Origin of the sequence: Pseudomonas sp. FSL R10-1350 (assembly GCF_009600525.1) — a bacterium.
In the GTDB taxonomy this organism is placed as follows: Bacteria; Pseudomonadota; Gammaproteobacteria; order Pseudomonadales; family Pseudomonadaceae; genus Aquipseudomonas; species Aquipseudomonas helleri.
The window spans coordinates 55,732-98,286 of sequence record NZ_WIVR01000013.1 but is presented as its reverse complement, the minus strand read 5'-3'; the positions used below and the strand labels follow the sequence as shown (position 1 = coordinate 98,286).

Annotated in this window: 31 protein-coding genes; 11 read left to right on the top strand and 20 right to left on the bottom strand. The window is 58.4% G+C overall.

The features are described from left to right. The coding region (locus tag GHO25_RS09100) for a heavy metal sensor histidine kinase (protein ID WP_153390623.1) at window positions 1-845 on the top strand (845 nt) is incomplete at its 5' end. Window positions 846-920: 75 nt separating this feature from the next. Here GHO25_RS09100 and GHO25_RS09095 read toward each other — a convergent pair. From GHO25_RS09095 to GHO25_RS09085, 3 genes are all read right to left on the bottom strand, one after another. Further along, complete coding sequence (locus GHO25_RS09095; RefSeq protein ID WP_048389308.1) at window positions 921-2,165, bottom strand: lipoprotein-releasing ABC transporter permease subunit; 1,245 nt, start codon at window positions 2,163-2,165, stop codon at window positions 921-923. Window positions 2,166-2,226: 61 nt separating this feature from the next. Next, window positions 2,227-2,910 carry a lipoprotein-releasing ABC transporter ATP-binding protein LolD gene (gene lolD, locus GHO25_RS09090; RefSeq protein ID WP_162207681.1) on the bottom strand — a complete coding sequence of 228 codons (684 nt, stop codon included), beginning with the start codon at window positions 2,908-2,910 and terminating at the stop codon, window positions 2,227-2,229. A gap of 7 nt (window positions 2,911-2,917) precedes the next feature. After that, window positions 2,918-4,165: a lipoprotein-releasing ABC transporter permease subunit gene (locus GHO25_RS09085; RefSeq protein ID WP_048368697.1), complete on the bottom strand. Its 1,248-nt coding sequence runs from the start codon at window positions 4,163-4,165 to the stop codon at window positions 2,918-2,920. 94 nt (window positions 4,166-4,259) lie between these two features. Between GHO25_RS09085 and GHO25_RS09080 the strand changes: the two genes are divergently transcribed. Together GHO25_RS09080 and GHO25_RS09075 are read left to right on the top strand one after the other, a co-directional pair. After that, window positions 4,260-4,844 carry a PilZ domain-containing protein gene (locus GHO25_RS09080; protein ID WP_153390622.1) on the top strand — a complete coding sequence of 195 codons (585 nt, stop codon included), beginning with the start codon at window positions 4,260-4,262 and terminating at the stop codon, window positions 4,842-4,844. A gap of 52 nt (window positions 4,845-4,896) precedes the next feature. Further along, window positions 4,897-5,619: a glycerophosphodiester phosphodiesterase gene (locus GHO25_RS09075; protein WP_048368699.1), complete on the top strand. Its 723-nt coding sequence runs from the start codon at window positions 4,897-4,899 to the stop codon at window positions 5,617-5,619. Window positions 5,620-5,661: 42 nt separating this feature from the next. On the opposite strand, the gene sthA is transcribed toward GHO25_RS09075, so the two are convergent. Next, on the bottom strand, window positions 5,662-7,056 hold the full coding sequence (gene sthA, locus GHO25_RS09070; RefSeq protein ID WP_048389312.1) for a Si-specific NAD(P)(+) transhydrogenase: 1,395 nt from the start codon (window positions 7,054-7,056) through the stop codon (window positions 5,662-5,664). 523 nt (window positions 7,057-7,579) lie between these two features. On the opposite strand from sthA, the gene GHO25_RS09065 reads away from it, so the two are divergent. Then, window positions 7,580-8,863 (top strand): MFS transporter, encoded by a 1,284-nt coding sequence (locus GHO25_RS09065; RefSeq protein ID WP_153390621.1) that lies wholly within the window; start codon window positions 7,580-7,582, stop codon window positions 8,861-8,863. Between the two features lie 151 nt (window positions 8,864-9,014). On the opposite strand, the gene GHO25_RS09060 is transcribed toward GHO25_RS09065, so the two are convergent. Then, window positions 9,015-10,478, bottom strand: coding sequence for a glyceraldehyde-3-phosphate dehydrogenase (locus GHO25_RS09060; protein ID WP_153334247.1), 1,464 nt, complete (start codon window positions 10,476-10,478; stop codon window positions 9,015-9,017). Between the two features lie 287 nt (window positions 10,479-10,765). Here GHO25_RS09060 and mfd point away from each other — a divergent pair, with 287 nt between their 5' ends. After that, complete coding sequence (gene mfd, locus GHO25_RS09055) at window positions 10,766-14,215, top strand: transcription-repair coupling factor (RefSeq protein ID WP_178110037.1); 3,450 nt, start codon at window positions 10,766-10,768, stop codon at window positions 14,213-14,215. A gap of 24 nt (window positions 14,216-14,239) precedes the next feature. Continuing rightward, on the top strand, window positions 14,240-16,942 hold the full coding sequence (locus GHO25_RS09050) for a DEAD/DEAH box helicase (protein WP_153390619.1): 2,703 nt from the start codon (window positions 14,240-14,242) through the stop codon (window positions 16,940-16,942). An 87-nt stretch (window positions 16,943-17,029) separates the two neighbouring features. On the opposite strand, the gene GHO25_RS09045 is transcribed toward GHO25_RS09050, so the two are convergent. From GHO25_RS09045 to GHO25_RS09030, 4 genes are all read right to left on the bottom strand, one after another. Next, window positions 17,030-20,338, bottom strand: coding sequence for a DEAD/DEAH box helicase (locus GHO25_RS09045; RefSeq protein WP_153390618.1), 3,309 nt, complete (start codon window positions 20,336-20,338; stop codon window positions 17,030-17,032). Window positions 20,339-20,361: 23 nt separating this feature from the next. Then, window positions 20,362-21,105: an S-methyl-5'-thioinosine phosphorylase gene (locus tag GHO25_RS09040; RefSeq protein WP_048368705.1), complete on the bottom strand. Its 744-nt coding sequence runs from the start codon at window positions 21,103-21,105 to the stop codon at window positions 20,362-20,364. A gap of 25 nt (window positions 21,106-21,130) precedes the next feature. Next, complete coding sequence (gene nagZ, locus GHO25_RS09035) at window positions 21,131-22,141, bottom strand: beta-N-acetylhexosaminidase (protein ID WP_048389317.1); 1,011 nt, start codon at window positions 22,139-22,141, stop codon at window positions 21,131-21,133. A 170-nt stretch (window positions 22,142-22,311) separates the two neighbouring features. Further along, window positions 22,312-23,019 carry a TetR/AcrR family transcriptional regulator gene (locus GHO25_RS09030; protein WP_048368707.1) on the bottom strand — a complete coding sequence of 236 codons (708 nt, stop codon included), beginning with the start codon at window positions 23,017-23,019 and terminating at the stop codon, window positions 22,312-22,314. 261 nt (window positions 23,020-23,280) lie between these two features. Here GHO25_RS09030 and lexA point away from each other — a divergent pair, with 261 nt between their 5' ends. Together lexA and sulA are read left to right on the top strand one after the other, a co-directional pair. Next, entirely contained in the window at window positions 23,281-23,889 is a 609-nt protein-coding gene (lexA, locus tag GHO25_RS09025; RefSeq protein ID WP_048368709.1) for a transcriptional repressor LexA, read from the top strand. An 11-nt stretch (window positions 23,890-23,900) separates the two neighbouring features. Continuing rightward, on the top strand, window positions 23,901-24,374 hold the full coding sequence (gene sulA, locus GHO25_RS09020) for an SOS-induced cell division inhibitor SulA (RefSeq protein WP_048368710.1): 474 nt from the start codon (window positions 23,901-23,903) through the stop codon (window positions 24,372-24,374). Window positions 24,375-24,448: 74 nt separating this feature from the next. Here sulA and GHO25_RS09015 read toward each other — a convergent pair whose 3' ends face one another. The 7 genes from GHO25_RS09015 to GHO25_RS08985 all read right to left on the bottom strand — a co-directional run bounded on the left by GHO25_RS09015 (window position 24,449) and on the right by GHO25_RS08985 (window position 32,893). Next, complete coding sequence (locus GHO25_RS09015) at window positions 24,449-24,682, bottom strand: hypothetical protein (protein ID WP_153329636.1); 234 nt, start codon at window positions 24,680-24,682, stop codon at window positions 24,449-24,451. 118 nt (window positions 24,683-24,800) lie between these two features. After that, on the bottom strand, window positions 24,801-25,322 hold the full coding sequence (locus GHO25_RS09010) for a DUF6586 family protein (protein ID WP_048368711.1): 522 nt from the start codon (window positions 25,320-25,322) through the stop codon (window positions 24,801-24,803). A gap of 285 nt (window positions 25,323-25,607) precedes the next feature. Further along, window positions 25,608-28,235 carry a type I DNA topoisomerase gene (gene topA / locus GHO25_RS09005; protein WP_153390617.1) on the bottom strand — a complete coding sequence of 876 codons (2,628 nt, stop codon included), beginning with the start codon at window positions 28,233-28,235 and terminating at the stop codon, window positions 25,608-25,610. Between the two features lie 114 nt (window positions 28,236-28,349). Then, window positions 28,350-28,586: a DUF1653 domain-containing protein gene (locus GHO25_RS09000; RefSeq protein ID WP_048368808.1), complete on the bottom strand. Its 237-nt coding sequence runs from the start codon at window positions 28,584-28,586 to the stop codon at window positions 28,350-28,352. Between the two features lie 86 nt (window positions 28,587-28,672). Further along, complete coding sequence (gene fadA / locus GHO25_RS08995) at window positions 28,673-29,848, bottom strand: acetyl-CoA C-acyltransferase FadA (protein WP_048368713.1); 1,176 nt, start codon at window positions 29,846-29,848, stop codon at window positions 28,673-28,675. A 27-nt stretch (window positions 29,849-29,875) separates the two neighbouring features. Then, complete coding sequence (fadB, locus tag GHO25_RS08990; RefSeq protein WP_048368714.1) at window positions 29,876-32,023, bottom strand: fatty acid oxidation complex subunit alpha FadB; 2,148 nt, start codon at window positions 32,021-32,023, stop codon at window positions 29,876-29,878. 432 nt (window positions 32,024-32,455) lie between these two features. After that, window positions 32,456-32,893, bottom strand: coding sequence for a hypothetical protein (locus GHO25_RS08985; protein WP_048368715.1), 438 nt, complete (start codon window positions 32,891-32,893; stop codon window positions 32,456-32,458). Between the two features lie 115 nt (window positions 32,894-33,008). On the opposite strand from GHO25_RS08985, the gene GHO25_RS08980 reads away from it, so the two are divergent. After that, window positions 33,009-33,449 carry a universal stress protein gene (locus GHO25_RS08980; protein ID WP_048368809.1) on the top strand — a complete coding sequence of 147 codons (441 nt, stop codon included), beginning with the start codon at window positions 33,009-33,011 and terminating at the stop codon, window positions 33,447-33,449. 74 nt (window positions 33,450-33,523) lie between these two features. Here the strand turns inward: GHO25_RS08980 and GHO25_RS08975 are convergent, their stop codons facing one another. Beyond that, the gene (locus tag GHO25_RS08975) at window positions 33,524-35,440 is read right to left on the bottom strand and encodes an ATP-binding cassette domain-containing protein (RefSeq protein WP_048368810.1); all 1,917 of its coding nucleotides are present in this window, start codon (window positions 35,438-35,440) and stop codon (window positions 33,524-33,526) included. A gap of 215 nt (window positions 35,441-35,655) precedes the next feature. On the opposite strand from GHO25_RS08975, the gene GHO25_RS08970 reads away from it, so the two are divergent. Further along, entirely contained in the window at window positions 35,656-37,584 is a 1,929-nt protein-coding gene (locus GHO25_RS08970; RefSeq protein ID WP_123750240.1) for a transglycosylase SLT domain-containing protein, read from the top strand. A gap of 82 nt (window positions 37,585-37,666) precedes the next feature. Here GHO25_RS08970 and GHO25_RS08965 read toward each other — a convergent pair whose 3' ends face one another. From GHO25_RS08965 to yegS, 3 genes are all read right to left on the bottom strand, one after another. Next, complete coding sequence (locus GHO25_RS08965) at window positions 37,667-38,473, bottom strand: MOSC domain-containing protein (RefSeq protein WP_153329635.1); 807 nt, start codon at window positions 38,471-38,473, stop codon at window positions 37,667-37,669. A 77-nt stretch (window positions 38,474-38,550) separates the two neighbouring features. Beyond that, the gene (locus GHO25_RS08960; protein WP_153355682.1) at window positions 38,551-39,486 is read right to left on the bottom strand and encodes a chemotaxis protein CheV; all 936 of its coding nucleotides are present in this window, start codon (window positions 39,484-39,486) and stop codon (window positions 38,551-38,553) included. Between the two features lie 116 nt (window positions 39,487-39,602). Further along, window positions 39,603-40,496 carry a lipid kinase YegS gene (yegS, locus tag GHO25_RS08955; protein WP_153331002.1) on the bottom strand — a complete coding sequence of 298 codons (894 nt, stop codon included), beginning with the start codon at window positions 40,494-40,496 and terminating at the stop codon, window positions 39,603-39,605. A 174-nt stretch (window positions 40,497-40,670) separates the two neighbouring features. Here yegS and GHO25_RS08950 point away from each other — a divergent pair, with 174 nt between their 5' ends. Continuing rightward, on the top strand, window positions 40,671-42,101 hold the full coding sequence (locus GHO25_RS08950; RefSeq protein WP_153390616.1) for a mannose-1-phosphate guanylyltransferase/mannose-6-phosphate isomerase: 1,431 nt from the start codon (window positions 40,671-40,673) through the stop codon (window positions 42,099-42,101). The last annotated feature ends 454 nt before the right edge of the window (window positions 42,102-42,555 follow it).

Here is a 42,555-nt window from a genome sequence, read left to right as displayed (position 1 = left end):
GCGCTTGGGCGGCCCGTAGCGGGTTGCGCCCGCTGCGCCGCATGAGCGCGATTGCTGGCAGCGTGTCAGCCGACTCGCTGAATGCACGCCTGCCCCACGCGCAGATGCCGCCCGAACTGGCGGAGCTGGCGATCGCCTTCAACGCCATGCTGGAACGGCTGGATGACTCTTTTCAGCGCCTGTCGGCGTTCTCCGCCGACATTGCCCATGAACTGCGCACGCCGCTGTCCAACGTGCTGACGCACACCCAAGTCACCCTGACCCGGCCGCGAGACATCGAAGCTTACAAAGAGGCGCTTCACAGCAACCTTGAAGAGCTGCAATGGATGGCCCAACTGGTCAACGACATGCTGTACCTGGCCAAAGCCGACCACGGCTTGCTGACCCCGCACCGCGAGCCCCTGGAGCTGGCCAATGAAGTGGATTCGCTACTGGAGTTTTATGCGCTGCTGGCCGAAGACTCACAGATCGAACTGACCCGCGAAGGCCGCGCCCAGATCGCCGGAGACCGCAGCATGTTGCGGCGCGCCCTTTCTAACCTGCTGGATAACGCCTTGCGTTACACACCGACTGGCGGGGCGATCAAGGTGGTGATCAGCGAAGCGGCGGCTGCTGTGCGCATCAGCCTGTCCAACCCCGGCCCCGGGGTCAGTGCCGAATTATTGCCGCGCTTGTTTGACCGTTTTTACCGCGCCGACCCGGCGCGCAGCGAAGGCAGTAGTGAGCATGCAGGGTTGGGGTTGGCCATCACCCAATCGATCATTCGCGCCCATGGCGGGCAGATCAGGTGTGAATCGCAGGAAGGCTGGACACAGTTTGTGATTGAGTTGCCACGCAACACCTGACCCACCCTGTAGGAGCGAGCTCGTCTCGCGATCTTTTGATCTTTAAAAGATCGCGAGGCAAGCTCGCTCCTACAATCAGGAATACCGCAACGCGTGTGCAGGCTCGATCTTGGCCGCGCGGTAGGCCGGGTACAACGTCGCCAGAAAGCTCAACAAAAAGCCCGCGCCGCAGATCAACGCAACGTCACCACCTTGCAGCTCCGACGGCAGGTTGCTGACGAAGTACACGTCCGAGCTGAAAATATGTTGCCCGGAAATCCGCTCGATCCAGCCCACCAGCTCGCTGACATTCAAGGCGGCAATCACGCCCAGTACACCGCCGATCAAGGTGCCGACGATGCCGATTACTGTTCCCTGCACCATGAAAATCGCCATGATCTGACGTGGTGTCGCGCCGATGGTGCGCAAGATCGCGATGTCCGCGCCCTTGTCGTTCACCACCATGATCAAGGTGGCGATGATGTTGAACGCCGCCACGGCGACAATCATCAGCAGCAACAGACCGATCATGGTTTTTTCCATTTTCATGGCGCTGAACAGGCTGCCCTGGGTGTGGGTCCAGTCATCGGCCTTGTAGTCCGCGCCCAGCCCGGCAGCAATTTGCTGCGACACTTTTGGCGCTGCGTACAAGTCTTTGACCGCAAGGCGTACGCTCTGCACCTGGTTTGGCTGCCAATGCTGAATGGTCGCAGCATCGGCCATGTTCACCAGGCCCATCGAACCATCCAGTTCAGCGCCGACCTTGAAGATGCCGACCACGTTCAGGCGCTGCAAGCGTGGAGTAATCCCGCCGGGAGCAGTACTGGCCTCGGGTACGATCAAGGTGATTTTGTCACCGACGCTCAAACGAAAACGCCGCGCCGTGATATCACCCAGCACAACGCCGAACTCGCCCGGCTTAAGGTCTTCAAGTTTGCCCTGCACGATGTGCTTGGCGACGATGGACACCTGCCCTTCCAATGCCGGATCCACACCGCTGATCTGGATCGGTTGCATTGAGCCTTTGTACGACAACATGCCGTCCATCTCGGTAAACGGCACAGCCGCCGTGACTTCCGGGTTTTTCATCGCCGCTTCGGCCACCGGACGCCAGTCATCGATCGGCTTGACGCCAACGATGGTTGCGTGCGGCACCATGCCGAGGATGCGGTTACTCATTTCGCGCTGAAAACCGTTCATCACCGACAACACCACGATCATCGCCAGCACGCCCAGGGCGAGGCCGATCATCGAGGTCATGGAGATAAACGAAACAAAACGATTGCGGCGCTTGGCGCGGGTATAGCGCGTGCCGATAAAAATCGATAACGGTCTGAACATTCGCGGGCACCGTATAAAAATAAAAGGCCCGACGCCGTGATTCAGCGTCGGGCTTGGCCGATCAAATCGCGGTCAGGCGACCTTCTTGAAGGTGCAACACGCGATCCATCTGCCGGGCCAGGTTCATGTCGTGGGTCACCACCAGGAACGCGGTGCGCATCGAGGTGCTGAGTTCCAGCATCAAATCCTGAATGCCTTGGGCGGTGTGCGAGTCGAGGTTACCGGTGGGCTCGTCGAGCATCACCAGCCCCGGCTTGTTCACCAGTGCACGGGCAATTGCCACACGCTGACGTTCACCACCGGACAGCTCGGCGGGCTTGTGCTCCAGCCGATGGCCCAGGCCAACACGAGTCAGCAACGCTGTGGCACGCTCGCGCGCCTCCGGGATCGGGGTTTTGCCGATCAACAGCGGCATGCACACGTTCTCAAGTGCGGTGAACTCCGGCAGCAAGTGGTGGAACTGGTACACAAAGCCCAGCGAGCGGTTACGCAGCAGGCCACGGGCCTTTTCGCCCAGTGCCGACAACTCTTCGCCCGCCAGCCACACGCTACCGGTGGTCGGGGTATCGAGGCCGCCGAGCAGGTTCAGCAAAGTACTTTTACCCGAGCCCGAAGTACCGACAATCGCCACGCGCTCACCCGGGTGCAGCTCTAACTGCAAGCCCGATAACACCACCACCGACTCCGGGCCTTCCTCGTAGGCCTTGCCCAGGTCGCGGCAACTCAACACTGCTTGATCTTTCATGCCCAACTCACTCATAACGAAGCGCCTGCGCAGGCTGGGTGCGCGCAGCACGCCAGGCCGGGTACAAGGTCGCGAGGAAACTCAGAACCAACGCCGCACCGCACACCATCAACACATCCTGCGCCTGCAATTGCGACGGCAGGTAGTCGATGAAGTACACGTCAGCATTGAGAAACTTGTGACCGATCAGGCCTTCGAGGGCCGAGATCGCAGCGCTCACATTCAGCGCGGCAAGGATACCCACCACCGCGCCGATGGCCGTGCCGACCACGCCAATCACCGTGCCCTGCACCATAAAGATGGCCATGATGGTGCCCGGTGTCGCGCCCAAGGTACGCAGAATGGCGATGTCGCCTTTCTTGTCATTGACCACCATCACCAGCGTGGAAATGATGTTGAACGCAGCTACGGCCACGATCAGCAACAGCAGCAGGCCGATCATGGCTTTTTCCATGCGGATGGCCTGGTACAGGTTGCCGTGGGTACGGGTCCAGTCACGGGCGTAATAGCTGTCACCCAAATGCTGGGCGATTTCCCACGCGCCGCGCGGGGCCTCGAACAAATCACCGAACTTGAGGCGCAAGCCCTGTACCTGGTCAGGCTTCCAGCGCTGCATGCGCGCCAGGTCCTGCAAATTGGTCAGACCGAGGTAGCCGTCGATCTCGCCCGCGCCGACATGGAAAATGCCCTGCACGGTGAAGCGTTTCATGCGCGGGAACATGCCGGCCGGGGTCACAGACACTTCCGGGGCCACGAAGGTCAGCTTGTCGCCCACACCCACGCCCAGCGCTTTGGCGGCCTTGTCACCAATAATGATGCCGAAGCTGCCGGGGGTCAGGGAGTCGAGCTGCCCCTCCTGCATGAAGTGATCGATGATCGAGACTTTGCGCTCCTGCACCGGGTCGATAGCATTGAGCAGCACTTTCTGCACATTGCCATCGTGGGTCAGCAACCCCTGCATCTGGGTGAACGGCGCAACCGCCTCCACTTTCGGGTTTTGCTGGACCTTGGCGGCCAGGCTTTGCCAGTCTGTGATCGGTTGATCGCCGACGATGGTCGCGTGGGGCACCATGCCCAGCACGCGGGTGCGCATCTCATGATCGAAGCCGTTCATCACCGAAAGCACGACAATCATCACGACCACGCCAAGGGCGAGCCCGATCATTGAAGTCAGGGAAATGAACGACACAAAATGATTGCGACGCTTTGCACGGGTATAACGCGTGCCAATAAATACGAAGAGAGGTCTGAACATGTCGGGGCTTGTTCTGGGGAAAAGAAGGCGTCCTTGTGGCGGGGCCTGATAAGCAGCTTTACACTCTGACCACAGCCGCCATCATGGGTTCGCCATGTCGACATTAGATGAAGCAAATCGCCGCGAATACTACCGTATCGAGGATGTGATCGCACTGGAAATCACCCCACTGTCGGCCGCCGAGGTCGACAGCGGTAAAGTGTTGCAGGATGCATCTCCGCTCTTCAATTTGCTCAGTGAACTGCACCTCAGCGAATTCGAGTCCCAACACCTGTTGCGCCAGATCAGCGAGCGCGACCGCACGCTGTCCAGCTACCTTAAAACCCTGAACAAACGCGTCGATCTGCTCAGCCAGATCGTCGCGCAAACGGTGCTGGGTAAGGTCGGCGAACTGCAACCGGTCACGCTGTCCGAAGGCGGTATCGACTTTCACCACCCGCAGGCGTACCCGGTTGATAGCCATGTATCGGTCAAGCTGGTGTTGATGCCGCAAGCCTTGGGGTTGTTGCTGCGCGCCCGGATCGTTGAATGCCGGGCCGACGCCGGGCGTTTTTGGATAGCAACAGAATTTGAAGCACTGAGCGAAACCCAGCGCCAATTGCTGGCACGCCATATTTTGCAAAAACAGGCTCAGGCGCGGCGACTGGCGCGCGACTTAGACGATCCAACGACCGAGTAAGCCCTCAACGGGCTCTCTGTAGACGCAGTGAATGCTGCATAAAGGAGCAATTGTGACCCTGATTTATGGCCATCGCGGCGCCAAAGGCGAAGCACCGGAAAACACCCTTGCCAGCTTTGAGCAATGCCTCAAGCACGGCGTTCGTCGTTGCGAACTGGATTTGCACTTGTCCAAAGATGGCGAGTTGATGGTGATCCACGACCCGACCCTCAAACGCACCACCGACCGACGCGGCAAGGTGATTGAACAGACCGCTGCCGACCTGGTGACCTATGACGCACGCAAAGGCGGCCCGGGCTGGGTACATCCGTGCCCGATCCCGCGTCTGGAAGAACTGTTTGAAAAGTGCAACTTTGAGCACTGGCAACTGGAAGTCAAAAGCGCCTCGCGCACCCGCGCTGCCACCACCGTGCTGGCGATCCGCGAAATGGCTGAACGCCATGGCCTGATGGACAAAGTCACCGTCACCTCCAGCTCGCGAGAAGTGCTCAAGGCCGCGTTGGAGCTGACCCCGGACCTGTCACGCGGCCTGGTAGCCGAGTACGCCTGGCTCGACCCTCTGAAGGTCGCCCAGAATTACGGTTGCGAGATGCTGGCGTTGAACTGGACACTCTGCACGCCTGAACGTCTGGCCAAAGCTCAGCGCCAGGGGTTGCATGTGTCGGTGTGGACAGTCAACGAGCCTGCACTGATGCGCAGACTCGCTGATTTCGGCGTCGACAGCCTGATTACAGACTTTCCCGGTTTGGCCACTGCCACCCTTGGGAATGGCTGAAATCGGTCTCCCCGACCGGCTCAGGCCACCGGCCGGAGCCGCTTAAAAAAGCCGGTTGAGGCCATCGTAAGCGGCTACCCGATAGGCTTCGGCCATGGTCGGGTAGTTGAACGTGGTGTTCACGAAGTACTTCAGGGTGTTCAGTTCGCCCGGCTGGTTCATGATCGCCTGACCGATATGCACGATCTCTGAAGCCTGATAACCGAAGCAGTGAACGCCCAGCACTTCAAGGGTTTCGCGATGGAACAGGATTTTCAGCATGCCCTGAGGCTCGCCGGCAATCTGTGCACGCGCCATGCTCTTGAAGAACGCCTTGCCCACTTCGTACGGTACTTTGGCCTGGGTCAGCTCCTGCTCGTTCTTGCCGATCGAGCTGATCTCCGGAATGGTGTAAATACCGGTCGGCACGTCGTTGACGAAGCGCCAGCTGCCATTGTCGACAATGCTGCCGGCGGCTGAACGGCCCTGGTCGTGAGCGGCACTGGCCAGGCTTGGCCAGCCGATCACATCGCCTGCGGCGTAGATGTTCGGCACGTCGGTGCGGTAGTTTTCATCCACATGCACCTGGCCACGGCCATTGGCCTTGAGGCCGACGTTTTCCAGGCCCAGTTGGTCGGTGTTACCGGTACGGCCGTTGCACCAGAGCAAGGCGTCTGCCTTGATCTTTTTGCCGGACTTGAGGTGCAGGATCACACCGTTTTCAACACCTTCAACCCGCTCGTACTCTTCATTGTGGCGAACAGTCACGTTGTTGTTGCTGAAGTGGTAGCTCAAGGCCTGGGAGATTTCGGCGTCGAGGAAGCTGAGCAATTGCCCACGGTTGTCGACCAGCTCAACCAGCACACCCAAGCCACTGAAAATCGAAGCGTATTCGCAACCGATCACGCCAGCGCCGTAAATGATCAACTTGCGCGGGGTGTGGCCCAGGCTGAGGATGGTGTCGCTATCGTAGATACGCGAGTGGGTGAAATCGATATCGGCCGGGCGATAAGGACGCGAGCCGGTGGCGATAATGATTTGCTTGGCGATCAGGGTTTCAACCACGCCGTTAGGGCATACCACCTGAATGGACTGTTCGTCGTTGAAGCTGCCGATACCGAAGAACAGGTCAACGCGGTTGCGCGCGTAGTAACCGGTGCGCGAAGCCACTTGCTTGGAAATGACTTTTTCAGCGCTTTTAAGCACGTCCGGGAACGAGAACCAACGCGGCTCACCAATGGCCCGGAACATCGGGTTGGTGTTGAACTGCATGATCTGGCGAACCGAGTGACGCAAGGCTTTGGACGGGATCGTGCCCAAGTGCGTGCAGTTGCCGCCGACCTGGCGCCGGCTGTCGACCATTGCTACCTTGCGCCCTGCTTTAGCGGCGTTCATTGCCGCGCCTTCTCCTGCAGGGCCAGAGCCCAGTACCACTACATCGTAGTTGTAGACAGCCATGCGTACTCCTCAGAACAGGCCGTGGCACCGCTTTGGGCACCTACGGCTAAATCATGTCGCGGCCAGCGCCATGAAGGATCAAAACGTGGGGCACAGTCTATAGAAGCCTGACCGCGGCGAACATTAACCCTTGGTCTTGTCGTAGGCTAATTTTGTCTGCACTACATCACCGTTTGCATTTCACCCTCATGTCAGCCTCGCCAAAAGCAGCCCTCGCTGTAAAACGCGAGAGCTGTGATGCACGTAATGTTGCGTTCATCTTGTGCGCTAAAGATCATCAAAAGACCAAAATCCGCCGGAGCATCTCGCTCACCCCGCCAGGATTAATTAAAAAAAATCGCTAGCCTTTGCAGGCCCAAAGCCCTTGAATCCGACGCGCAACAGCAACAAAAGTTGCCTGGACGGCTTGATACACATATCGTTACAAAACTGTTTTGTACAACGGCGTGCGCCTTGATCTTGCAGTGTGGACAAGCAACAAACATGGATTACGCATAAAACAGATAACAGCGGGTGATTTCTGATGGCCTCCAGTACAGGCAAAGGCAAAGCGATTTTTCGCGTTGTCAGCGGCAACTTTCTCGAAATGTTCGACTTCATGGTCTTTGGCTTTTACGCCACGGCCATTGCCAAAACCTTCTTCCCCAGCGACAGCGCTTTCGCATCCTTAATGCTTGCCCTGGCGACCTTCGGCGCCGGTTTCCTGATGCGTCCATTGGGCGCTATTTTTCTGGGCGCCTACATCGACCGCCACGGCCGTCGTAAAGGCTTGATCATTACCCTGGCTCTGATGGCCATGGGCACCGTACTGATTGCCTGCGTACCGGGTTATGCCACCCTGGGCGTCGCGGCACCGCTGCTGGTGCTGCTTGGCCGTCTGTTGCAAGGTTTCTCGGCGGGCGTGGAGCTGGGCGGCGTATCGGTATACCTGGCAGAAATCGCCACACCGGGCCGCAAAGGCTTCTTCGTGAGCTGGCAGTCCGCGAGCCAACAGGCTGCGGTGGTTTTCGCAGGTTTGATGGGCGTAGGTTTGAACCACTGGCTGAGCCCGGAAGACATGGGTGACTGGGGCTGGCGGATTCCGTTTTTGATCGGCTGCATGATCGTGCCGGTGATCTTTGTCATCCGTAAGTCCATGGAAGAAACACCGGAGTTCGAAGCCCGCAAACATCGCCCTACCCTGCGTGAAATCATCACCTCCATCGGCCAGAACTTTGGCCTGGTACTGGGCGGTATGGCGCTGGTGGTGATGACCACTGTGTCTTTCTACCTCATCACCGCCTACACCCCGACCTTCGGCAAGACCGAGCTGCACCTGTCAGATCTTGAAGCGCTGCTGGTGACGGTCTGTATTGGCCTGTCGAACTTTATCTGGCTGCCGATCATGGGCGCACTGTCTGACAAAATCGGTCGCCGGCCGCTGCTGCTGGGCGCAACCATTCTTGCCATCCTCACCGCCTATCCGGCCTTGTCCTGGCTGGTGGTCAACCCGAGCTTCAGCCACTTGCTGATCGTGGAGTTGTGGTTGTCGTTCCTGTACGGCTCGTACAACGGTGCGATGGTGGTTGCCCTGACCGAAATCATGCCCGCAGAAGTGCGCACCACAGGCTTCTCACTGGCTTACAGCTTGGCAACTGCGACCTTCGGGGGCTTTACCCCGGCCGCATGTACCTACTTGATCCACGCCCTGGACAACAAAGCAGCGCCCGGCCTGTGGCTCACCGGTGCAGCCGTATTGGGCCTGATTGCCACCGTGGCGCTGTTTCGCGGTAACAAGCATCAGTTGCGCGTAGCGCAAGCGGCTTAAGCGGACCTGCGCCTATCTGTAGGAGTGAGCTTGCCTCGCGATCTTTTGATCGTTTAAAAGATCGCGAGACAAGCTCGCTCCTACAGGTTTTTAAATGCCGCACACAAAAACGCCCCGAACCAGTCGGGGCGTTTTTAGTTGCAGCGAGTGCTTAGCGCGGGAACGCTGGCGGGTTAACCCCGGCCATGTCTTCCATCACGCGCACTACCTGGCAGCTGTAACCGAATTCGTTGTCGTACCACACGTACAGCACAACGCGGTTGTCATTGCAGATAGTCGCTTCAGCATCCACCACACCGGCGTGACGCGAACCCACGAAGTCAGTCGATACCACTTCCTGGGAGCTCACGAAGTCGATTTGCTTGTGCAGATCGGAGTGCAGCGCCATGTGACGCAGGTAGTCGTTCATTTCTTCGCGGGTAGCCGGCTTCTCAAGGTTCAGGTTGAGAATGGCCATCGACACGTTTGGCGTCGGAACGCGGATCGCGTTACCGGTCAGCTTGCCAGCCAGCTCAGGCAATGCCTTGGCAGCAGCTGTCGCAGCACCGGTCTCGGTGATAACCATGTTCAGCGCGGCGCTACGGCCACGGCGATCGCCTTTGTGGAAGTTGTCGATCAGGTTCTGGTCGTTGGTGTACGAGTGAACAGTCTCAACGTGACCGTTGACGATACCGAACTTGTCGTTGACAGCCTTGAGCACCGGCACGATGGCGTTGGTGGTGCAGGATGCCGCCGAAACGATCTTGTCGTCTGCGGTGATTTCGCCGTGGTTGATGCCGTGAACGATGTTCTTCAGCTTGCCTTTACCCGGCGCAGTCAGAACAACGCGGTCGATACCCGGGCACTGCAAGTGCTGACCCAGGCCGTCGGCGTCACGCCATACACCGGTGTTGTCCACCAGCAGGGCGTTCTGAATGCCGTACTGGGTGTAGTCCACCTCAGTCGGGTTCTTCGCGTAAATCACCTGGATCAGGTTACCGTTGGCGGTGATGGTGTTGTTTTCTTCATCGACCACGATGGTGCCGTCGAACGGACCATGTACCGAGTCACGACGCAGCAGGCTGGCGCGCTTGACCAGATCATTTTCGGCGCCTTTGCGCACAACGATGGCACGCAGACGCAGGCCGTCGCCGCCACCGGTTTTTTCGATCAGGATACGGGCCAGCAGACGGCCGATACGACCGAAGCCGTACAGCACAACGTCAGTGCCTTTACGTGCAGAAGCGTTTTGCTGACCAACCACATCGGCCAGTTCTTCGCGAACGAACTGCTCGGCCGTACGGCCATTGCCTTCAGCCTTGAACTTGACTGCCAGCTTGCCCAGATCTACCGACGCGGCGCCGAGCTTGAGCTCGCTCATCGCTTTGAGCAGCGGGAAAGTTTCGTGCACGGACAATTCGCTGTCATCGGACTGGCGATGACGGGCAAAGCGGTGCGCTTTGAGAATCGCAATGACTGAACGGTTGATCAGGCTGCGGCCATAGATCGAACTCACCACATTGTTATTGCGGTAAAGCTGACCGATGAGCGGAATCATCGCTTCTGCGAGTGCTTCACGGTCGATCCATTCACCAAGACACTGGTCGGGCTTCTGAGTCACGGGAACCTTCCACATGTAGGGGCTGAAAAAAGGGGCTACATTATGCAGTTGTGTCCATACATGGGCAATGCACGCCTGTCACACACCTCAACTGAAACGTTTAAGCACCAACAAATAAAGGTAAATAATTTTCTAACAATGGGCTTTTTTGCGGCTTCAAGCCGTGCTGCAACGCCCTCCGGCCCAATGTTTTACGCCTTGAAGCGGTGAATTCAAGACTCCATTAAAGACGGCAACTGACAGCCATCCCCTTGGCCGTTACACTTAGCCTCTTTGCCGCAACGCTTGGAGCTCAACCTTCCGTGCCCGTCCTGCGTCTACCCAAACTCCCTGCTACGGCAGGTAAACAGCACTGGAGCAATCTGCCCGGTGCTGCCCTGAGCCTCGCCATTGCCGAGGCCGCCAGCGCCGCCAAGCGCTTCACCCTGCTCCTGACTGCCGACAGCCAAAGTGCTGAACGCCTTGAGCAGGAATTACGCTTTTTCGCCCCCGAACTGCCGGTGTTGCATTTCCCCGACTGGGAAACCCTGCCCTACGACTTGTTCTCGCCGCATCAGGACATCATTTCCCAGCGCATTGCCAGCCTTTACAGGCTGCCAGAGCTGGACCACGGTGTTTTGGTAGTGCCGATCACTACCGCCCTACATCGCCTGGCGCCGACCAAGTTCCTGCTGGGCAGCAGCCTGGTGCTGGACGTGGGGCAAAAGCTTGATGTCGAGCAAATGCGCACGCGCCTTGAGGCCAGTGGTTATCGCTGCGTTGACACGGTGTATGAGCATGGCGAGTTCGCCGTGCGCGGTGCGTTGATCGACCTGTTCCCGATGGGCAGCAAACTGCCGTACCGGATCGATCTGTTCGACGATGAAATCGAGACCCTGCGCACCTTCGATCCGGAGACCCAGCGCTCCATCGACAAAGTGGAGTCGGTGCGCTTGCTGCCGGCCCGCGAGTTCCCGCTGCAAAAAGACGCCGTGACCCGATTCAAGGCGCGTTTTCGCGAGCGCTTCGATGTCGACTTCCGTCGCTGCCCGATCTTTCAAGACCTGACCAGCGGGATCACCCCGGCGGGGATCGAGTATTACCTGCCGCTGTTTTTCGACGAAACCTCGACGCTGTTCGACTACCTGCCGGGGGACACGCAAGTGTTCTCGCTGCCGGGTATCGAGCAGGCGGCAGAGAACTTCTGGTCAGATGTGCGCAACCGCTACGAAGAACGCCGCATTGATCCGTCGCGCCCTTTGCTGCCCCCGGCCGAACTGTTCCTGCCGGTTGAAGACTGCTTTGCCCGGCTTAAAAGCTGGCCACGCGTGGTCGCCAGCCAGGACGACATCGACGCTGGCAGTGGCCGCGAACGCTTCCCGGCGCAACCGCTGCCGAACCTGGCCATTGAAGCCAAGGCCAACCAGCCGTTGGCGGCGTTGTCCGGCTTCCTCGAGCAATTTGATGGCCGCGTGCTGTTCACCGCCGAATCGGCCGGGCGCCGCGAAGTGCTGCTCGAACTGCTCGAACGCCTGAAGCTGCGGCCGAAAAACGTCGACAACTGGCCTGACTTTGTCGCCAGCAAACACCGCCTGGCGATCACCATCGCCCCGCTGGATGAAGGCTTGCTGCTGGATGAACCGGCCCTGGCGCTGATCGCCGAAAGCCCGCTGTTCGGGCAACGCGTCATGCAACGTCGACGCCGTGAAAAACGCGCCGACGCCAACAACGACGCAGTGATCAAAAACCTCACCGAACTGCGCGAAGGCGCGCCGGTGGTGCACATTGACCACGGCGTGGGGCGTTATCAGGGGCTGGCGACGCTGGAAGTCGACAATCAGGTCGCCGAATTCCTTACTCTGGAATACGCCGAGGGCGCCAAGCTGTACGTGCCGGTAGCCAACCTGCACCTGATTGCCCGCTACACCGGCAGCGATGACGAACTGGCGCCGCTGCACCGCCTGGGCTCCGAGACCTGGCAAAAAGCCAAACGCAAAGCCGCCGAACAAGTGCGTGACGTGGCCGCCGAGTTGCTCGACATCTACGCCCGCCGCGCCGCCCGCGAAGGCCATGCGTTTGCCGACCCGAAGGCCGATTACGCCACCTTCAGTACCGGCTTCCCGTTTGAAGAAACCCCGGACCAGCAAACCACCATCGAGGCCGTGCGCGCCGACATGTTGTCGCCCAAGCCGATGGACCGTCTGGTGTGTGGCGACGTGGGCTTCGGTAAAACCGAAGTGGCCATGCGCGCGGCCTTTATTGCCGTGCACGGCGGCCGTCAGGTGGCGATTCTGGTGCCAACCACCCTGCTCGCCCAACAGCACTACAACAGCTTCCGCGACCGCTTTGCCGACTGGCCGGTGCGTGTTGAAGTGATGAGCCGCTTCAAGTCCGCCAAAGAGATCAACCAGGCCGTGGCCGACCTGGCCGAAGGCAAGATCGACATCGTGATCGGCACGCACAAGCTGCTGCAGGACGACGTCAAAATCAAAAACCTGGGGCTGGTGATCATCGACGAAGAACACCGCTTCGGGGTGCGTCAAAAAGAACAGCTCAAGGCCCTGCGCAGCGAAGTCGACATTCTGACCCTCACTGCCACGCCGATCCCGCGCACACTGAACATGGCGGTGTCGGGCATGCGTGACCTGTCGATCATCGCCACGCCACCGGCGCGCCGGCTGTCGGTGCGCACCTTCGTCATGGAGCAAAACAACAGCACGGTCAAAGAGGCTCTGCTGCGTGAATTGCTCCGTGGTGGCCAGGTGTACTACCTGCACAACGACGTTAAGAGCATCGAAAAATGTGCCGCCGAACTGGCAGCCCTGGTGCCCGAGGCGCGGATCGGCATCGGCCACGGGCAGATGCGTGAAAGCGAACTCGAACAGGTGATGAGCGACTTCTATCACAAGCGCTTTAACGTGCTGATCGCGTCGACCATCATCGAAACCGGTATCGACGTGCCGAGCGCCAACACCATCATCATCGAGCGCGCAGACAAATTCGGCCTGGCGCAGTTGCACCAATTACGCGGCCGTGTCGGGCGCAGTCACCACCAGGCCTACGCCTACCTGTTGACGCCACCGCGCCAGCAAATCACCGGCGACGCACAAAAGCGCCTCGAAGCCATCGCCAACACCCAGGACCTGGGCGCCGGTTTTGTTCTGGCCACCAACGACCTGGAAATCCGTGGTGCGGGCGAGCTGCTCGGCGACGGCCAAAGCGGCCAGATCCAGGCGGTCGGTTTTACCCTGTACATGGAAATGCTCGAGCGCGCGGTCAAGTCGATTCGCAAGGGCGAGCAGCCTAACCTTGAGCAGCCGCTGGGCGGCGGGCCTGAAATCAACCTGCGCGTGCCCGCACTGATCCCGGAGTCGTACTTGCCAGATGTACATGCGCGCCTGATCCTCTACAAGCGCATTGCCTCGGCCACCGACGAAGACGGCCTCAAGGACTTGCAGGTCGAGATGATCGACCGCTTTGGCCTGCTCCCGGAGCCGACGAAGAACCTGGTGCGCATTACCCTGCTTAAATTGCAGGCCGAACAACTGGGCATCAAGAAGATCGACGCTGGGCCACAAGGCGGTCGTGTCGAATTTGCCTCCGACACACCGGTTGATCCGCTGACCTTGATCAAACTGATCCAAAGCCAGCCCAACCGCTATAAATTCGAAGGCGCCACGCTGTTTAAATTTATGGTGCCGATGGAACGCCCGGACGAACGCTTCAATGTCATCGAGGCCCTCCTGGAGCGCCTCACGCCGAAGTCGTCGTAATGGGACCTGCGCAATGAAACGCCCATGCCCCCGAACCTGAACCCGCGACTGACCAAGCCGCTCGCACCGACTTGGGTCAGTCGTTTCAAAGAACAAAGCCTGGAGCGTGGCCGCCGCTACGCCCGGGAAAACCGTGTCAGAATCGCGCAGATCGGCGACAGCCTGATCACGGCCAGTTGCCAGGGTTCGGGGGACAACACCTATCGCCAGACCATACAGTTACGCGAATCCGCCAAAGGCACCCTGCTGCTGGTGAGCGCGAACTGTACGTGCCCTGTACGCACTAACTGCAAGCACACCGCTGCCGTTTTACTGAAGATTGAAGACACCTTGAACTACCCCGCTGCTGCCCAGGACGCTGAGCTTCTGGAAAAACTCCAGGCCGTACTCGACTCGCGCCGCCCCAACAACCTCCCAGAAGTGCTGAGTGAAGACGTGCAGCCTACGCCACGCCTGTGGCTGGCCAGCGCCGAATTCAGCGCCTTCGAACCGCGCAACGGGAAAATGCAGCGCTACACCCAGCACCGCGCCGCGCTGTCATTCAATTACCTGGATCACTACGCCAGCGGGCACAAAGCCGCAGATATCCTGATACGCCAGGAGCACCAAACCCTGCGCATCAAACGCCAGCCCGAGGCCGAAAACGCCTTTCGCGAGCAGTTGCGCGAGCTGGGCTTCAAAATCGCTACCCGCCAGAGCAAAGCCCTGCCGGAGAGCGCCGGCGAACTGTTTGAGATGGTCAACGACAGCGCCTGGCTCAACTTCACCCTGAACCAGATGCCCGGCCTGCGCGAGCAAGGCTGGGAGCTACAGATTGACGAAGATTTCGGCTTTGACCTGTCGCCGATCGAAGACTGGTACGCCAACGTCGACGAAGCCCCGGAGCACGACTGGTTCGACCTGGAGCTGGGGATCATCGTCAACGGCCAGCGCCTGAGCTTGCTGCCGATTCTGCTGAACCTGATGCGCTCGCACACCGACATCCTCAGCCCCGAAAAGCTCGCCCGACGTCGCGACGACGAACTGATTCTGGTGAATATCCCGGCCACGCCCAACAGCGGCCACGGCCCACTGCAAGTTGCGCTGCCCTATGGCCGCCTGAAACCGGTGCTGGCGACCCTCGACGAGTTCTATCTGGGTGAGCCGGGCGCCACCGCATTGCGCATCAAAAGTGCTGACGCCCCGCGCCTTAATGCACTGGACGCCATGCCGTTGCGCTGGGAAGGCGGCGAGCACATCCGTGGTTTTGCCCAACGCCTGCGCGACATCAAAGACTTCAGCGTCGACGCCCCCGAAGGACTCAATGCCAACCTGCGCCCCTATCAGCTGGAGGGACTGAGCTGGATGCAGTCACTGCGCCAGCTTGAAGTCGGCGGCATTCTTGCGGACGACATGGGCCTGGGCAAAACCCTGCAAACACTGGCGCATGCTCTTTGCGAGAAAAATGCCGGACGCCTCGACCGCCCGGCCATGGTCGTAATGCCCACCAGTCTGATCCCCAACTGGCTGGATGAAGCTGCGCATTTCACCCCGCAACTCAAAGTGCTGGCACTGGTGGGCGCAACGCGCAAAAAACACTTCGATCACCTGAACGACTACGACCTGATCCTCACCACCTACGCACTGCTGCCCAAAGACAGTGAGCAGTTGGCCAAATTAGCGCTGCACGTATTGATCCTCGATGAAGCGCAGTACATCAAGAATCCCAGTAGCAAGGCGTCACTGGCTGCCTGCGAGCTGGTGGCCCGCCAGCGCCTGTGCCTGAGCGGCACGCCGCTGGAAAACCACTTGGGCGAGCTATGGTCACTGTTTCACTTCCTGCTCCCCGGCTGGCTGGGCGACATGAAAACCTTCAACCACAACTACCGGGTGCCGATTGAACGTCAGGGCAACGACGAGCGCTTGCAGCACTTGAATGCCCGGATAAAACCGTTTTTGTTGCGTCGCACCAAAGAACAAGTTGCCACTGAGCTGCCGCCGAAAACCGAGATCATCCATTGGGTCGACCTCAACGAGGCCCAGCGCGACGTGTACGAAACCATGCGCCTGGCGATGGATAAAAAGGTCCGCGACGAAATCACCCGCAAAGGCGTAGGCCGTAGCCAGATCATCATTCTCGAAGCGCTGCTCAAACTGCGCCAGGTGTGCTGCGACCTGCGCCTGGTCAGCAACACACCACCGAAAAAAGGCAGCACCTCGGGCAAGCTGGACAGCTTGATGACCATGCTTGAAGAACTGTTTGCCGAAGGTCGGCGCATCCTGTTGTTTTCTCAGTTCACCTCGATGCTGGAACTGATCGAAGCCGAACTGAAGAAACGCAACATCCGCTACGCCCTGCTCACTGGGCAAACCCGCGACCGACGTGCGCCGGTCAAGGACTTCCAGAGCGGCAAGCTGCAGATCTTCCTGATCAGCCTCAAGGCGGGCGGCGTAGGCTTGAACCTGACTGAAGCCGACACCGTGATCCACTACGACCCGTGGTGGAACCCGGCCGCCGAAAACCAGGCCACCGACCGCGCCTATCGCATTGGCCAGGAAAAACCGGTGTTTGTGTACAAGATGATTGCCCGCGGCACCGTGGAAGAGAAAATCCAGCACCTGCAGCAGGAAAAATCAGATTTGGCGGCAGGCGTACTGGATGGACGCATCGCCGGAGACTGGAAACTGCAAGACGACGACATCGACGCCCTGTTTGCGCCATTGCCGCCTAAAAACGAAAAACGCTAAAAACCCTATCTGTAGGAGCGAGCTTGCCTCGCGATCTTTTTTCCCTTTTAAAGATCGCGAGACAAGCGCCTACATAACCTGCGTACGCTACCCCTTCAACGGGGCGAACAACGCGTCAATGTCACTCTGCTCAAGCTTCCAGCCACTGTTCAAGCTGCCTTCTAAAACACCTGCAGCCAAATGCGCTTTCTTCTGTTGCAACGCCTGGATTTTTTCTTCCACGGTGCCGCGGGCAATCATCTTGTAAACGAATACAGGCTTATCCTGACCAATTCGGTGTGCACGATCAGTGGCCTGGTTTTCAGCCGCCGGATTCCACCATGGATCGTAATGAATCACTGTGTCAGCCGCTGTCAAATTAAGGCCCGTACCTCCAGCTTTCAAGCTGATTAAAAAGAGTGGAACTTTGCCGTCCTGGAAGTTTTTAACCGGCGTGCGCCGATCCTTGGTATCACCGGTCAGCAGCGAATAGGCAACGTTGCGCTGTGCCAGCTCTTGCTCTATCAATGCCAGCATTGAAGTGAATTGTGAGAACAGCAAAATCTTTCGGCCTTCACCCAGCAACTCTTCAATGATCTCCATCAAGCTGCCCAGCTTTCCAGTCAACGTCCGCTTGGTAGTCACGGCTGATGCGCTCTTGACCAAGCGCAAATCGCAGCACACCTGACGCAGTTTGAGCAACGCTTCGAGGATGATGATCTGACTGCCGCCTATCCCGCTGCGCTTGATTTCATCACGCACCTTTTTGTCCATTGCAACGCGAACGGTTTCATAGACATCACGCTGGGTATCGCTCAAGTCAACCCAATGCACGATTTCAGTTTTCGCGGGTAATTCAGCGGCAACCTGCTCTTTGGTTCGGCGTAACAAAAACGGTTTGATACGCGCCGTCAGGCTGTGCATGCGCTCACTGTTGCCATGCTTTTCGATGGGCGTACGGTAATCACGATTGAACGCTTTGTTATCACCCAACCAACCCGGCAACAAAAAGTGAAACAAGGACCACAGCTCACCCAAGTGGTTTTCCAAAGGCGTACCAGACAGACACACACGTTGTTTTGCCTGCAACTGCCGTGCGGCTTGGGCGGCCTTGCTCGTCGGATTTTTAATGTTCTGTGCCTCATCCAGAATCACAACACTCCAGACGAGAGGTTCAAGTGTTTCCAGGTCACGTGGCAATAAGGCGTAGGTGCTCAAGACCAAATCGTAGTTTGCCAACTGATCGAAGTCTTTTTGGCGATTGTTTCCATGCAAGGCCAGCACTTTGAGTTGCGGGGTAAAATGCGCCGCTTCGTCGAGCCAGTTAGGTATCAGACTGGTGGGCATGATCGCCAGAGCAGGCGAGTCAAGCTGACCGTTCTGCTTGAGTTGCAGTAAATGAGTCAGGGCTTGCAATGTCTTGCCCAAGCCCATGTCGTCACCCAGGATGCCTCCTACCTCAAGCTCACGCAGCGCTTGCATCCAGTTGACGCCTTCCAGTTGGTAAGGACGCAGCGTGGCGTTTAATCCCTCTGGCGCAGGAACCGCGACATAGTCTGACTGCTTGAGGCGCTTGGCAAAGTCACGCTGACGCTCGCCCCCTTGCCATACCAGCGGTATATCGTCCAACGCACTGAGGCGTGCGGCATCCAGAGCACTCAGGCGCAATGAATTGCCTCGATGCTCGTTTAAATACAACTCGCTGAGGGTTGTCATCAGCGGCTTGATCCGGCCATAGGGCAAGACCACGTTCAAGGCTGGCTTTTGCAGCCCATATTGATAAGTCGAATAATGAAGATTGACCAACATCGGCTCGTCATCCTTGCGCAGAGCCATGGATTGCGGGTCTAACAGTTCAGGGTTGCGTCTCAACACGTTAAGCAAAATCGGTAACAGGCTATAACGTTGGCCATTGACCTCAATGCCCAACTCCAGATCAAACCAGGCATGCTCTGGCCCTTCCTCGATATCGGCGTACCATTGCCCGACTTCGTGGAGTACAAAGTGAAAGCCTTGATTGATTACGATCTGCCAGCCCAAGCCACGCAAGCGCTCCAGATCAGATTGGACAAAATTGATCCAGCCCGCATCACTCACTTGTTCAAATAGCTCACCGGTCACGCCGGGCAATGGGGCACTTTGACCTATCACTCTTTTGAAGCCGACCTTGAGCAGTGCCTGACGAAGCGCTTTTTCAGCCGCTGGCTGGCGCTGGATACGCTGGGTTTCACTGCCCGACAACACACGTATTTCGCTGGACTTTTTATCTGCTACAGAGTGACCCGCGTAGCTGAAACCCAACACGGCACGGTGTTCAAAGGGACGGGGGGCGCGCCACGAGGTCTGCACAACGCTTCCCAAGGTCAAATGCGCTAGGGGAGTAATATCGTCGACAACCCGCTCAGTCAGTGTGACCGGTGCAGCTACCGTATCGACTATGGCACGCATGCGATGACTGAACTCCAGGGCATGCTGCGCCGGAATGTCCGGAGCCACAAGCAAGTGACAAGCCAGTTTGTCGCTCAAGTCATACTGCAGCGGCCCAACGTGCATCCGTTCGACGTCAATGTAGTGCAGCGGTTCAAGCGCCAGAACAACATCCAGCGGCTGGTCAGAGGCAAACCATTGACCGCGGTAATGACCGTTCGCTTGTTCAACCCAATTGAAGATTGCAGGGCGCGGCGGCGAAGCAACCAATGGTTGCTGCGAGTCAAAATCGAGAAACAGGCGTGACGTTTCAAGGAGTAACTCAAGCAGTTCACTACCGATACGCCCCTTGAGCTCTACGCCTGACACATAGCTCGCGTTGCTATGGCTGGCTAAAAACAGACGAATAAACTTAAGGTCCGACTCAAGCACGAAATTGGGCGAATTGTGCACGGTCTCGTGGGTAAACGTGCGGCGCTGCAAATCTCGAAGGCTGCCGTCTTGCAGACGTCGCCCCGTGAAGAACTCTACCTGCCAACTCCCCTTTTGGCGGTTTGACACAAGCCGATATAAAAGGCATGTGTCGTTGTCTTTTTTTTCCGGACCTGCGGCAAGCTTGCTGCCTGGAAGGGCATCAAGCCAACGTTCCAGGCCAGCGCCCATGTTCTCACCAAGCCTTTGCAGCCGTTCTTGAGACTGTGTGTTGTGCACATAATACAAAACAGCAGCGCAGTGCTTGCAATCAAAGGCGACCGGACAAGTACATGAACAGTTCAGAAACTGTTCACCTGCAAGATCAGACTCGATACCAATCAGTTGTTCGTAGGCATAACCTTCTCCACCCACGCACGTGCCATGTATGCAGACGTCATCACTACTGAGCAACTCGACACGATCTTCTCGAAAGTACTTGCGTCCACGTTCAAGGGCGCCCTTGCTAAAGCCAATAGCCCAGTCGCCACTGTGCAACAGGTTTTCTATAGAGAGCATTCACTGCACTGCCTGATTAACTATCAATGGTGGTCGGTCAACACCCGCGCCAGGGTCGCTTTAACTTTGCCCATGCCGTCGTGCAGCGCCTGCTCGATTTCAGCCATGGTAATCACCGCTGTGGTCTTGCCCGCTGCCGGATTTACCACCAGCGCCAGACACGCGTAGTCCAGGTCCAGTTCGCGGGCCAACGCCGCTTCAGGCATGCCGGTCATGCCCACAATGTCGCAGCCATCACGCTCAAGACGGGCGATTTCAGCCACGGTTTCCAGACGCGGGCCTTGGGTTGCGGCATACACACCATGGGTGCTGTACGAACAGCCTTCGGCTGCCAGTGCGCTGATCAGTTTTTCACGCAAGGCTTCGGTGTAGGGAAAGCTGAAGTCGATGTGGGTTACGTGCTCCAGATCACCGGCGAAATAGGTGTGTTCGCGGCCGCTGGTGTAGTCGATCAACTGATGCGGCACGCAGAAATGCCCGGTGCCCATCGCCATGTGAATCCCGCCCACGGCATTCACCGCCAAAATCGCCTCGGCACCTGCCTGCTTCAAGGCCCACAGGTTGGCGCGGTAGTTGACCTGATGCGGCGGCACCCGGTGCGGATGGCCGTGGCGTGCTAAAAACAGCACTTCACGGCCGCCAAATTCACCGATCTGGATATCGGCTGAAGTCGGGCCGTAAGGCGTGTCCAACGCCAGCGAACGGCTGATGGTCAAGCCGTCGAGTTGGGTCAGCCCCGTGCCACCAATAATTGCGTAAACCGTCATTGAATCTGCCTCTTGAGCACGTGCATTAATCAATCAATTGAGCATCTTTAAGGGCGCCCGTGGCCACCAACCAGCGCGGGTCCTGACGGTAGTCGGTGCTGGCCCAGGCTTGCGCACGCATCCGCGCAATACGCGCAGAAGGCGTGACTTTAAGGCGCTGAGCAGCACTGAGGGCCAACTCGGCAGCCGCACGGTCGTTGCACACCAGGCCCATGTCACACCCGGCAGACAAGGCGGCCTCAATGCGGCTCGCCGCATCGCCGACCACATGGGCACCGGCCATCGACAGGTCGTCACTGAAAATCACCCCGTCAAATTGCAGCTCGCCCCGCAAAATGTCCTGCAACCAGCGACGGGAGAACCCGGCAGGCTGGCTGTCGACTTGCGGGTAGATCACGTGCGCAGGCATCACGCCTGCCAAGTGCTTGCTCAGACGGGCAAACGGCACCAGATCATGGCTGCGAATCTGCTCCAGGCTGCGTTCATCAGTCGGGATGGCGACATGAGAATCAGCCTCTGCCCACCCATGCCCCGGAAAATGCTTACCGGTCGCGGCCATGCCCGCCGCGTTCATCCCGCGAATAAAGGCGCCTGCCAATTGCGCGGCGCGCTCTGGGTCTCCTTCAAACGAGCGAGTCCCCACCACCGCACTGCGCTGGTAATCGAGGTCCAGTACCGGAGCAAAACTCAGGTCCAGACCGACCGCCAATACTTCGGTGGCCATGATCCAGCCACACTGCTCGGCCAAGTACTCGGCGTTGGGGGTGTCGGCGATTGCGCGCATCGCCGGCAGGCGGACAAAACCTTGGCGCAGACGCTGTACGCGGCCGCCCTCCTGGTCGACGGCCAACAGCAAATCCGGGCGAATGGCGCGAATCGATGCACTCAACTCACGCACCTGGCGCGGGTGCTCAATATTGCGGGCAAAGATGATCAGGCCGCCCACTTCAGGCTGGCGCAGCAATTGCCGGTCTTCAGCCGTCAACCAGGTACCGGCGACGTCCACCATCAAGGAACCTTGCAAGGCAGAACTCATGGGAAATCCTTAAAGAGAGAAAGCGCTTATCAACCGGCTCTTCACGCTAGGCACAGCAAGGCGCGCCGCGTACCAGAGCGGCAGCGGCGAAGAGCGAGACGGGAATAAGTCTGGGTTGGGCATGGCGGCTAGCTTAGCGGAACAAAGCTGCCGCGCCCACCCGCACGCGGTCAAACCTTGGCGGCGACCGGTGGGGTTTTGGTCCGGGGGCGAAGCTGCGCGCTGGCCATGGCGGGGTCGGTTACACCACTGTCGGCACGCATGCCGGCCGCAAGGAAAGGCACCATCAGGCGCATCACCTGCTCGATCGAGGTGTTCACCCCAAAATCGGTTTCGGCGATGGCCCGCAAGGCCTTGATCCCGGACATGCTGAACGCCGCCGCACCGAGCATAAAGTGCACACGCCAGAACAGCTCAATTGGCGGGATCTGCGGGGCGGCTTCGTTAACCAGCAACATATAGCGGCGAAACACCTTGCCGTACATGTCTTCGAGATAACGCCGCAAGTGCCCTTGACTCTGACTGAAGGCCAACCCGAGCAGGCGCATGAATATAGACAGGTCATTACCACTGCGTGGCTGGATTACCAGCGCCTGCTCGACCAGCATCTCCAGCAGTTCTTCAAGGCTGGGGCGCTGCTCAGGCTTGGCCTGACGGCGCTCCAGCTCGCGGTCCAGATTGGCGCAGAACGGCCCCAGAAAACGCGAGAAAACAGCCTGGATCAAGGCCTTTTTGGAACCAAAATGGTAATTGACCGCCGCCAGGTTGACCGAGGCTTTGCTGGTAATCAGCCGCAATGAAGTTTCAGCAAAACCTTTTTCCGCGAACAGCTGCTCAGCAGCATCAAGGATACGTTCAACGGTTTCCGACTGGGCCATGGCTACTCCGCCTGACAAAACATTAAAACATCTGTTTGAAACATACGTTTCGACTTGTAAAAAGTCAAGGCGGCGTGTTCGGTTTGCGACCGGGCGGTCTCGCATTTAACCACAGCCGCCGCCAGCAAGGCTTTGCCTTCTAAAAGGCGAAGCCTGCAAAGCATTGATGACCGTCCAGCGGACGGCGGAAAATGGAGGATTGCCAATAAGCCTTCACTGTATATAATCCCAGTCACTGTATAAAAAGACAGAGCGATCACCATGTTAAAACTGACGCCACGCCAAGCTGAGATCCTGGCCTTCATCAAGCGATGCCTGGATGACAACGGATACCCGCCCACCCGTGCCGAGATCGCACAGGAACTGGGCTTCAAGTCTCCGAACGCCGCTGAAGAACACCTCAAGGCCCTTGCTCGCAAGGGTGCCATCGAAATGACCCCGGGCGCCTCGCGCGGTATTCGTATCCCTGGCTTTGAAGCCAAGGCCGACGAATCCACCCTGCCCATCATCGGCCGGGTCGCTGCCGGTGCGCCGATCCTGGCGCAAGAGCACGTCGAAGAGTCCTGCAACATCAACCCGACGTTTTTCCATCCGCGTGCCGACTACCTGTTGCGGGTTCAGGGCATGAGCATGAAGGACGTCGGCATCTTTGATGGCGACCTTCTGGCTGTGCATACCTGCCGCGAAGCCCGCAACGGCCAGATTGTGGTAGCCCGTATCGACGACGAAGTGACCGTCAAGCGCTTCAAGCGCGAAGGCAACAAGGTCTGGCTAATCGCTGAAAACCCGGATTTCCAGCCCATTGAGGTCAATCTCAAAGAGCAGGAACTGGTTATCGAAGGCCTGAGCGTCGGCGTCATACGCCGCTAATAGGAGACGTCATGCAGTTCCCACACACACCGCTGCCAGCACAACTCCCCTTGTTCGAAGTGTTCATGGCACAACCCATGGCCCCTGCGATCAAAGAAGTGCTCGATGCACCCTGGAGCGCCGAACCTGAAGTTTTCAGTGAGTTGTCGCTGCGCGGTGCTGCCGGAAACTGCCTGAACCTGCTGGCGCCCATGCTTCGCGAACTCAGCGAGCAACAAGACGACCGTTGGCTGACCCTGATTGCCCCGCCTGCCAGCCTGACACAAAGCTGGCTGCGCGAGGCCGGGCTGAACCGCGAGCGCATTCTGCTCCTGCAACCCAACGGTAACAAAAGTGCTTTGCAACTGACCTGCGAAGCACTGCGCCTGGGCCGTAGCCACACCGTGGTCAGCTGGATTAACCCGCTGACTGCCAGCGCTCGCCAACAACTGGTCAGCGCAGCACGTACCGGCCACGGGCAAAGCCTGAATATTCGTTTGGGTTAAGCGGTTGTCGCTAACTGCCACAGTGCTTGTGCGCCCTGCACAAGCCTGCCAGTAATGCCTGCCAGCCTGAACACTTAGTGCAGGACGCGCGGGCCTTCATCTTTTTCAAGCTCGCCTTCGGCCAATCGGCCTGCCATCTGAACACCGACGCTGAGCATGGCTTTGGCCACCTCAACGTGCTGACCTTGTAGAAAGGCCTTGGCATCTTCAGAAAAGTTAAGCGTCACCAAAGACCCCTCGTCTTCAGCCCGGCGCAACTCGATACGGCCGTCTGGTAATTCGACAATTTCTAGAAAGGACGTTGGCATAAAGGTTTGTTCTCCACGAAAGCGCGGGATTATATCAGTCATCCATTGTAATTTTTCCAGGATATGAGCCTGTTTCATTACCGACTGATGAATGACTGTACAGTTTTATCCGCGACCTTCAACACTCATTTAGTCCGTCACGAAACCTGATGGCCAAACTTTTTAGGTTTTGGCGCCACTCCTCCAGCGTCTCGCGGCTTAATTCCTCGGGTGCTTCATCCTCCAGATTTACCGCCTCAATCAGGGGCTGAAAAACGTCTGCCTTAACCTTCTTCGGCGCCTGCAAAGGCTGGTACAACGCTGCGTGAGTGGCAACCAATTGCGCCAGCCAGGTGTGCGGCGCTCTGGCCAGTTCGACCATTTCTGCCAGCTCAGGAATGGCTATGGCGTCCAAAACTTCTTGAGTCAGCAGCAACTCGACCCGCGGAGCATTTGCTTGAGGCAAGCGATAAAAGCCGGCGATTTCATGGCATAAGCCGAGTAAGGCACCATACAAATGAAAAATGGCCGATTCGCGTTCAGCCTGAACCAGCGCCTGAGCATTCATGGCCCGCCCCTCCCCGGCCTTGTTCATGGCCTCAAGGGCCAAACCGGCGAAATATATTTTCTGATTGGTACGGGTATAGAGTTCGTGAGCCATGTTGAGGCGCTCCACAGCGAATGGGTAAGGGCTGACAGCAGTCTCAGGTATAGGGGATAAGGGCGCAAGGCCATGATGAGAGGATTTTCACCCCAAGGTCAAAACATCCCCGTAGTCGCTGCCGAGGCACGAAGGCTGCGATGGGTAGCGAAGCCACCCCACCAAAGATCAAAAGATCGCGAGGCAAGCTCGCTCCTACAGATTTGAACTGCCCCACCCAAAATCAAAAAACCGCGCAAGGCATGCAGCCCTTGCGCGGTTTTTTGTGGTGCGGTCAGCTCAGTTTCAAGCGTCTTTATCTTTGCGCTTGTCTTCTACTTTCCAGCTACCACCGTCGTAGAACGCACGCCAACCGGTCGGCTTGCCGTCCACTTCGGTCTGTACGTATTGCTCTTTGGTCTTGCGGCTGTAACGAATTACGGCCGGACGACCTTCCGGGTCTTTCTTTGGCGCTTCACACAAGAAGTGATACTTAGGATCAATCTCGTCCTTGTGCGGGATGATTTCGATCACCAACGGTGCGCGGGTCTCACGGTTTTTCGGGAACTGGCTCGCCGCCAGGAACAACCCCGAAGCACCATCACGCAGGATGTAGGTGTCGTCGACCTTCTCGCACTTGAGCTCCGGCATTTTCACCGGATCCATTTTCGGTGGAGCTGCTTCACCGCTTTTCAGCAGCTTGCGAGTGTTCTTGCACTCCGAATTGGTGCAACCAAAGAACTTGCCGAAACGCCCGGTCTTGAGCTGCATCTCACTGCCGCACTTGTCGCACTCCAGGCTCGGCCCTTCGTAGCCCTTGATGCGGTAGTTGCCTTCTTCGATCTCGTAACCCACGCAATCCGGGTTGTTACCGCAGATGTGCAGCTTGTGTTTTTCATCCAGCAGGTAAGCATCCATCGCCGTGCTGCAGATTGGGCAGCGGTGTTTGCCCAACAGCACCAGCGACTCGGACTCGCCCTCGTCGTCCGCAGCGATTTCATCGCCCGGCACCAGGTTGACGGTGGCCTTGCAACGCTCTTTAGGCGGCAGGCTGTAACCCGAGCAACCCAGGAACACGCCAGTAGAAGCCGTACGAATTTGCATCGGACGACCGCATTCCTTGCACGGAATATCGGTCATGACCGGTTCGTTGGCACGCATGCCGCCGTCCGGTGCTGCTGCTACTTCAAGCTTTTTCTTGAAGTCGCCGTAGAACTCGTCCAGCACGTTTTTCCAGTCGCGCTCGCCTTGTGCGACGTCATCGAGGTTCTCTTCCATGCCGGCGGTGAAGCCGTAGTCCATGAGGTCAGAGAAGCTCTCAGACAGGCGCTCGGTAACGATGTCGCCCATTTTCTCGGAGTAGAAGCGGCGGTTGTGTAGCGCCACGTAACCGCGGTCCTGGATGGTTCCGATAATCGCTGCGTAGGTCGACGGACGACCAATACCGCGTTTTTCCATCTCTTTCACCAGGCTCGCTTCCGAATAACGCGCAGGCGGCTTGGTGAAGTGCTGGCTCGGGTCCAGCTGGATCAGCTTGAGCACGTCGCCCTGGGCCATGTCCGGCAGTACATCGTCATCGCCAGGCTTGGTGATTTGCGGCATTACACGGGTGTAACCGTCGAACTTGAGGATACGGCCTTTGGCACGCAGCTCGAAGTCGCCTGCGGCCACGCTGACGGTGGTCGACAGGTATTTGGCCGGCAGCATATGGCACGCCACGAACTGGCGCCAGATGAGCTCGTAGAGCCGCTCAGCGTCGCGCTCCATGCCCGACAGCTTGCTCGGGTGCATATTTACGTCTGAAGGACGAATCGCTTCGTGAGCCTCTTGTGCGCCTTCCTTGCTGCTGTACACGTTAGGCGTCGGCGGCAGGTACGACTCGCCGAACTCGCTTTCGATGTAAGTGCGCGCCATCGCGACCGCATCGGCCGAGAGGTTGGTGGAGTCGGTACGCATGTACGTGATGTAGCCCGCTTCATACAAGCGCTGAGCCATCATCATGGTTTTCTTCACACCGAAGCCCAGGCGGTTACTCGCGGCCTGTTGCAGGGTGGAGGTAATAAACGGTGCCGACGGCTTGCTGCTGGTCGGTTTGTCTTCGCGCTTGGCGATGGTGTAGCTGGAAGCCTTGAGCTTCTCCAGCGCGGCCATGGCCTGGGCTTCGTTCAGCGGCTTGAAGGCTTCGCCGTTTTCGCGAGCCACATCAAAGCGCACTTTCGCACCCTTGGCAGTGCCCAGGTCTGCGTGAACTTCCCAGTATTCTTCGGGGTTGAACGCACGAATCTCGCGCTCACGCTCAACTACCAGCTTCACCGCAACCGACTGCACACGACCAGCCGACAGGCCACGGGCAATTTTGGCCCACAGCAGTGGCGAGACCATGTAGCCCACCACGCGGTCGAGGAAGCGACGCGCCTGCTGTGCATTCACACGGTTGATATCCAGCTCGCCCGGCTTGGAGAAGGCTTCTTGAATCGCCTTCTTGGTGATCTCGTTGAACACCACGCGCTTGTAGCGGCTGTCGTCACCCCCGATGGCTTCGCGCAGGTGCCAGGCAATGGCTTCCCCCTCGCGATCCAAGTCGGTTGCGAGATAGATGGTGTCAGCATCTTTGGCGAGCCGGCGCAGCTCTTCGATGACCTTTTCCTTGCCGGGCAGGATCTCGTACTTGGCTTTCCAGCCATGCTCGGGATCGACCCCCATGCGCGAGATCAGCTGCTTTTGAGCTTTCTCTTTAGGCGACAGGGCCGGCGCTTCGCCCGCCGCTGCCTTGCCACGCTTGGCAGCAGGTTCTTTACTGGCGCTAGCCGAACCGCTGGTGGGCAGGTCTCGGATATGGCCGATACTCGACTTCACCACGTACTCGTTGCCCAAGTACTTGTTGATGGTCTTGGCCTTAGCCGGGGATTCCACAATGACCAGCGATTTGCCCATGGATCAGAAAATTCCTGAGTTCTAGAAGTGAAAGGCGGTGAGCGCCTGACGCGGCACCGCTATATATAGTGGCTACAAGGTGAGGTCAAGCACAGGGTTCTGCGCGACCAGGCCTCATGGCCGGGAAAAAATGCTCGGTTCAGCCTCAATCAAGGCAAAACGCGGGACTTGCTCACCGTCAACGATGACCGTCTCAAGGAACATGCTCAGCGGGCGAACCCAAAAGCCGAAATCGCCATACAGGGCTTGGTAAAACACCACTTCCTCTTCGGTTTCAGAGTGGCGAGCCACATTGAATACCCGATATTGCGGCCCTTTGTAATGCTGATAGAGCCCAGGTTGTAGCGGCATGTTGCGGCCCCCTGCAAGAAAAAATAAAAAAAAGCCTAAAAACAAAAACCGGGGCACATGGCCCCGGCTTCCATCAACGCAACGCTTTAAACGCGTTCGAAGACAGTGGCAATGCCCTGGCCAAGACCAATGCACATGGTGGACAACCCGAAAGTGCCGCCATTTTGCTTCATCACATTGAGCAAAGTGCCGGAGATGCGAGCACCCGAGCATCCAAATGGATGGCCCAGAGCGATTGCACCGCCGTGCAGGTTAACCTTCTCATTCATCTTGTCGAGCACTTTCAAATCTTTCAGCACTGGCAGGGCCTGTGCAGCGAAAGCTTCGTTAAGCTCAATGAAGTCGATATCGGCCATATTCAAGCCTGCGCGCTTCAATGCTTTTTGTGTTGCCGGTACTGGACCATAGCCCATGATTGCCGGGTCCACACCTGCCAGTGCCATCGAACGGATCACGGCCAACGGCTCCAGACCCAGATCTTTGGCGCGCTGCGCGGACATGACGATCATGCACGAAGCACCGTCGGTGATCTGCGACGAAGTGCCCGCAGTCACGGTCCCGCCTTTAGGGTTGAAGGCTGGCTTCAAGGCGGCCAGGCTTTCCAGGGTGGTTTCCGGACGGATAGTTTCATCGTAGTCGAAAACTTTCAGGAAGCCGTTTTCGTCATACCCCTGCATCGGGATGATTTCGTCCTTGAATTTGCCTTCAATCGTTGCCTTGTGGGCCAACTGATGCGAACGCACGCCAAAGGCATCCTGTTGCTCACGGGTGATGCCGTGCATCTTGCCAAGCATTTCAGCGGTCAGGCCCATCATGCCCGACGCTTTTGCCGCGTACAGCGACATGTGCGGGTTAGGATCAACGCCGTGCATCATGCTCACGTGACCCATGTGCTCGACGCCGCCTACGACAAACACGTCACCGTTGCCGGTCATGATGGCTTGCGCGGCAGTGTGCAGTGCGCTCATGGACGAACCGCACAGACGGCTCACGGTTTGTGCCGCCGACGTGTGCGGGATCTGGGTCATCAGCGACGCCATGCGCGCGATGTTCCAGCCTTGCTCCAGGGTCTGGTTAACACAGCCCCAGATCACGTCTTCGACTTCAGCCGGGTCAACTTTGCTGTTGCGCTCCAGCACTTTGCTGATCAGGTGCGCCGACATGTCTTCGGCGCGGGTGTTGCGGTGCATGCCACCCTTGGAGCGGCCCATCGGGGTGCGACCGAAGTCGACAATCACCACGTCTCTAGGATTCAAGCTCATAATTTCACTCTCACTCTAATGGGGCGCTTAACCGAAGAAGCTCTGACCGTTTTTGGCCATTTCACGCAGCTTCGCAGTCGGGTGGTACAGCGCGCCCAGTTCAGCGTACTGATCAGCCAGGGCTACGAACTCTGCCACACCGATCGAGTCGATGTAGCGCAGCGCGCCGCCACGGAACAGCGGGAAGCCAATGCCATAGACCAGGCCCATGTCGGCCTCGGCTGCCGTTTCAACGATGCCGTCTTCCAGGCAACGCACGGTTTCCAGACACAGCGGGATCATCATCCAGTTGATGATGTCTTCGTCGGTGACGTCGCGCTGCTCGTAGACAATCGGCTTGAGCACTTCAAGCACGCTCGAATCCACGACTTTCTTCTGCTTGCCTTTCTTGTCCGCCTCGTAGGCGTAGAAACCTTTGCCGTTTTTCTGACCCAGACGGTTGGCTTCGTACAGCGCATCGACTGCCGAGCGACGGTCGTCTTTCATGCGATCCGGGAATCCTTCAGCCATCACGTCACGGCCGTGGTGACCGGTGTCGATACCGACCACGTCCATCAGGTAGGCAGGGCCCATCGGCCAGCCGAATTTTTCCATCACTTTGTCGATACGCACAAAGTCGACACCGGCGCTGACCAGCTTGGCGAAACCGCCGAAGTACGGGAACAGGACGCGGTTGACCAAAAAGCCCGGGCAGTCGTTGACCACGATCGGGTTCTTGCCCATTTTCTTGGCGTAGGCAACCGTGGTGGCAACCGCCAGATCACTGGACTTCTCGCCACGGATCACTTCAACCAGCGGCATCATGTGCACCGGGTTAAAGAAGTGCATGCCGACAAAGTTTTCAGGACGCTTGAGCGCCTTGGCCAGCAGGCTGATGGAAATGGTCGAGGTGTTGGACGCCAGAATGGCGTCTTCACGCACGTGGTTTTCCACTTCGGCCAGTACCGCTTGCTTGACCTTCGGGTTTTCAACAACGGCTTCGACCACCAGGTCAACGTTGCCGAAATCACCGTAAGACAAGGTAGGACGAATACCGTTAAGGATTTCAGCCATTTTGGCCGGGGTCATGCGACCTTTATCAACGCGACCCACCAGCAGCTTGGCGGCTTCTGCCAGACCTTGCTCGATGCCGTGCTCGTTGATGTCCTTCATCAGGATCGGCGTCCCTTTGGAGGCCGACTGATAGGCAATACCGCCACCCATGATGCCGGCACCGAGAACGGCGGCCTGCTTCACGTCTTTGGCGATCTTGTCGTAGATCTTGGCTTTTTTCTTCAGTTCCTGATCGTTCAGGAACAGGCCGATCAAGGCACTCGAAGCCGAGGTCTTGGCCAGTTTGGCAAAGCCTGCCGCTTCAACTTCCAGCGCTTTGTCGCGACCGAAGTTCGCGGCTTTCTGGATGGTCTTGATCGCTTCAACCGGCGCCGGGTAGTTCGGGCCAGCCTGGCCTGCAACGAAACCTTTGGCGGTTTCGAAAGCCATCATTTGTTCAATCGCGTTCAGCTTGAGTTTTTCAAGCTTTGGCTGGCGCTTGGCCTTGTAGTCCAGCTCGCCGCTGATGGCGCGCTTGATCACGTCCAGTGCAGCGTCTGCCAGCTTGGCAACCGGCACCACGACATCAACTGCGCCGACTTTCAGTGCGTCTTCTGCACGGTTTTCTTTGCCCGAGGCGATCCACTCAACCGCGTTATCAACGCCGATCAGACGTGGCAGACGGACGGTGCCGCCAAAGCCCGGGTAGATGCCCAGCTTGACTTCTGGCAGGCCGATTTTGGCGCTGTCGGCCATGACGCGGAAGTCCGCTGCCAGGCACATTTCCAGACCGCCACCCAACGCGATGCCATTGATCACGGCAACAGTCGGGACGTTGAGGTCTTCGAAATCACTGAAGATTTTGTTGGCTTCGAGGTTGCCCGCGATCAGCTCGGCATCCGGCAACTTGAAGTTTTCGACGAATTCGGTGATGTCAGCGCCGACGATGAAGACGTCTTTGCCACTGGAAACGATGACACCCTTGACCGAAGCATCTGCCTTGATCGCATCCACTGCCTGACGCAATTCGTTCAGGGTTAGACGGTTGAACTTGTTGACGGACTCACCCTTGAGATCGAACTTGAGTTCGACGATGCCACTTTCAAGAGCCGTAACCGTGATGGCTTTACCTTCGTAAATCATCAACTGATCTCCACGATATGGAAGCTGAACAGTACACGTCGGACGCTAGCGTCTGGCTGTCATTGACCGTTGTGTCAATGCTGATGCCAATCCGCCAGGCACACCCGCCAACGCGATAGTCGGGATTCTGCGAGCATCGTCTGACAAGACAAACACCCGATTCATACGCCCGTTTGATTTGGGTGTCGACACCTTCACGGAAAAGCCAACGATTGTCAATTGTCCAAAACAAGGATGACAAAACGACTCGCCAGTCAGATTTAAAACCCGCGCAAGAGCAGACAAGGATAGACAGGGATTTACGGCAGGACAGCACACCGTAGTCGCTGACGAGGCACGAGGCTGCGATACGGGCCGCAGGACCGTCGCTGAGGGGGTCGCTTCGCAACCCATCGCAGCCTCGTGCCTCGTCAGCGACTACAAAATAGCGGTTTACGCCAGGGCTTTAAGCACTTGATCAATGGCTTGCAGGACTTGCGGCTCGCCTTTTTCGCCCCAGTACAAGGCAATCATCTGGGGCCCGGCTTCAACTTTGTACACGTTGGCCGGTAATTTGTTGAACTGGGTCAGCAAGCGCTCATCCGTGCAGACTTCACGCCACTGATTGACCCATATTCCCGGCGCTGATTGCCAATAGCACCAGACTTCAGGCTTAGTACCCCGACGCGGACGATGAAACTGCGCACACGAGCCCGGCGGCTCAGGTTCAAGCCAGTGCGGCCATTCCTGGCTCGCCAGTTGCATTGCCAACCCCATGCGCCGGGCTTCCATGCGCAATGCCATGCGACCACTCTGACGCCGCGAAGGTCGCAGCCAGGCCAAAGGGCTCAGAACCAGCACCAGGATTGACACCACGATCCATACCGTCATATTTCTACTCTCATCACTTTATAAACGAGTTGATCCCGATCCATAACACGCCTCAATAAACGGGCCATACTCATCATTAATCTCCCTTACAGGAACGCTTCACATGACCTCGCCGATGCCCTACAAACATATTTTAGTTGCCGTCGACCTGACCGAAGAATGCGACCCCGTAATCTATCGCGCCAGCGCCAGCGCTGAAGCGAACAATGCAAAACTGTCGCTCATCCATATCGTCGAGCCTATGGCGATGGCCTTTGGTGGTGACGTCCCCATGGACCTGTCACAGCTTCAGCAACAGCAGTTCGACCAGGCCAAAGCGCGTCTTGAGCGCCTGATCGACATCTACCCGCAACTGTCCAAAGACAACTGCCACCTCAAATACGGCCAGCCACGCCAGGAAATCCACGGCTTTGCCAAAGAGCACGGCTGCGAACTGATCGTCGTCGGCAGCCATGGCCGCCACGGTCTGGCGCTGTTGCTGGGCTCTACGGCCAACGACGTACTGCACGGCGCACCGTGCGACGTACTGGCCGTGAGCCTGAAAAAACCTGAGTAAGGCTCGCCTTGCGCCCAACAAAAAGCCCGGCCCCTGATTAAAGGGCCGGGCTTTTTGTTTCAACGCACCGTCACTCAGGCATCCAGCTCGGCCCAACGCTCGACCAATTGATCAAGCTCGGCTTGCAGCTTCTCCAGCTTGGCAATCACAGCAGCGGTTTCAGCGGCAGGACGCTGGTAAAAACCGGCTTCGGCCATTTCAGCCTCGACAGCCGCGATGGCCTGTTCTTTGGCATCGATGTCGCCCGGCAACGCTTCCAGCTCGCGCTGAAGCTTGTAGCTGAGCTTCTTTTTCGCCGCAGGTGCAGGCTGTGCAGCGGCCGGAGCCGGTGCTGCGGTGACCACCGCCGAATTCAAGTCAGCCTTGCCCGACTTGCTTTCGGTGACGCCCAGCAGACGCGGCGAACCGCCCTGACGCAGCCAGTCCTGATAACCGCCCACGTATTCACGCACCTTGCCTTCACCTTCGAAGACCAGGGTGCTGGTGACAACGTTGTCGAGGAATGCCCGGTCATGGCTGACCATCAGCACAGTGCCCTGGAAGGTCAACAACACTTCTTCGAGCAACTCGAGGGTTTCTACGTCCAGGTCGTTGGTCGGTTCGTCGAGTACCAGCAAGTTAGCCGGTTTGCTGAACAACTTGGCCAGCAACAGACGCGCACGCTCACCACCCGACAGCGCCTTGACCGGCGTGCGGGCACGCTGCGGACTGAACAGGAAGTCACCCAGATAGCTGAGGACGTGGCGGCTTTGACCATCGATGTCGATAAAATCGCGGCCTTCAGCCACGTTGTCGATCACGGTCTTTTCCAGGTCCAACTGGTGGCGCAATTGGTCGAAGTACGCCACGTCGATGCGCGTGCCCTCTTCCACTTTGCCGTCGGTGGGTTGCAGGCCGCCCAGCATCAGCTTGAGCAGCGTGGTCTTGCCGGTACCGTTAGCACCCAGCAGACCAATTCGATCGCCGCGCTGCAGGACCATCGAGAAGTCTTTGACCAGGAACGGGCCGCCCGGGTGAGCGAAGCTGACGTTTTCCAGCACCATCACTTGTTTGCCGGACTTTTCAGCAGTATCGAGCTGGATGTTGGCCTTGCCGGTGCGCTCACGACGCTCGCTGCGCTCTACACGCAAGGCTTTCAAGGCACGAACACGGCCTTCGTTACGGGTACGACGGGCCTTGATGCCCTGACGGATCCACACTTCTTCCTGAGCCAGACGCTTGTCGAACAGCGCGTTGGCGGTTTCTTCTGCGGCCAGGGTGGCTTCTTTGTGCACCAGGAAGCTGGCGTAGTCGCCGTTCCAGTCGATCAGGCCACCACGGTCCAGCTCCAGAATCCGGGTTGCCAGGTTCTGCAAGAAGGAACGGTCGTGGGTGATGAACAGCACAGCGCCCTGGAAGTCCTTCAAGGCCTCTTCCAGCCAGGCAATCGCGCCGATGTCCAAGTGGTTGGTCGGTTCGTCGAGCAGCAGCAAGTCCGGTTCGGAAACCAGTGCTTGCGCCAGCAGGACGCGACGACGCCAGCCACCCGACAACTCGGCGAGGGTTTTGTCAGCCGGCAACTGCAGGCGGCTCAGGGTGCTGTCGACCAATTGCTGCAAGCGCCAGCCATCACGGGCTTCAAGGTCTTGCTGGACGTGCATCAGTTTGTCCAGGTCGGCATCGGTGACGATGTTCTGGCTAAGGTGGTGGTACTGGGCCAGCAATTCGCCAACACCGTCCAGACCTTGAGCCACTACGTCGAACACTGTCCGTCCGTCGGCTACCGGCAACTCTTGCGGCAATTCGCCAATCTTGAGCCCGGGTGCGCGCCAGACAGAGCCGTCGTCAGGCTTTTGATCACCTTTAACCAGCTTCATCATGCTGGATTTGCCGGTGCCGTTGCGGCCGATGATGCACACCCGCTCTCCACGGGCGATCTGCCAGGACACCTTGTCCAACAACGGCGTAGAGCCGAAAGCAAGGGACACATCGCTGAATTTGAGCAGGGTCATGAGCTTCTCCAAAAACTGGGCGCGCATTCTACCTGATTTGAGCCCGCAGGCGGCCGGGTATTTCGTGTACGGGCGCGTCTACCGTTCATTTCTGAACAAGATGCACCGGTTAGCCGCCAAGGCTTTCACGGGTTGCCGGCAAAAGGCTAAGCTACGACACAGTCTGTGCAGCCGAGCGCTGCACGTGTCGTGTTTTCAATCTGTACGGAAGCCTCATGCGCAGTCGTCTTTTCAACTTTTTATCCTGCCTGCTGCTCTCTACCTGCGCCGTGCAATCCACGCTGGCTGCAGACCTGACCCAACAACGGCAACTGTACGATGACGCCAAGCGCGCCCTGGCCAAAGGTGACTCCGGCCCTTATTTTCAAAATGCCGCCGCCCTGCGCACGTACCCGCTGACCCCTTACCTGGCCTACGACGAGCTGACCGCACGCCTCAAATCTGCCAGTAACGCCGAAATCGAACAGTTTTTGGCCGAACATGGCGACCTGCCACAGTCCAACTGGATGAGGTTGCGCTGGTTACGCTGGCTGGCCGAGCGTGGCGACTGGGCAACCTTCGTCAAGTATTACGACCCCAAGCTCAATTTCACCGAGCTGGACTGCCTCAATGGCCAATACCAGATCAGCCACAACCTCAAGGCTGAAGGCTATGCCAGCGCCGAAAAACTGTGGCTGGTGGGCAAAGCCCAACCTACCGCCTGCGACGCCCTGTTCGGGCAATGGGCCGCCGAAGGCCAGTTGACCGAGCAAAAGCGCTGGCAGCGGGTCAAACTCGCCGCCGAGGCACGTAACTATGCGCTGGCCACCTCCTTGGCCAGCGGGCTGACCACACTGGGCCCGCAAGCCAAACTGATGATCGCCGTGGCCCAAAAGCCCGACATGCTCAGCCAGCCTTCGGTGTTCCTGCCAGCCAGCGAAGCCATGTCGGATGCAGTCGGTCTGGGCCTGCGCCGCCTCGCCCGCCAGGACCCGGAAAAAGCCGCGTCGCTGCTCGACACTTATGCCAATAACATGCACTTTTCCCGTGACGAAAAAGTGTCAATCGCCCGGGAAATCGGCCTGACGTTCGCCCGTCGTTACGACAGCCGCGGCCTGGCCATCATGACCCAGTACGACCCGGAGCTGCGTGACAACACCGTCACCGAATGGCGTCTGCGCCTGCTGTTGCGCCTGGCGCGCTGGGAAGACGCGTATCAGTTGACCAAAAAACTGCCGCAAGACCTCGCGACCACCAACCGCTGGCGCTACTGGCAAGCCCGCAGCCTGGAGTTGGCCGAGCCGAAAAACCCGCAAGCGTTGGTGCTGCTCAAGAATGTCGCCAAGGAACGTGATTTCTACGGCTTCCTGGCCGCCGATCGGGCGCAAACACCTTACAAGCTCAACAACAAGCCGCTGGTGCTCAGCCCGCAACTGGTCAACAAGGTACGCAACACACCGGGTATTCAGCGCGCCCTGGAGTTTCACGCCCGGGGCCAGGTGGTGGATGGTCGGCGTGAGTGGTACTACGTCAGCCGTCACTTCAACCGTGACGAGATGGTCGCCCAGGCCAAACTGGCTTACGACCTGAAGTGGTACTTCCCGGCCATTCGTACCATCAGTCAGGCGCAGTATTGGGACGATCTGGATATTCGCTTCCCGATGGCGCACCGCGACACCCTGGTACGCGAAGCTAAAGTCCGCGGCCTGCATTCAAGCTGGGTATTCGCCATTACCCGCCAGGAAAGCGCCTTTATGGACGACGCCCGTTCCGGCGTGGGCGCCAGCGGCTTGATGCAATTGATGCCCGCCACCGCCAAAGAGACTGCCCGCAAATTCAGCATCCCGCTGGCCTCGCCACAGCAAGTGCTGGACCCGGACAAGAACATCCAGTTGGGCGCCGCCTACTTGAGTCAGGTACACGGCCAGTTCAATGGCAACCGCGTGCTCGCTTCAGCGGCCTATAACGCAGGCCCGGGCCGGGTACGTCAGTGGTTGAAGGGCGCGAACCATTTGGGCTTTGACGTGTGGATCGAAAGCATCCCGTTCGACGAAACCCGCCAATACGTGCAGAACGTGTTGTCTTATTCGGTGATCTACGGGCAAAAGCTCAACGTGCCACAGCCGCTGGTGGACTGGCATGAACGGTATTTTGATGATCAATAACTGACGAACCCCCTGTAGGAGCGAGCTCGTCTCGCGATCTTTTTAAGGTCAAAAGATCGCGAGGCAAGCTCACCCCCTACAGTCATTCCAGAATAGTGACTGGCATGCCGACTTCCAGCACGCCTTCGCCGTCATTCACCAGGTTTTGCCCAAACATCGCACCACCTTCCTGCTTGCGGTAGTGGTTCAAGGTCGCGAACGGCTCACGATTGGCGTCCCGCTCGCCGGTCTGCGGGTCGATCGTGGTGAGGATGCAACGCGAGCACGGCTTGACCACTCGAAACTCAACATCGCCAATGCGGATGCGCTTCCAGCCGTCTTCAGCAAACGCTTCGCTACCTTCAATCACCAGGTTGGGGCGAAAGCGCAGCATCTCCAGCGACCGCCCTACTTTCTGCGAAAGGTCATCCAGCGAGGCCTGACCGATCAACAGCAAGGGGTAGCCATCGGCGAACGCCACTTTGTCATCATCCTGCCCGTAGCCCGACTCTGTCATGCGCGCGCGTTGCAGCGGCACATGCACCAGGCGCACCGGTTTGTCGATAAAGCCGCTTAGCCACTGCGCCGCTTCATCTCCGGCATCCGGCACGCGCAAGGTGTCGCGCCAAATGGTCACACCGCGCAAGTTATCGTCCGGGTTCGGCAACGCCACCTCCAGAGGTGCAAAGTCCTGGGCACTCAAGGTCAGGCCGCCCGCGCCACTCCACAGGGCCGACAGCTGGCTCATTTTTGGCTCTGTACGCTGCGTCAGGAATCGCCCGCTCGCTTCGTCCACCAACATCCAGCGTCGATCACCGACCAGTCCCAGCTTGTCCAGTCGGGCATGCGGCAGGCTTTCGCCTTTGCCGGATTTCAGTGGGAAGCGATACAGCGCACTCAGACGAAGCATGGGTCAGATCCCTGCAAGGTAAAAAAGCCACAGTATAGAAGCCTTCGGCCCTGCAAAGATCCCCCATTGGGACAGAATCAGGCAGGCACTTCGTCCAGCATCAGGCGCTGACGAACGACATCCACCAATTTGTCCGGCTGGAATTTGGAGAGGAAGTTGTCACACCCCACCTTCTTCACCATCGACTCGTTGAAGCTGCCGGACAATGACGTGTGAAGTACCACATACAAACTGCGCAGACGAGGATCGTTACGAATTTCAGTGGTTAAACGGTAACCATCCATTTCTGGCATTTCCGCGTCGGTGAACACCATCAGCAGCTTGTCAGTCATGACCTGCCCGGAATCGGCCCAGGCCTTGAGCATGTTGAAGGCTTTAAGGCCGTCGCTGGCGACATGCATTTTGATCCCCAACTGCGACAACGTTTCCCGCAACTGCGCCAGGGCCACGCTGGAATCATCGACCAGCAGCACTTCACGGCCCCGCGCCCGCTCCAGCACCGGGTCGGCCAGCTTGTCGGGGGAGACTTTGGCGTTGTACGGCACGATCTCGGCCAAGACCTTTTCCACGTCGATGATTTCCACCAGTTGCTCGTCAACCTTGCTGATGGCGGTCAAATAATGGTGACGCCCGGCGCTGGCGGGCGGCGGCAGGATGGCTTCCCAGTTCATGTTGACGATCCGGTCCACACTGCCCACCAGAAAGGCCTGAATCGAGCGGTTGTACTCGGTGACGATGATCGTGCTGTCGGGCCCCGGCACCACCGGGCGCATGCCGATGGCCTGGGAGAGGTCGATGACGGGCAGGGTCTTGCCGCGCAAGTTGATGACCCCGCACACATGCCGATGGCGATGGGGCATCAGGGTCAACTTGGGCAGCTGTAACACTTCTTGCACCTTGAACACGTTGATTGCGAACAACTGCCGCCCTGCAAGACGAAACATCAGAAGTTCCAGTCGGTTTTCACCGACCAACTGTGTGCGCTGGTCTACCGTGTCGAGAATGCCGGCCATAGATATTTCCTGGGCGTGTGTGCGAAAGGTCCTAGGCTATCGACACGACACGTCGATTCTTGACCCTTCCCTACCCTCACACCCTAAAAATAATGGCCAGATGACATCTGGCGCTTTTAGGAACTCAACAGCGGTGAGTTTTGCGGCAAATGTACGCGCAACGCGCCTTTGTGTGCGCTGAAGCGCAAGCTCTCGCCGGTTAGCGGCTCGCCATCGAGGTTAAGCGCCAGCCCTTGCGCGGCCTTGATCTCTACCCATGGCAGGCGCGCCCGGACAAACAGGTTATCCAGCCCCCAGCCACCCGCCATGAGGTTTTTTACCGTACCGACCACCTCTTGTGGCGCGGGCAAGATACTCACGTCCAGCAGGCCATCATCGGCCAATGCCTGCGGGCACAACTCGTGCCCACCGCCCGCTTGGCGGCCATTGCCAATGCCCAACGCCAACAATTGGCCTTGCCACTGAAAATCGGGGCCTTGCAGCTCGGCGTAGGCCGCCTGCAACTCACTGAAACGTGAAAGCCCGGTAAACAGATAGGCCGCGCCGCCGATGACTTTTTTCAAGTCTTCTGAGGTATTGGCGGTGACCTGGCTACCAAAGCCGCCCGTGGCCATGTTCAAAAAGTACTGCCCGCCGACTTCACCCAAATCTATCTGCCTGGCCGGTACGTCCAGCAGCCCCAAGGCCGGGCCGGGTTCCAGCGGCACCCCCGCTGCACGGGCAAAGTCATTGGCCGTGCCCAACGGCAACAGCACCAGGCTGGCGGAGGTCTGCGCCTGCGCCATCGCTTCGGCCACATCACGCAACGTGCCGTCACCGCCACCTGCAATCAACTGCTCGTAACCGGCCTCAAGCGCTTCGCCCACCAGACGCTGCGCGTCCCCGGCCTCCCACGTAAGGCGCACCGTCAGCTCGCGCCCACCTGCACGTTGCTGCTCGACAGCGGCCCGAACGTCTTCGTTCATGGCTTGCTTGCCGTGCAAAATCAAAAATGCCTTTCCTGCACTCATGCCGCATCTCCTGGTCAGTCCGTAGGGTTGGACAACAACCGATCAAGAAAGGCCCAACGCAAGCGGTTTATTTGCAAAAAAACCTTTCAGGGCCGTCAACGGGTCGATCAAACCGCCAGAACCCGTCAGACTTCGCCCCCCAACCGCAGCCCATTGCCTCTGGAGGCGTTCTGAATGAGCCCACTCATTCCCTGCATCATCGCCGGTGGCGCGGGCACCCGACTGTGGCCGGTGTCGCGTGAAGCCATGCCCAAGCCCTTTATGCGCCTGCCCGATGGCCAGAGCTTGCTGCAAAAGACCTTTCAACGCGCCACCGGCCTGCCGGACGTGCACCAATTGCTGACCGTGACCAACCGCGACGTGTATTTCCGTACGCTTGACGAGTATCGCCAGCACCCGGCGGACGACGTTGCGCTGGACTTCATCCTTGAGCCCTTCGGCCGCAACACCGCCCCCGCCATTGCCGCTGCCGCGCTGCACGTTGCCCAACGCTACGGCGCAGATGCGCACCTGCTGGTGCTGCCGGCCGATCACTTGATCAGCGACATCGCGGCCTTCCAGCAGGCCGTCGACAGTGCCCGGCAGTTGGCCGATCAAGGTTGGCTGGTGACGTTCGGCATTCAGCCGACCAGGGCCGAGACGGGGTTTGGCTACATCGAAAAAGGCGACGGGTGCGCCGTGGCGCGCTTTGTCGAAAAACCTGATGCCGCGACCGCTCAGCAGTACCTGGAGGGCGGCCTGCACCTGTGGAATAGCGGAATGTTCTGCATGCGCGTCGACAGCCTGCTGCAAGAGCTTGCGCAACATGCCCCGCAAATTCTTCAGGCCGTGAGCCTGTGCCTTGAGCACAGCCCGGTATTTGCAGGCCCGCAGCAATGTCAGCGCGAGCTCGACAGCCAGACCTTCGCCCAGGCGGCCGATATTTCCATCGACTACGCGCTGATGGAACACTCGAAAAAAGTCGCCGTTGTGCCCTGTCAACTGGGCTGGAGTGACATTGGCAGTTGGCAGGCAGTACGTGAATTGAGCCCCGCCGATGCCGATGGCAACCAGTGCACCGGGCAAACCGTGCTGCACGATGTACAGGGTTGTTATATCGACTCGCCTACGCGGCTGGTCGGCGGGGTGGGCCTCAAGGATTTGATCATCATCGACACCGCCGATGCGCTGCTGGTGGCCGATGCGACCCGCAGCCAGGACGTTAAATACATCGCCCAGGCGCTCAAGCAACAAGGCCACGATACGTATCGCCTGCACCGCAGCGTGACACGGCCCTGGGGCAGCTACACCGTGCTGGAAGAAGGCCCCGGGTTCAAACTCAAACGCATCGTGGTCAACCCGCAAGGCGCCTTGTCATTGCAGATGCACCGCCATCGCAGCGAACACTGGATCGTCGTCAGCGGCACCGCGCAGGTGACCAATGGCGACCAGCAGTTTGTGCTGGGCAGCAATGAGTCGACGTACATCAAAGCCGGCCGCGCGCACCGTCTGGTGAATCCAACCGACGTTGAGTTGGTGATGATCGAAGTGCAATGCGGGGACTACGTAGGGGAAGACGACATCGTGCGTTTCAATGACGTGTATGGGCGCACAGAAACGCCGTAAACGCGGAGCTGCCGCCCGATCTTTGACGCCGCGCTGAGGCGCGTAAAACAGGCCACTTCGGGATTCTTGGGTACATATCCATTGCTGCGGCAACGGCCACTTAGGGTTCCGGCCTTACGCCGTGAGCCCGCCGCGATCGGCCATCCCTGGCCGTGTCGCGGCTAACCCGGCGTCCTGCCGGGTTACCCACTGCGCAAAACCTGCGTTCGGCCAGCGTGGTTTAACGGGGCCTCTCAGATCAAAAGCCAGATCAAGATCAAAAGATCGCGAGGCAAGCTCGCTCCTACAGAGCCTTTAGAATCAATCACTTATTTTATGTTTGATAAGAGGGGCCACCACGTCTTCGACGCCGCGCTGTCGCGCAGCAAACAGGCCTCCGAGTATCTTCAGCATCCCCCAATCGGTTCCCTCTCCTTCGGGAGTGGGCTAGGGTGAGGGGCTCTTAGACCAAGAT

What these genes read in the sequence shown, in the direction of transcription:
- GHO25_RS09050 (WP_153390619.1), top strand. Translation starts at nt 14,240, where the DNA reads ATGCCCCCGAACCTGAACCCGCGACTGACCAAGCCGCTCGCACCGACT.
- GHO25_RS09085 (WP_048368697.1), bottom strand. Translation starts at nt 4,165, where the DNA reads ATGTTCAGACCTCTCTTCGTATTTATTGGCACGCGTTATACCCGTGCA.
- fadB (WP_048368714.1), bottom strand. Translation starts at nt 32,023, where the DNA reads ATGATTTACGAAGGTAAAGCCATCACGGTTACGGCTCTTGAAAGTGGC.
- GHO25_RS09095 (WP_048389308.1), bottom strand. Translation starts at nt 2,165, where the DNA reads ATGTTCAGACCGTTATCGATTTTTATCGGCACGCGCTATACCCGCGCC.
- GHO25_RS08950 (WP_153390616.1), top strand. Translation starts at nt 40,671, where the DNA reads ATGAGCCCACTCATTCCCTGCATCATCGCCGGTGGCGCGGGCACCCGA.
- sulA (WP_048368710.1), top strand. Translation starts at nt 23,901, where the DNA reads ATGCAGTTCCCACACACACCGCTGCCAGCACAACTCCCCTTGTTCGAA.
- yegS (WP_153331002.1), bottom strand. Translation starts at nt 40,496, where the DNA reads ATGAGTGCAGGAAAGGCATTTTTGATTTTGCACGGCAAGCAAGCCATG.
- GHO25_RS08980 (WP_048368809.1), top strand. Translation starts at nt 33,009, where the DNA reads ATGCCCTACAAACATATTTTAGTTGCCGTCGACCTGACCGAAGAATGC.
- GHO25_RS09030 (WP_048368707.1), bottom strand. Translation starts at nt 23,019, where the DNA reads ATGGCCCAGTCGGAAACCGTTGAACGTATCCTTGATGCTGCTGAGCAG.
- nagZ (WP_048389317.1), bottom strand. Translation starts at nt 22,141, where the DNA reads ATGAGTTCTGCCTTGCAAGGTTCCTTGATGGTGGACGTCGCCGGTACC.
- fadA (WP_048368713.1), bottom strand. Translation starts at nt 29,848, where the DNA reads ATGAGCTTGAATCCTAGAGACGTGGTGATTGTCGACTTCGGTCGCACC.
- GHO25_RS09060 (WP_153334247.1), bottom strand. Translation starts at nt 10,478, where the DNA reads ATGTGGAAGGTTCCCGTGACTCAGAAGCCCGACCAGTGTCTTGGTGAA.
- GHO25_RS09040 (WP_048368705.1), bottom strand. Translation starts at nt 21,105, where the DNA reads ATGACGGTTTACGCAATTATTGGTGGCACGGGGCTGACCCAACTCGAC.
- GHO25_RS08985 (WP_048368715.1), bottom strand. Translation starts at nt 32,893, where the DNA reads ATGACGGTATGGATCGTGGTGTCAATCCTGGTGCTGGTTCTGAGCCCT.
- GHO25_RS08965 (WP_153329635.1), bottom strand. Translation starts at nt 38,473, where the DNA reads ATGCTTCGTCTGAGTGCGCTGTATCGCTTCCCACTGAAATCCGGCAAA.
- lolD (WP_162207681.1), bottom strand. Translation starts at nt 2,910, where the DNA reads ATGAAAGATCAAGCAGTGTTGAGTTGCCGCGACCTGGGCAAGGCCTAC.
- sthA (WP_048389312.1), bottom strand. Translation starts at nt 7,056, where the DNA reads ATGGCTGTCTACAACTACGATGTAGTGGTACTGGGCTCTGGCCCTGCA.
- GHO25_RS09065 (WP_153390621.1), top strand. Translation starts at nt 7,580, where the DNA reads ATGGCCTCCAGTACAGGCAAAGGCAAAGCGATTTTTCGCGTTGTCAGC.
- GHO25_RS09080 (WP_153390622.1), top strand. Translation starts at nt 4,260, where the DNA reads ATGTCGACATTAGATGAAGCAAATCGCCGCGAATACTACCGTATCGAG.
- GHO25_RS08970 (WP_123750240.1), top strand. Translation starts at nt 35,656, where the DNA reads ATGCGCAGTCGTCTTTTCAACTTTTTATCCTGCCTGCTGCTCTCTACC.
- GHO25_RS09010 (WP_048368711.1), bottom strand. Translation starts at nt 25,322, where the DNA reads ATGGCTCACGAACTCTATACCCGTACCAATCAGAAAATATATTTCGCC.
- lexA (WP_048368709.1), top strand. Translation starts at nt 23,281, where the DNA reads ATGTTAAAACTGACGCCACGCCAAGCTGAGATCCTGGCCTTCATCAAG.
- GHO25_RS08975 (WP_048368810.1), bottom strand. Translation starts at nt 35,440, where the DNA reads ATGACCCTGCTCAAATTCAGCGATGTGTCCCTTGCTTTCGGCTCTACG.
- topA (WP_153390617.1), bottom strand. Translation starts at nt 28,235, where the DNA reads ATGGGCAAATCGCTGGTCATTGTGGAATCCCCGGCTAAGGCCAAGACC.
- GHO25_RS08960 (WP_153355682.1), bottom strand. Translation starts at nt 39,486, where the DNA reads ATGGCCGGCATTCTCGACACGGTAGACCAGCGCACACAGTTGGTCGGT.
- GHO25_RS09000 (WP_048368808.1), bottom strand. Translation starts at nt 28,586, where the DNA reads ATGCCGCTACAACCTGGGCTCTATCAGCATTACAAAGGGCCGCAATAT.
- GHO25_RS09015 (WP_153329636.1), bottom strand. Translation starts at nt 24,682, where the DNA reads ATGCCAACGTCCTTTCTAGAAATTGTCGAATTACCAGACGGCCGTATC.
- GHO25_RS09045 (WP_153390618.1), bottom strand. Translation starts at nt 20,338, where the DNA reads ATGCTCTCTATAGAAAACCTGTTGCACAGTGGCGACTGGGCTATTGGC.